Raw genomic sequence first — 57,671 nt, 5'->3', positions numbered from 1 at the left:
CAAATTGCAGGATCAGGATCAGGATAATCGGTGAGATATCAATACCGCCAAGATCGGGCATGATCCGCCGGATCGGACGCAATGCCGGTTCGGTGACACGATAGAGGAAATCACCGACCATATAGACGAACCGGTTGTTGGTATTGATCACGTTGAACGCCACAAGCCATGACAGGATTGCAGATGCAATCAGCATGAAAATGTAGATCCCCACCACAGTGTCAATCAGCCAGAAAATCGCCAGCATCGCCGCTCCTTACAATCGCCGGGCGCACGGATGATTTTGGCCCGGAAAGATGTTTGCACGCAGCAAAACCTAGTCGGCAATTGCCCCCAACGCAAGCACACAGCGTTGATTTTGGTGCAATTCGCGCCAAGTTTTCATCGCTTTGTGATCATGCTCACCAACCAGTTGATCAACACGCCCCTTCAACGCCAGCCCAAAGCCCCGCCAATCCCCTGCCAGAAACTGTCAGGAGATGTCAGTCCCGCCCCGATTACGCCTTGTATCCAGGCACGCATCAACGCCAGAATGCGGGCATTGAAGGAGTAAAATCATGCAAAATACCGATCAACCACGCTGTGGCTGGGCGCTAACCCATGCGGACAAACCGTTTTATGTCGAGTATCACGACAGCGAGTGGGGTGTTCCGGTGCATGATGACCGGCATTTCTTTGAGATGCTGATCCTTGAGGGGGCTCAGGCAGGCTTAAGCTGGTTGACCATTCTGGCACGGCGCGACACCTATCGCGCAGCCTATGACAATTTTGATGTGACCAAGGTCGCGGCTTACGACGCGGCAAAGCAAGAAGCGCTTCTGGCCGATCCGGGGATTATTCGAAACAAATTAAAAGTCGCGGCGTCTATTCAAAATGCGCAAACATTCATCGCGATCCAGAAAGAATTCGGAAGCTTTGATGCCTACATCTGGTCCTTTGTTGGCGGGGAGCCTGTAATCAATCACTGGAAAAGCATGTCTGACGTGCCGGTCTCAACCGAACTGAGTGACCGGGTTTCCAAGGACCTTAAAAAACGCGGCATGAAATTCGTCGGCACGACGATCATCTATTCCTTCCTGCAGGCCACCGGGATCGTGATGGACCACACGACGGATTGTTATCGCTATCATCAGTTGGCGAAATAGCCATCTGTTCTGATAGTTCAAGGCCTGCTATAGCCTTGGTATGGCAACCGTAATGCACATCATCAATGAACTCGAAGCGGGCGGCGCGGAACGCGTACTAACCCGTATCGCGTGTCATAACTCCCGAGATAGCGGACCGAATATTCCGCGCCAGATCGTCGTATCTTTGATGGACGAAGGTGTTTTTGGAACAGATTTGCGTGATGCAGGTGTTGAGTTGCATTGCCTTGGCATGAAACCGGGCATTCGCGATTTGCCCGGTGCAATCATTCGCCTGACGCGACTGATGCGCAAGTTCAAGCCAGATGCCATTATGTCCTGGCTGTATCATTCAGATTTCATAGCAACCATCGCTGCCACGCTTTCGGGATGCGGGACGAGACGGCTAGCATGGAATATACGCTGTGCGGAAATGGACCTTAAACAATATGGTCGTTCGACCCGTATTGTTCTTGCCCTTCTGGCAAAAATGTCAGGAGCACCAGCAGTTGTCGCCGCAAATTCTTATACCGGTCAGCAGCATCACATCAAATGTGGTTACAATCCGAAAAAATGGGCCTACCTGCCAAACGGGTTTGACACCGATGAATGGCATCCAGATCCCTATGCAAAGAACCGGCTATGCGCGGAACTCGACATCGATCCCGCCAAACATCTGGTCGGAATGGTTGCGCGCAAGGACCTTGCCAAGGATCATGTCACCTTGCTTGAAGCCATTAGACTAGTGCGTAACAATGGGCATAATGTGCATTTGGCCCTGGTCGGCCAAAATACAGAAGAACTTGCCATTGCAGATGAACTGGTGCCGCACGTTTCAGCGTTGGGTTTGCGCCGTGATGTTGCACAACTGGTTCCAGCATTTGATATTGCAGTCCTGGCATCGAGCTTTGGTGAGGGTTTTCCCAATGTTATCGGCGAAGCTATGGCCTGTGGCGTACCTGCAATCGGAAATGATGTGGGTGATGTCACCAATGTTATTGGCGATACGGGCAAAATAGTTCCCCAACGTTCGCCGGACAAACTTGCCAAAGCCATCGAAGAACTCATAACCGAAGATGCCGAAAGTCGAACCCATCGTAAAATGGCGTCGCGCAATCGGATCATTAACCATTATGGCCTTGATGCGATGAATGCACGTTACCTGGCACTTTGGGACGAATTGGCTGGCAACCAGCCAGTCGCGGAACTCGGATTCCAAAGAGACCCGAGACACCCCAATTGATCGTCACTCTACCTTACTTGAGCCACGCAGCAACAGGCTGGTTTCAAGCGTGATGGTTTTGCCCGGCGCATCCGACAGCGCCATTTCGGCGGCAAGCCGCCCTTTCTCGACGGAATCCTGATACATGGTGGTAAGCGGAGGGTCGGTGCGTTCGCCAGCAGCAATGCCATCAATGCCGATGACCTTGAGATCGCCCGGCACGCTTCGGCCGATGGCGCGGGCAGCATCAATCGCGCCAATCGCGATCACGTCCGACATGGCGAGAATGCCATTGATGTCGGGATGGTTTGACAGAAGCTCTGTCGTCATTTTCGCACTGTGAGCGGACTGGTTGTCGCATTCGATATGGACGACATCAGTGGCGACAATGCCCGCGGCCTCAAGTGCGGCGTGATAGCCCGCCAGACGTTCGCGCACCACCCGGTGGCTGGCAGCCCCCAGACGATTGGGGCTCATCGGGCCGAAATGATCATGCTCGGTGGCTTGCAATGACAGAATTGCAAACTTTGACGCCCCACAATCAAGCAAATGCTGCGCAGCATTTTTCGCCGCGGCAAAGTCATCAAGCACCACAGTACCCGCCGCCCCGGAAATGTCGGTATCAATGCTGATCAAGGGCTGGTTTCGGCGCTGGATGGCTTTGATGATGTCATTGTTATCGGAATAGCAATGCACCAGAAAGGAATCAACCGCCGCATTGTTGACCGCCGCAATCGCCTGTTCGGGGTTTTCGGCCGAGATGATCATGACATTCACACCATGACGCGCGCATTCGCGCCCGATCCCGCGCAGCAATTCAATCGCCACCGGATCGCTAAAGGCATATTCAAGATTATCAGGGAAAACGACACCAAGCGCCCCGGCTTTGCCCGTGCGCAGCATGCGCGCCATGACATGCGGTCCGCGATAACCCAGTTCACGCGCGGCTTCAAAGATGCGTTCGCGGACTTCCGGGCGGACCAGATCAGGCTTGCCAAACGCATTCGACGCTGTCCCTTGCGAAACCCCGGCCGCCTTGGCGACATCCAGAAGTTTTACGCGTTTTGCCATGCGTGCCTTATCCCCGAAACCGTCGTGTGTAATCGTTAGCCAGTTGAATTACCGACACTATAGCCAAGTCCTGCACGATACTACCAGAACGCATTGCCACGTCACGACGCGATAATTTATCGGCTTTCCGGGCGGGTATTGCGGAAGGTCAGATTGATCCGCGGGCCAACCTGACGGGCGGTCTTTGGCAATTGATGCAGCCAGCAACGCTGGGTCGCGCCTGACATGATCAGCGCGGAGTTGTGGGGCAGATCGACGCTGATGCGATCGCCGGTTTTCTTGTGGCGGAAATGAAACCGGCGTTCCTGCCCGAAGGTGAGGCTGGCAATCACCGGGTTTTCGCCCAGAACCTCCTCGTCATCGGCATGCCAGGAAACACTGTCGCGCCCATCACGATACTGGTTCAACAACACTGTATTGAATGCCGCGCCAGACAGTTCTTCGGCCAGTGTGCGCAAAGGGGCAACGATAGAGGGAAACGGACTGGCCGGGTGATAGACCCCGCTATAGCGATAGGCCACCTCGCCATACCACGCAGTCAGGCGCGGGACCGGGATTTCCTTGCCATGGATTTTGGCGGTTTCCTGTTGCCAGACGATGTTGCTTTGAAGTCGGGCAAAGGTCTTGTCGGCGTCATCGGCGGCCATGATGTCACGCAGCAGCAACACTTCGCCATCAAAGGGCAAAAGGTTGCGTGGTGGTTCATTGGCAAACAGATCGCCGGTCATGATTGTCCCCGGAATGCAGATTGCCAAAGACCTAGGATGAAAGATCAGGAAACTCAAGCCACAGTTCACTGATATATGCGTTTTTGCAGCGCTTTCTAACCATTCGCAAGCGTCACATCGGCCTCTTTGGCATAACGCTCTACGTCTTCGACACTCAGCCCCGCCGCGCTATAGAGATTGATGGTTTCAAGTTCCAGATCGGTCTCGGAATCGGCAAGTGATTGCAGCGACGAGGTCAGGCTGCGCTGGGAATCAAGTACATCAAGGAAGTCCGAAAGCCCCTGTACATAACGCACACGCGATTGTTCAAAGGCCTCGCGGTGATATTGCACTGATGCAATCAGGGAATCGCGCTGTGCCACCGCCCCGACATAGCCGTAAATCGCGCTTTCAACTTCCTCGATCGCGTTCAGAAGCGTCTGGCGGTAGGTCAGGAAGGCTTGTTCTGCCTCTTCCTCGGCGACAGTAATATTGGCACGGCGTTCCCCGCCATCATAAAGGGTCGCATCAATCAGCGCCCCGATGGCGGCCATGGCGGTGCGGACAATCGGCCCGGTGCCATAGCCGGTAACACCAAGGGCGAGTGACCCATCAAGGGACAATTCCGGATAAAGCGTTGCGGTTTCCACACCGATTTGCGAGGTCGCAGAAATCAGGGCCAGTTCGGCCGCGCGCACATCCGGGCGACGGCGCAGCAGATCGGCCGGAATACCAATTGGTGGGCTGCTTTGAAACTCGGGAAGCGGTGATGCATCAAGCAACAGATCGCGATGCGTTCCCGGCTGTGCACCGACGAGAATAGAAATCGCATTGATCGAGCGATCAATGGTGGTTTGCAGGGTCGGGACCGTTGCTTCGAGATCGGCGACTTCGGCGCGCGCACGTGACAGATCAAGTTCCGAGCCAAGGCCCGTCTGCAAACGCACTTGCACGATGTTGCTGGTCTGACGTTGCAGATCAAGGGAGTCCTGCAAAAGTGCCAAACGCCGCTGTGCCCCGCGCAATTCGATATAGTTTGTGATGATATCGGCAATCATCGTGCGATAGACATCTTCACGCAGATATACCTGCTGAAGATAATCTGCCTCGGCGACTTCTTCCTCACGCGTCTGACCACCCCAGATATCGGCGGTCCAGGACAAATCAATGCCCGCGCCATAACCCATATCGGACACCTGATCACCACTGGCACGGCTTGAGGTCGAACGACTTGCCGAACCATCCACCGATGCGCCGACCTGCGGCCCATTCGCCCCGGCAACACCGCGTGCGGTTGCGGCAGCGGCACGGATACGGCTGATCGCGATCTGAAGATCAATATTGTTGTCGACCCCTTCATTAATCAGACCATTTAAAACCGGATCGGTTGTGCTTTCCCACCAACGGCCCTGTTCGTTCTGATTGGCGGCAATCACCGGAATTTCCGGCGTATAGGCGCCAACAAGATCAAAGTTCGGGGCGGTATAATCCGGTCCGACGGACTGGCACCCCGCCAGTGCGAGCAAAAGGGCAATGCCCGAAATCACAGAAATGTGAGAATTATTCATATTATTTCACACTTCCTTGAAGACCGTCACTTCCGGGCTCCGCCGCGACATGTGATGCCGCCTCGCCGTGATCAGGAATGGCTTCTGCAGCACGCAACTGTGATTGCAGCTTCTTGCCGCCATCGGCACGGGCCGACACCAGCGGAGCCAACAACAAATAAAGCACCGGGGTCAGGAACAAAGTAAAGACCGTCGCAAAGCCAAGACCGCCAAATACCACCCAGCCAATAGCTGCGCGTGCCTCGGCCCCGGCACCCGTGCCAAGGACAAGCGGCAAGCCCCCCAGAACGGTCGAGATCATGGTCATCATGATCGGGCGCAAGCGCACCATCGCCGCATCATGCACGGCTTCACGCACAGACTTACCCGCATCGCGCAACTGATCGGCAAATTCAACAACCAGAATCCCATTCTTGGCCATAAGTCCAACCAACATCACCAACCCGATCTGGCTATAGATATTGATCGAGGTACCACTAAGCGCCAGCGCATAGATGGCGGCCGCAAGGCCAAAGGGCACGGTCAAAACCACTACAAGGGCCGAAGTAAAGCTTTCGAACTGGGCAGCCAGAACAAGGAGCACGACCAGAACAGCAATCAGGAAGGTAATCTGTACATCGCTGGCGGTTTCGCCCAACGCCGCAGCATTGCCAAGGAACAGGATGCCAACACCTGGTGGCAGCAATTCATCGCCAACCGCGTTCACATCCGCGACCGCTTCGGCCAGGGTATAGCCCGGTGTCAGGTTGGCCGAGATGGTAACAGCGCGTTGCTGTCCTTCGCGTTCAAGTTCGGAGGCAACCGCCTCTTCACTGAGTGTGATCACGGATGACAATGGCAAAATGCGGCCATTGGTGCCGGTCACAAACAGGTTTTCAAGATCGGACGGGTCATTGATGCTGCCGAGCGCACTGCGCAACTTGATCGGCACATTCTGGTCATCGACATTGATTTCGGTGACTTCGTACCCCTCGATCATCGCACGCAAAGTTGTATCGAGTTCTTCGATCGGAATGCCCAGATCAAAGGCGCGCCTGCGATCAATATTCACCAGAAGCTGTGGCTGGGTGGTCTGATAGGACACCCGAAGGCCGGTGAGGCCGGGATAGTTCGCCTCGATTTCCTGCTGCATGGCGCGGGCATTTTCGGCCAGCTTGCGATAGCTTGTCCCGGTCAGGGCAAATTCAAGCCCCTCGCCCGTGCCACCGCGCAAGCCCAGACTGTTGGGCTGCCAGATATAGGCCTGCACGCCCGGAAGCGCATTCAGATCGCCCCGGATCGACGCCGTGATTTCCTGTTGCGAGCTGGTGCGATCTTCCCATGGTTTAAGCGGGGCAATCACAAGGGCACGGTTGGGGTCCCACAGACCAACAATGGTATAGATGTTATAGGCATCCCCCGCCTCGACCACTGGACGCAGGATGTCTTCAACCGCCTCGACCTGACGGTCCATATAGTCGATGCCAACCCCGTCCGGACCCCGCATGGAAACAAGAATACGACCGCGATCCTCGTCGGGCAGCAATTCCTGCGTCACAGTTGTATAAACACCAAAGGCCGTTCCGCCGGCAATGATACAAACCATCAAGGTTATAACCGGGCTGCCAAGGGCTGCTTCAAGAATACGGCGATAGATCCCGGCACAGAAGAAGCCAAAGCGTTCCAGCATGTTGGGCGCATCGTCGGCCTTGCCGTCATGTGGATCGATATGTTTAAGCCGTGATGCCAGCATCGGGCATAGGGACAGGGCAACAAAGGATGACACAGCCACCGCAAAAGCCAGCACGAAGCCGAATTCCCGGAACAACCGCCCGGCCGTGCTGGGCAGGAAGGAAATCGGCACAAAGACGGAAATCAGCGTAAGTGTTGTAGCAACAACAGCAAAGAAGACCTGTCGTGAGCCAAGGACCGCCGCCGCCATCGACCCAAGCCCCTGATGTCGACGGCGCTGGATGTTTTCAAGAACAACAATCGCATCATCGACAATCATGCCGGTTGCCAGCACAAGGGCCAGAAGGGTCAGGATGTTGATCGAAAAGCCCATCGCCCAGATCGCAGCGACCGTGCCGATCAGGGCAATCGGAATGGTGATGGTCGGAATAAGAGTTGCCGTGAAGGAGCGCAGGAACAGATACAGCACCGCAATGACAATCAGGATGGCCAAACCCAGACTAAAGATCACTTCCCAAAGCGCGCCTTCGATGAAGACCGCATCGTCGGAATTCACGAAAACATCAAGGTCATCATATTGCTGATTGAGGCGTTCAACCACCTCGCGCACACCATTGGAAATCGCGATCGTATTGGATTGCGCCTGTCGGGTAATACTCAGCCCGATCACGGTGCGACCATTCAATCGCACATAGGATGTCGCATCATCCGGGCCGTAATAAATATCCGCAACATCACCCAGAAGCACGCTGTCACGCACCAGCATCTGATTAAGTTTGTCGACTTCCCATACCGACGCATCGGCACGGACAAAAAGCTTTTGGTCCGATGATTCAAAACTGCCTGCCGGAATATCAAATTGCGCCGTGCGCAACAGATCTGCCACATCCTGAACCGACAGGCCGAAGCTTGCCATGCGCAGCGGATCAACGCGCACATGCAAGACACGTTCACGATCCCCGTTGACCCCGACCTCTGCCACACCGGGAACAGACAGCAAGGATGGGCTGATCTGGTCTTCGACAATGTTGGCAAGTTCTTCTTCGGTCAGGCGGTTGCTGACAACCGCAATGCGCATGATGGCACTGGCATCGGCGTCAGCCTTGACCACACGAATGTTTTCCACTCCGTCGGGCAAGCTGCGTTCTGCCCGGCTGATGGCTTCGCGGATGTCGCTGGCGGCATCGTTGATTTCAACGTCGGGGTAGAATTCGATGCGGATGCGTGCATTGGCCTCTTCGCTTTGGGAACTGATTTCCTTGATCCCGCTAACACGCGAAGCTGCACTTTCGATGATGCCGGTCACTTCGGCATCGACTGTTTCAGGTGATGCACCATCATAGTCGGCGGTCACGGTGATGGTCGGGCGGTCGACATTGGGCAGTTCGCGAATTTCGACACCCAGCATCGCAGCCAGACCGGCAAGGATGATCAGCATGGCAACCACGCAGATCAGAACAGGGCGTCGGATACTGAGTGACGCTAGATCGTTTTGGTCGTGATTGCCGGTTCCTGTCGACATGATCAGGACCCCTCGCCAGTGTCTTCACGGATGGCAACGCCACCAGTGCCGCCAGCATTGTTGTCACCGCGAATGGTTGCGGAAACGGTCCGCCCGGGGCGCAGGCGCAAGACACCCTCGACGACAACCAGGTCACCCTGCGCAATTCCACCATCAAGCAGAATGCGACCATTGGTTCGTTTCACGACCCGGACCGGAACACGCGACACTTTGTTCTCGTCATCAATCCGCCAGACATAGGTACCCTCATCGCCCCAAAGCACAGAGATTTCCGCCACCGAGGGATACTGTTTTCCTTCGATATCGACATAAACCGCAAAAGACATCCCGGCGAGCAAACGGCCGTTGGGATTTGGCACGCGGGCACGCACGGCGAAGGTGCGGCTTTCCGGGTCAATTCGGCTACCAATAGATTCGACCACACCGGTGAACTCTTCGCCCGGCAGGCTCCACGTTTCAACCCGCACCGACTGGCCGGGACGGACATTGTCAAACCGGGTTTCGGCAACTTCGAAATCAACCAGGATGCTGTCGATATTGTCCAGGGTAAGAAGGATGGTCGAGCTGTCCACGCGATCGCCCGCCTCGATCTGTGGAATGCCGACAATGCCATCAAACGGGGCCAGAATGGTTCGGTCCGCCAGATTAACCTCGGCCTGATCAAGTTGAATGCGGGCCTCGGCCAGCGCAGTCCGGGCAGTATCAACTTCGCTTTCGGCAACAGCGCCAAGTGGCCGGGCCTTTTCATACCGGTCAAGAAGCTGTTGGGCATCGCGCACCTGAACAGCCGCAAGATCGCGGGCAAGGCGTTCGCGTTCGGCATCAAGAATGACAAGGACCTGACCTTTGGTCACCTTGGCACCAGCCCGAACCAGCACATCAGCAACCTCACCCGACACCGCAGGATAGATCGAAACACCAAGGGCGGACTTGCCGGTCCCGACAGCCTCAACAACGGTTTTTTCATCCATCAGGCTGGCATGTTCGGCGATCACCGGAAGGCTGCGATCCCCACCGCCGCGCTGCGCCACGCTTGCGGGTTGCGCATCGGGCGCAATCAGCGCCGTGATGTCGTCTTTGGCAAAGAAATAGGCAGAGGCTGCAACTGCAATCAGTGCAACACCTGCGATCAGAAGCGTCGGTTTACGCGCCATCACATTGATACTTCCAAGTCGGACTGACCAAACAGCCTTAAAGCAAACAACCCTTTTCCCACACCGGGAAAGTGTCGGTATTTCAATTCAGTACCAGTTCAGGTTGTCATGCGTTTGTGGGTTTCCGTTGGGGGAAACGATATTGCAACCAGCCAGTCAGAACCACACAAAAAGTGTATCAGAAACGTCGCAGTTTGTATCTTAACCGCTGACAAAACCTGTGTTTTGCACCGAAAATGCAGACCAAATGCATCGGGCCTGCACACCAGATATACGGTGAACAGGCCCGTGTCGTTCAAATGTGAATTTTGGTTGTCTGATTATCCTTGGCAAGCAGCTGTTCAGGCAGCACCGCGCCTTTGCTCTTGCGGGAAGGTCAGCAGATTGTCTTCGTGCCAGCTATCATCAACAGCGGTATTGTTGTTCTCAGCATCAATTCCTTCGTCACCTGCGGCAGAGGCCACCGCCCGATCAAGGGATGCTGTGAGCTCGGTCACATTGCGATCAACCTCATCCGCACGGCGGTTCAGATCCAGACTTAGCTTGCGGGTAACTTCGATGTCTTCGGAAACCGCCCCGATGGCTGTTCCGACATTGCGTACCGCATCCCCGGCAAGGGCGATGGCGCCTGTGATTTCCTCGGTCTCGCGACGTTGATGTTCAACGTCACCTGCGACTTCTTCGGAAATCGACATCATGGAGCGCACCGTCACGCCGACGTCTTCCATCGAAGCGACGCAACGATCCGTCACAGCACCCATGGCATTGACATGTTCGGTGATCTGTTCGGTGGCGCGCTCGGTCTGGCTGGCAAGGTTTTTAACCTCGGCGGCGACCACGGCAAAGCCCTTGCCGGCATCCCCCGCACGGGCGGCCTCGATCGTCGCATTAAGAGCCAGCATGTTGGTTTGCCCGGCAATGCCGCGGATCAGATCGACAATCTGTTCGATGCTGGTCGCCACTTCGCGCAGGTCATCGACGGCCTTTGCCGATTCCTCGGTCGAACCGACGGCGTTCTGGGCAATTTCGCGCTGATGCTCGACGCGGTTGGCAATCGAGACGATGGCTTCGCGCAGGCGGTTGGCAGCATCACCAATGGCATTGGAATGTGACTGGCTGTCCTGTGCGGCACCGTTCGCAGATTCGGTTTGCACCGTCACACGTTCGGCCGCTGCCGCGACTTCAATCACGGCTTCACGCATACGGGTGACCTGATGATTGACCGATTTAACAAGGCCCGTGGTTTCGCCTTCAATCGTTTCGGCCATCGCCCCCAATGAGGCGCGGCGTTTTTCCTCTTCGATGCGCTGAAGCGTGATGCGTTCTTCAGCCATTCTTTCGATCTTAAACGCATTTTCCCGGAAAATGGCCACCGTGCGCGACATTGCACCGAATTCGTCACGACGCTGGATATCGGCAAGGGCGATATTGGTGTCGTTTTCGCTCAGGCGGGTCATGTCGCCATTTACACGTTTAAGTGGGCGCAGGATGCTCATGGCGATCCCAAGAGCCAGGGCAACAGCAACCACAACACCGATGGCCGCCACCACAATGTTGGTCAGGGCAGAGTTTTCTGACTGGCTGTGCGCAGCATCGACAAGCGCGATCTGATTGGCCATCGCATCGGATCGAATGTTCTGGGTGATGGTCTGAACTTCGCGGACCGCCGACTTAAAGGCATCCATCGACTGGCGGAAACCGGCAATCGAGGCTTCCAACTGATTTGCCCCCTGTTTCAGCAAATCATTGTCGCGAATTGCATAGGAAAACAGCTTTTTGTCATTGCGGGTCAAGCCATCAAAGGAAGATTTGATTTCTTCCTGCAAGTCCGTCAGGGCAGAGGTCTGTGTGCGTGCGGCATCAAGGGATTCCGGGGTGCGCAGTATCGAGAACTGCAACGAATTAACGATTGCGGACAAATTGGCTGTTGCAAGTTTGTCGGCGAATTTTTCGGCGATGGCCGGGTTTCGCTTGGCGATGAAATCTTCGAGCCGGGCCGCAGATTTTCCGAGTTGATTGGCCCCAAGCAACATGGTTTCTGACGCCGCAGACAGGTTTTCCGCGCGCAGCACAAGTGGTTCAAGCGTCGCGATGTAATCTGCGCTCAGGCTTTCAAGCGCATCGGCCCGCTCAGTATCACCATTCATCCGCAGTTCAGCTACCAACGTCGCGCCGCTTTGCTCTGCTGCTTCGCGGATCGTGGCGATGCCGTCACGATCAAGCGGGTCGACCGTTTGGGCAAACAGCAGAACCTGATTGGACAGGCGTTCAAGGCGCAATGCATAGTCGTTGGCAAGTCCGACCAACCCAGTGCTTTTGGCTATGCGGTCTGCATGGGAACCAAACCCCAGCAAATAGGTTGAAGACAGCGCAGACAGGCCGACAAGCATAACCACAAGAACGAAGAAACCAGCGAAAATGCGCGAACCAATGCGAATTCGGTCAAGAAACATGGGACATCCAAACAGTAAGAACTACACTTGGCGTGATCCTTACATCCGCTCGGCGTCCGGGATTGTTTCAGTTGGATGAAATCAGCATTTGTCCATGTCGCAACGTACAAGACGCGCATTCAGAATATAGAAAACAACAAAATGCCCGCCTGAAAATGTTCATATGAACATGCATCTATACAATTGGGCGGGGGCACATTATCCATTTCAAAATGCGTCAAAAAGTCAGTTTTGCGGTCTTGGTCCGCGAATCGGCACGACAGCCAGACCCATTTTCGCTTTCTGGCACCCATTGGAAGAAGGCGGATTAAAATGTCGCCATGACAATATTGTACAAGCTCCGCATCGTTAGAAACGCTATAATGAGGCGATGAACAACGCGTCGCGACATAGCTCTGCGCCTGCCCGACGTCCGGGATCATCCCGACCGGCGTCCAGGCGTCCCCGCGAGATTGCCCGTCATTGGCGGGCAGCCGACGGCATTGATATGTTCGAGGCCGACTACAAGAATTTCTCTTTCCCGAAACACAGCCACGACTATTACGCGTTTGGTACTATCCTGAATGGGGCCGAGCGGTTCATGACGCGTGGGACCAATTATGTCGCCGCGCGCGGACAGATATTGATGATGAACCCGATGCAAGTTCATGACGGTGGCCCGGCATCTGATGATGGGTATCAGTACCAAATCATGTTCATCGACCCGAAGGTGTTTGGTGAACTGGTGGCAGAGACATCACCAAAGAACACCGGCTTGCCATTCTTTGGCACCTGTGTGGTCAATGACCCGGAATTGCATTTGCAACTGCAAGGTCTGCACCGCCTGTTCCGGCCGGAAGAAGACGGCTCAAACAGGTTGCTGGAACGCGACAGCCAGCTTCTTTACAGCGCAGCCCGCTTTGCGCTGCGCCATGCGGATGCCCCGCCCTATTCCTATCAACCGGGGTCCGAGGACAAGCGCGTCGAGGCGGTGATTGACTATATGGCGGCCCATCTGGATGCGAATATATCACTGGATGATCTGGCCGCAGTGACCGGGCTTAGCCGGTTTCATTTGCTCCGCGTTTTCCGTGCAGCAACCGGGCTTCCGCCACACACCTATTTCAACCATATGCGATTGCGCCGGGCCAAGCGGATGCTGTTTGACGGATCAACCATTGCTGATGCAGCAGCTGCCACGGGCTTTGCCGACCAAAGCCATTTGAACCGACATTTCAAGGCCATGTGGGGTGTCAGTCCCGGTGCGTTTATCGCCAGTCTTGATCATTAAGACCTGTCCATAACGACAAAGCGGACGGACAGGTCGTTTATCGGGTTTTACGGCAAGGCCTTATGCTTCGCCATTGCGACGCTTCATCGCGTCGACCACCAGACAAAGCTCTTCAAACAGAACCTGTGCCGCGACCTGGGCGGTGTTGGTCGTGGCATCATATTGCGGGGCAACCTCGACAACATCGGCACCGACAAAATCAATCCCCTTAAGACCACGCAGGATCGCCAATGCCTCGCGCGAGGTCAGGCCACCGACTTCTGGCGTGCCCGTGCCTGGTGCGAAGGACGGATCCAGGCAATCAACATCAAAGGACAGATAAACCGGGCCATCGCCGACCACTTCGCGCGCCTTGGCGATGACGGCCTCAACGCCCATTTTCGGGACTTCTTCGGCGTGGATCACGGTCATGCCGCTGTCATAGGAAAATTCCCAGACATATTCCGACGAGCCGCGAATGCCGATTTGTATGGTGCGTTCGGGATCAAGCACACCATCCATCACCGCCTCGCGGAACGGGCCACCATGATGGAACCGCGATCCATCATATTCCCCGCAGGTATCACAATGGGCATCAAGATGGATCATGCCGACAGGGCGATCCTTGCCGACCGCCTTCTGGATCGAATAGCTGATCGAATGATCCCCGCCGATGGCAATCGGAATGACACCGGCACCAACGATCTTATTGAAATAGGCCTCGATATCCTCGTGGCAGCTTTCCAATGAATATCGGCTGCGAAACGGGACATCGCCAATATCAGCAATGCGCGCCATGGCCCCGGGCACCATGCGCAGGACATGTTCATACGGACCGATGCGTTCGATATTGCGTACCGCACGCGGGCCAAGTCGTGCACCGGCACGATTACTGACACCAAGATCCATCGGCACGCCAACCAGCGCGATGTCGAGGCCTGCAAAATTCTCGTTCTCGGCATCGGCGGCAAACGGCGCATCAAGGAAAGTTGGCACACCGGCAAATGGCCATTTGCGCCCGCCACTTTCAGAAAACTGCGATGCAGCCACTTCGCGAAAATGCGGATCAAAAATGTCTGCGCCTTTGGTGTTGCCGTATTTTTCGCGCAATTTTGCAAGCTTGTCGTCGGTGAACATGGGACCTCCTGATCGGGGCATTGGTTCGCGGACATTGAACCAATGGGCGGATATTGTTGTTGGCCCGATCAGATCAAATTGCGCGGCACTTAAAAATCACGTATTTCTGAACTTTACTTTGGAAATCCCCAAAGTAATGACTTTTACTGAACGGAATTGACCCGATGATCACGGAACAGGCGGACCTGAAGCTTTTTCGTATTTTCCTGACCATCGTAGAGGCCGGGGGATTTGCCGCTGCACAAAGCGATCTCAACCTGTCACTTTCAACAATTTCAAGCTATGTCACCGCCCTTGAGACCCGGCTTGGGTTCACACTTTGCAAACGCGGACGGGGTGGCTTTGCGCTGACGGCTGAGGGACAGGTGGTATTTGAAGAAGCCCACCGGCTGTTCAAATCTGTTGCGCAATATGAAACCAAGATGCGGGCGTTGCGTGACAAGCTAAGCGGGACCCTGACCATCGGACTGACGGATAATACCATCACCGATCCTGCTGCACGCCGGATCGAAAAAACCATTGCACGCTTTATGGAACGCGCCCCGGATGTGACGCTCAATGTCGTGACCTATCCGCCCAATGACCTGTTGCGCGAAGTGGTGACCGACAATATCCAGATTGGCATCTGCAGTTTTCCAAAAACCGTTCTGGGTCTGCGCTATATCCCCCTTTACGGTGAAACCCATCGGTTCTATTGCGGATCGGACCATCCGCTTTTTACGCAGCCCGATGACAAAATCGACATTGATGAAATCCGGCGTTACCGCCTGATCGGGCGCAAATCCTGGCTTGGCAGGGATCTAAAGGAATTCGCGATTGCCCGGCCACACGCGACCGTATCAGACATGGAGGCCGAAGCACGTTTGATCCTGTCAGGTGCATTTCTGGGCTATCTGCCCGAACACTATGCCAAGCAGTTTGTCGATGCCGGTCGCATGCGCATGATTCTGCCCGACCGATTGACGGTGAAGGTCACGTTTCAGGCAAGCCTTGATGACACCAAACAGCCCGACCCGATCACCAACCTGTTTCTTGATATGCTGATTGCTGATTTCGCAGACGACGCTGCCTGACTGCCAAGTGAAAACCGGCAATCGCAATCGATAGCAATATCGTCCAAGACCGACTATCTGGTGTCGATCATTATGGAGCCTGAAACAATGGCTCCTCGCCCACCGCATGATAAAAAGGACGCACCGGTCACGCCAAAGAACCGGCTGCCAACAACCATAGGAAACGTCGGAAATGTCACGCCCCGGACAGCCCGAAAAACACCCGGAAAGCCAGCCCAAAACGGGCCATTTTGGTTCTGACACCATCAGACGCGGCGCCCTTGCCTGCCTGCCGCTTTTGCCCAGCACCATCATCTTTGGTGCGGTGCTTGGCGTTCTGGCCGCACAGCGCGGATTGTCGCTTGGCGAACTTTTATTCATGAGCCTGGCTGTGTTTGCCGGATCGGCACAGTTCGTGTCGGTCGATCTGTGGCGCGAAACCATACCGAGTGCCACCATCATCATCGCAACCGCGGTGATTAATATGCGCTATATCCTGATCGGTGCATCCTTGCGCCCCGTGTTTCGCGGTCGCCCGCTCTGGGTCAAGGTGACCGGCATGCATATGGTCGCCGATGAAAACTGGGCCGTGTCGATGACCCAAAAGGACCTTGCCAATCCAGGCTTCTTGCTGGGCGGCGGGATGTTCCTTGGTGTGGTCTGGGCGACGGGCAATACGGTTGGTTACCTGCTTGGCGGCGGCATTCCTGACCCGGAAGTCTATGCGCTTGATTTCGCGTTCACTGCCGTGTTTGCCGCACTCACCATTGGCATGTGGAAGGGGCGCGTTGACCTTTTGCCTTGGATTGCAGCGGCCATCGGATCCGTGATTGGTCATTTCACCTTGCCCGGAACCTGGTCGATCCTGGTCGGTGCAGGTGCAGGGGTGGTTGTTGCCGCGCTGACATGGCGTGAAGACATGGATGATGACAGCCTTGAGGCCGAATTTGCCGTCGAAGGCCGCAATGCCTATAGCGCACCGGAAGGCACAAACAGCGCCACCCCCGCAGTGGAGACAGGCAAATGACCCAATTTCCCGATCTGACAAGTTTCAGTCTTGAAGCCGTTCTGACCATTCTTGGCATGGCAGCCGTGACCTATGGCATGCGTTTGGGGGGCCTTCTGATGGCGGACCGTTTGCCGCAACATGGCCGTTGGGCGCATGTGCTGGAACGCCTGCCCGGTGCCGTTTTGATTTCCGTCTGGGTACCAAGCGCCCTTTCGGCAGGTGCGATTGGCATTGCTGGTGCTGCTGCCACCGTGATTACCATGGCACTCGCGCGCAACCTGTTTGCCGCCATGGCGGTCGGAATGGTTCTGGTCGGTGTTGGCCGATATTTCATCGGCAACTAAGTTTCTGAACATGACGATTCTGTCAGCAGAAAATATGTGAATAATGGTGTGTGAGACAAATTTATTGTTGGAGCTCACATGCCATCACTCGAAGACCCTACCGACCTCATCCAGCTTGCAAGATTGGCAATTCTGCTTGGAAGATTATCTCAAACGAATAAGGCCACCGATTGGATCAGTGGCCTTATCTTAATCAGTTGCATTCTGAGCTAATTACGCAGCAATCAGGTTCTGTTCGCGAGTGGATTCGAATTTGAGGTTCGGCCAGTCGCTTTGGGTCGTATCAAGATGCCAGGCATTGCGCGCAATGAAGACCAGCGTTTCATCGTGATCTTCAAACAGCGCGGACTGGTTGGTATCGCGGAACTTCTTGATTTCCGCCGGATCGCCAACCACCCAACGCGCGGCATAGGCCGGGGTCGGTTCGAAATGCACCTTGATGCCGTATTCAGCCGCGATGCGTTCTTTGAGAACCTCGAACTGAAGCTGCCCAACCACACCCACGATCCAGTCTGCACCCATCATCGGTTTGAAGACCTGTGAGGCGCCCTCTTCGGCGAGCTGTTCAAGCGCGCGCTGAAGGTGCTTGCCCTTGAGCGGGTCATCCAGACGGACTTTCTGCAGCAATTCCGGGGCAAAGGCCGGAACACCGCGGAAGCGAAGCTCTTCGCCCTCGGTCAGGGTATCGCCGATACGAAGCGTCCCGTGGTTGGGAATGCCGATGATATCACCCGGCCAGGCTTCTTCGGCAATGTCACGCTCGTTGGCAAAGAACAGCATCGGGTTATGCACCGCCATCTGTTTGCCGGCACGGACATGCTTGAGCTTCATGCCGCGTTTGAAGTGGCCAGAGCACAGACGAATAAACGCAATGCGGTCACGATGGTTCGGGTCGATGTTGGCCTGTACCTTGAAAACAAAGCCCGCCACCTTTGGTTCAATCGCTTCGACCAGACGCGTTGCCGCCTCTTGCGGGCGCGGGGTCGGTGCAATTTCGCCAATGCCGCGCAACAATTCACGCACGCCAAAGTTATTGACGGCCGACCCAAAGAAGACCGGCGTCAGATGCCCTTCGCGATAGCTCTGCAAGTCAAATGGCGGGCACATTTCGCGCACCATTTCGACTTCCTCGCGCAGCTTTTCCAGAAGATAGTCCGGGATCAGTTCATCAAGCTTTGGATCATCAAGACCCTTGATCGGAATGGCTTCCTTGACGACATTGCCGCCTTTTTCCATGAACAGAAGCTGATCATTGACCAGATCGTAACAGCCATGGAAATCACGGCCCGACCCGATTGGCCAGGTTACCGGCGAGACATCAAGGGCGAGATCCTGTTCGATCTGATCAATCAGTTCGAATGAATCACGGGCTTCGCGGTCAAGCTTGTTAACGAACGTCGTGATCGGCACATCACGCAGACGGCAGACCTCAAACAGCTTGCGGGTCTGGGACTCGATGCCCTTCGCACCGTCAATCACCATGACGGCGGAATCAACTGCGGTCAGCACGCGATAGGTATCTTCAGAAAAGTCTTCGTGGCCCGGCGTATCAAGCAGGTTGAAGATGTTCTTTTCAAACTCGAAGGTCATCACAGCCGAAGACACGGAAATACCGCGGTCCTGTTCGATCTTCATGAAGTCCGAACGGGCACCCTTCTGTTCCTTTTTCGCCTTCACCGCACCGGCCATCTGAATGGCACCCCCGAACAGCAGCAGCTTTTCGGTCAGGGTCGTTTTACCCGCATCCGGGTGGGCAATGATGGCGAAGGTACGGCGGCGCGATACCTGCTGGTCAATCATCGACATGGTTATCAACTTTAATCCGATATGAATTTCTTGGCGCGCAATGTAGCGATTTTTAACGGTATTGCCACCGTGAAATCATCATATCGGACATGAAGCGGACGGTTTAACTCAGCCAAGCTTGCGAAATGATGCCGATTGCGAACGAACCGACCAGCGCATAGACCAGATAAAGCGCAAAGACCGGTTTTTTCACCAGCGCAAAGACCGCAATCGCCGCCGGGATGGATGACACACCACCGGCCACCAGAAATGCCATCGCCGCACCCGATTGCATGCCCTGCGCAATCAGGCCTTCCATGATCGGAAGCGCAGCATACCCGTTCAAATAGGCAGGAACCCCGACAAGGGTGGCAATCGCAATCGGTGCCAGCCCGTCCCCACCAAGCAATCCACTTACACTTTCGGCCGGGACATAAGCAACCATGATGCTTTCCAGCAGGAAGGCAAACGCCAGCCATTTCCCCAGAAAGATCATGTTCGACACAGCGGACGTGCGGAACTTTTTGATCCGTTCGCCATCCTGCCAGAACTTCCAGAAAACGGCCTTGTGGGAGCGCACCTTGGCACCACCGCAGCCGCCATTGCCAACGCCGTCGCGTAGTGGATCAGACAGAAAACCCCGCGCACCCAACCACATGGTGACAAAACCACCCATCAGACCAAGGGCAATCGCCGAAATCATCTTGATCACGGCAAAATCAGTGCCGAGCGTCCCCATAGTTAGAACAAACATCGCCGGATCGATCACCGGACTTGCCAGCCAGAATGCCATGACCGGGGCCAGCGGAACGCCCATGGCAAGCAGGGCCGCAATCAGCGGGATCACCCCGCAAGAGCAAAATGGCGACAGCGCACCAAAGGCCGCAGCGGTAAAGACCATGCGTACCGGGCGCCCGGCAAAGGCGCGTGAAATCAGGTTATCGGCCCCGGTTGCCGTGGCATAAGCAGCAATCCCGATCGAAAGAACAAGGAACGGCGCAGTTTCGGCAAAGGAATTGGCCGTGAACAGCACGCTTGGCACAACTTGCGGCGCGTCCAAGATAAAGATCGTGGCAAGGATGATGCAGGCGCCCAGCAATACACGATCAATCTGTCGTGCAGATGACCCAAAGCGGCGCAATTGAACTGTCAGGGCAGTCATATCTATATCCCTAGAAAATTAGTTTCTTTAATCCAAAAAAAACGCGCCGCTTAGTCGGCGGTTTCCTGTTCCCGTTCGGCATCAAGATCAACGCCGCTGCAGCATTCGTCCGCGATAAAGCCGACCAGATCACGCATCACATCAAAATCCGCCCGATTGCGGGTTTCACGGCCTTGCTTTTCCTGCTTGACCAGACCGGCTTGAACCAAAGTCCCCAGATGATGGGAAAGGGTCGAGGCCGGAAGTCCAACCAGCCGTCCGATATAGCCAATATTAAGCCCGTCATCGCCTGCCTTTACCAACAGGCGATAGATTTTCAGACGGGCTTCGTGGCCCAAGGCGGCAAAGGCCGGTGCAACTGTTTGTTCGCTCATGGCGCTATTATAACTATATTTCTAGTTATTTAAACTTATTTTTTTGATCGAACCTACCTTACTGTTTCAAATTACTTTTTTGCTCTCACGCATAACAGTCCGCATCACTGAAATACAAATGTCACTTGCCAGAACGCCCATATGTCGATATTTCCCGACATATGGAAACAAAACACGCAATCAGCGCCCTTGGCGCCCTGGCACAGGAACACAGACTGGCGGCTTTCCGGTTGCTGGTCCGGGCGGGGAATGACGGCATTGCCGCGGGCGAACTGGCCCGGCAGATATCCATTCCGCACAATACCATGTCATCGCATCTGACCACGCTTAGTCAGGCGGGTCTGATCACAAGCACACGCGAAGGCCGGTCGATTATTTACCGGATTGTGCCAGATGCGATGCGCGATCTTTTGGGGTTCCTTGCCGATGATTGCTGCCAAGGACACCCCGAACTGTGCGGGTTGCCAAGCCGTTCTGCCACCAACACTGACAAAGGATGCTGCTAGATGGGTATTTTCGAACGTTTTCTGACCATCTGGGTCGCTGCAAGCATCATTGTCGGCATCATCCTTGGCGAACTGTTCCCCGATATGTTTCAGGCGATTGGCAACCTGACCGCCTATGAGATCAATCTGCCGGTCACGGTTCTGATCTGGCTCATGATCGTGCCGATGTTGATGAAGGTTGATTTTGGCGCCCTGCATGAAGTCGGACGCCAATGGCGCGGGATTGGCGTAACACTTGGTGTGAACTGGCTGATCAAGCCGTTTACCATGGCAGCCCTTGGCTGGTTGTTTATCGGCTTTCTATTCCGCCCGCTTTTGCCGGAAGCACAGATTGAAAGCTATATCGCCGGTCTGATCCTGTTGGGGGCAGCCCCCTGTACAGCAATGGTGTTTGTCTGGTCGCACCTGACCAAGGGGGATGCAAACTTTACGCTGACCCAGGTGGCACTCAATGACACGATCATGATCTTTGCCTTTGCGCCGATTGTGGCCCTGTTGCTGGGCATTTCGGCGATCACTATTCCGTGGGAAACGCTGACCATTTCGGTTGTGGCGTTTATCGTTATTCCGGTGATTGCCGGGCAGATCATCCGAAACCGCGTCATGAAAGGCGGGGTCGCGGCATTCAACAGCTTTGATGCCAAGCTTAAACCCGTATCGATGATTGCGTTGCTCAGCACGCTGGTTCTGCTGTTTGCCTTTCAGGGGCAACAGATCCTTGCCCAACCGATGATCATTGCTCTTCTCGCGGTGCCGATCATTTTGCAGACCTATTTCATCGCCGCCATTGCCTATGTCGCCAACAAGGTGCTGGGCGTGGAGCATAAAATCGCTGCACCGTCTTCGATGATCGGGGCCTCGAACTTCTTTGAACTGGCTGTGGCGACGGCCATCGGGCTGTTTGGCTTTTCATCGGGTGCGGCCCTTGCCACCGTTGTTGGTGTGCTGGTCGAAGTACCCGTGATGCTGTCGCTCGTCGCGATTGCCAACCGCACCCGCGGCTGGTTCACCCCATCAAAAATTGCAAACTAACGGAGCCCTGAAATGAGCCGTAAAATTCGCGTTGGCATCAATGGTTTTGGCCGCATGGGGCGCCTGGTTCTGCGCGCTGGATGGGGACACCCGAACCTTGAATTTGTTCACATCAATGAAATCAAGGGCGGCGCGGTCACCGCAGCCCACTTGCTGGAATTTGATTCGGTCCATGGCCGCTGGGGCAATGGTGTAGCCTGCATTGATGATCACGTGGTGATCGATCAGACCCACAAGATCAGCTTTAGCGAGAATACCACCCCCGGCGAGACCGATTGGGTCGGCATGGGATGTGACATTGTTCTGGAATGCACCGGCAAGTTCAAAACGCCCGAAACATTGCAGCCCTATTTCGATCAGGGGGTCAAAAAGGTCATCGTCGCCGCCCCGGTCAAGGACGGCGCGCTTAACATCGTTTACGGCGTGAATGATGATCTTTATGACCCAACACAGCACCACCTTCTGACGGCGGCGAGTTGCACGACCAACTGTCTTGCCCCAGTGGTCAAGGTCATGCATGAAAAGCTTGGCATCGTGCATGGATCGATCACCACCATTCATGATGTGACCAACACCCAGACGATTGTCGATCTGCCGCACAAGGATTTGCGCCGCGCACGGTCCTGCCTGCAATCGCTGATCCCGACCAGTACGGGCTCTGCCACCGCGATCACGATGATTTACCCGGAACTAAAGGGCAAACTGAACGGCATTGCCGTGCGCGTTCCGCTGCTGAATGCGTCGCTGACCGATTGCGTGTTCGAAGTGGCCGGGGATACCGATGTCGAAACCGTCAATCGCCTGATGCAAGAGGCATCGGAAACGTACCTTTCGGGTATTCTTGGCTATGAAGAACGCCCGCTGGTGAGTGCCGATTATCTTAATGACAGCCGATCTTCGATCATTGATGCCGGATCGACCATGGTGATCGACAAGCGTCAGGTCAAAATTCTGGCCTGGTATGACAATGAATGGGGATATGTCTGCCGCATGGCGGATTTGACCGTCAAAGTCGCGCAACATCTTTTGGGGAACTAGCAAAGATGTCAGCCGCAATCCGCAATTATGCGCTGGTCACCGGGGCCTATTGGGGCTTTACCCTGACCGACGGGGCGCTTCGCATGTTGGTGCTGTTGCATTTTCATGCGCTGGGTTATTCGGCGTTTGAAATCGCACTTCTGTTCATCCTTTACGAAGTGGCCGGGATCGTCACCAATCTGGTCGGTGGATGGCTGGCCCAGGCGCGCGGGTTGCGCTTTACCCTGTTTGCCGGGCTGGCATTACAAATCGCTTCGCTAACCGCCCTGTCATTTACCAATCCCGATTGGCTCCCCGCGATTTCGGTGGCCTATGTCATGGGGCTTCAGGCTGCATCAGGTGTTGCCAAGGACCTGACCAAAATGTCGAGCAAATCGGTAATCAAGGTTCTGGTACCTGCTGATGCTGACGGTGCGCTTTTCCGTTGGGTCGCGCTTTTGACCGGATCGAAGAACGCGCTTAAGGGCGTGGGCTTTTTCATGGGTGGCGCGTTGCTGTCCTGGCTTGGTTTTTCAGGTGCACTTTTGGCAATGGCGGCGGGTCTTGCGCTTACCCTGATTGCGGTTGCCATATCGCTCGGATCGGCAATGGCGGGTCCGGCCGGGGTCATAAAGCCGAAATTCCGCGATGTCTTTTCGCGTGACCGCAAAATCAATGTTCTATCGGCAGCAAGGCTGTTTTTGTTCGGATCGCGCGATATCTGGTTTGTCGTCGGGTTGCCGGTGTTTCTGGCATCCGAGCTTGGCTGGAACCATATCGAAGTCGGCAGCTACATGGCGCTTTGGGTGATCGGATATGGCTTTATTCAGGCCCTTGCCCCCAAGGTGTTGCGCGCCAAAACCAGCGAGCCCGACGGCAGAACTGCGCAAATCTGGATTGCAGTCCTGATTGCCGTATCGGCGGCAATTGCCGCCGCCATCACACATGATATCGCCCCCGAACTTGCGGTTCTGGGCGGATTGCTGGTGTTCGGGATTGTCTTTGCGATCAATTCATCGCTGCATTCCTACCTGATTCTGGCCTATGCCGAGGGCGACAAGGTCGCGATGAATGTCGGGTTCTATTATATGTCGAATGCCATCGGGCGTTTGACCGGCACGGTGCTTTCCGGGGTGGCCTATCTTTATGGCGGGTTGGTCGGATGCCTTGTGACATCAATCGCGTTTTTAACCCTTGCCTGGGTGATCAGTGCCGCACTGCCATCGCGTTCCGGCGCATCAACGCAGAGTTGATGGGAAAAATTTCTTTCGCAGATGCGGGATAAATATCTGAAAAGACTCACAATCCTGTTTCATGAAAATTTAATCGCGCAAAAACCCGTGACAAGACACAGCATATAGGGGTACGATTCCAATCAACGGTCAATAACTGGACCGCAGGAGGGGTTCCCGAGTGCCGCGAAAAAGCGTCTTAAAACGAGAATTTTCGCCCCCCGGATCGCACATGCAACATGCTGTGACCGGCGGAAACTCCTACCGCCACTTCCATCGCAAGATGAAAATTGAATGCGCGCCTTTCCATGACGGAATGGCGCGTTTTGCTTTTTTGGCAACTTTGTTGAGGTGATCGTCATGGGTAAGCGCGCAGCACGTCGTCGTAACCGTCCGCAACAGCCTAATACCAATGTTCATGAGCTGTTTGATGAAAAGAATGCCGATTGGCATCCGCTTGGCGAACCAGAACAGAAAGGACAACGCGATCAAAGCTACCGCCGCAACATCCGCCCGAAAAGTGAGAACCAGGCAGCCCTGATGGATGCCATCGACAATTTCAATCTGGTCATGGCACTTGGCCCGGCGGGGACCGGCAAGACTTATATCGCGGTCTCCAAGGCGGTTGAGGCGCTTGATAACGGCGATATCGCCCGCATTGTACTGGCCCGCCCTGCTGTCGAAGCCGGGGAAAATATCGGCTTCCTTCCCGGTGATGTCGAAGCCAAAATGGCCCCCTACCTTCGCCCGCTTTATGATGCGCTGAATGATCGTCTTGGGGCCAAGCGCCTTAAGACTTATATCTCAGACGGCACGATCGAGATTGCACCGATTGGCTATATGCGGGGTCGTACACTCAACAACGCCTTTGTCGTCATCGACGAAGCACAGAACTGCACCTATGGGCAGCTCAAGATGCTGGTCACCCGTCTTGGCTGGAACTCCACCATGATCCTGACCGGCGACCCGGATCAGACCGACCTTCTGCCGGAAATGTCGGGCTTGTCCGAAATGTCTGATCGCCTTCGCAATGTTGATGACATTGCCTGCGTCCAGTTGCGCGACAAGGACATTGTCCGTCATCCGCTGGTCGCAAGCATGCTGACCGTTCTCTAAGGTTTCAACACGGCAAACTGCAAAAACACTGCATAAAACAAAGGCGGGCCCGAAAGGGTCCGCCATTTTTTATGACTGCTTTCAAAACCAAGCGACGGGGTTGTCGCCCGGTGGCGCTTAGCGCCCCATGGCCGCGACTTCACCGCCACTGTTGGAAACCGGGATATCATGCTGCCCGGCACGCTTGGCGCGGCCGGTGTGCCAGAATTCAGGATCTTCGGTATAGCCGCTGAATTCATCAAGGTGGATGTCTTCGGGCGGTTCGGGATGGATGGTGATATCAAGATCCGGATATTCCGCACGGATGCTGTCCATCACCTGATGGCAAATGGTGTGTGATTCGCGCATCAACATGCCACCATCCATGATCAGCTCGATCTCGGCAAAGCGATGTACACCCGATGAACGGGTCCGTAGCCGATGAATACCGATGACATCGGGATTTTTCATCGTCAGTTCGATGATGCGCTGGCTGTCAGATTCGGGAAGTTCCGCATCCATCAGAACCCCGACCGAGGAGCGCCCGACCTTGATCGCGGAATACAGCAGGAAGATCGCAACCATCCCGCCAATCGCCGGATCGGCCCAGGCCAGCCCGGACATACCGCCAAACAGCGCAATCATGACCGCAAGATTGGACAAGATATCGCTGCTGTAATGAAGCGAATCCGCCTCGACCGCAGCAGAGCCGGAAATACGGACCGCCTTGCGTTGAAGCAGAACCAAACCAACTGTCATGACCAGCGACACACCCATGATCCACAGGCCTTCAACGGCAAAGGATATCTGTTTGGGTTCATTAAGGCGTGATGCGGCCTCGGCCAGCACCAGAACAGCCGCACCAATCATGAAGGCGGACTGGAACAGACCGGCCAATGGTTCTGCCTTGCCATGGCCAAAGCGATGATCGTAATCCGCCGGACGCCAAGCCGAACGCACAGCCATGAAGTTGATCACAGATGTGCCAACATCAAGCATGCTATCAATCATCGAGGACAGAAGACTTACGGAATCGGTCAGAAACCAGCCGACAGCCTTGATCAGGATCAGTGTCGCAGCAATAACAATGGAGGCCGTCGTCGCACGACGTGCCCACATTTCTTTTTGTGCGATGTCAATGACGGGACATTGACTCATGGGTTGTTGACCTCTGGCCTACCAATGTGCTGGCTGATCACGGTTTTATAGCCTGTTTGGGTACAATATGTAACGACTATTGCCATATTTTCGCCCGCCATTGTGCAGCAAATAGCGCATATTTGATATTCCGCAAGGTTTCCAAGCCTTTTTAAAGGGATTATATGTCGCATCCGGGCGCATAAGAGATAACCTCAGGCCTGCTAGGGACGAGACACGCGAACATGATTGTAGAAATCGGACATTACGCCCTGATACTGTCACTTGTGATGGCAGTGGCCCAATCCACGATTCCGTTTTTGGCGGCGTCCCGTCGCGATGCGGCGCTTCTGAATGTTGCACCCCGCTTGGCGATTGCGTGTTTTGCATTGGTTGCGACAAGTTTCCTCGCGCTTACGTATGCCTATGTCAGTTCGGATTTCTCTGTCGTGAACGTTCTGGCCAACAGCCACACATCCAAACCGATGATTTATAAAATCACCGGTGTCTGGGCCAATCACGAAGGATCGATGCTGCTTTGGGTGCTGATCCTGACCCTGTTTGGTGGTGCGGTTGCAGCATTTGGTCGTAATCTTCCGCCGACCTTGCTGGCCCGTGTGCTTGGTGTCATGGGGCTGATCGGGGTTGGCTTTATTCTGTTTATCGTTCTGACCTCCAACCCGTTTGAGCGCGTCTTGAACCCGCCGCTTGACGGGGAGGGCATGAACCCCCTTTTGCAGGACCCGGGCATCGCCATCCATCCGCCATTCCTGTATCTCGGCTATGTTGGCTTTTCTGTCGCCTTTGCATTTGCGGTTGCCGCCCTGATCGAAGGCCGGGTTGATCCGGCCTGGGCACGCTGGGTGCGGCCATGGACTCTGGCCGCTTGGGTCTTTTTGACCGCCGGAATCGGACTTGGGTCCTGGTGGGCCTATTACGAGCTTGGCTGGGGCGGCTGGTGGTTCTGGGACCCGGTCGAAAACGCATCTTTCATGCCCTGGCTTGCCGGCACAGCGCTTTTGCATTCGGCCATCGTGGTGGAAAAGCGCGACGCGCTGAAAAGCTGGACCATCTTTCTGGCGATTCTGGCCTTTTCCTTTTCGCTTCTGGGCACCTTCCTTGTGCGTTCGGGCGCGCTGACATCCGTGCATGCCTTTGCCACAGACCCGACCCGCGGGGTGTTTATCCTGTTCCTGCTGTGCCTCACAGTCGGTGGGTCGCTATCGCTTTATGCGTGGCGCGCGCCTTCATTGAAAGGCGGCGGATTGTTCCAGCCGATTTCGCGCGAAGGGGCACTTGTCTTCAACAATGTGCTGTTATCGATCGCGGCTGCGATGGTTTTGCTGGGAACACTTTACCCGCTGTTGCTTGAAACCCTGACCGGCGAAAAAATCTCTGTTGGGGCACCGTTCTTTAACGCGACCTTTGTCCCGATCATGACCCCGGTAATTGTTGCCATGGCATTCGGCCCGATGATGCCGTGGAAACGTGCCGACCTGATGGGTGTGTTTAACAAGCTCAGAATTGCGCTGGCTGCGACCGCCGTGGTCGTGCTGGTAACGCTCTGGCTGGCGGGTGGCCCTGCCATCGCCCTGTTTGGTATGGGCCTGGCGGCGTGGTTGTTTGTCGGATCGATCCTTGAATGGGCAGGCCGGATCAAACTGTTCCGCGAACCGCTCAGCACCAGTTGGCGACGCATGTGCAACCTGCCGCGTTCAGCCCATGGCACGATGTTGGCCCATGCCGGTGTGGCGATTGTCGTCGCCGGGATCACCGGCTCACAGGCCTGGACCGAGGAAGCCGTGCAGTCGTTGGCGGTTGGCGAAAGTACCGAGCTTGCCGGACACACCTTTATCCTGTCTGACATCCGCGAATATCAGGGACCGAACTATGCAGCCCGCGAAGCGGAAATCACCATTACCACACCGGGTGAGCGCACCGTCACCCTGACGCCGGAAAAACGCATCTATACGGTTGAAGGCATGCCAACCACCGAGGCGGGCATCCGGTCAAGCTTCACCGGCGATATCTATGCCGTGATCGGGGATCAGGATGAAAGCGGCAAGTGGATCACACGGTTCTATGTCAAACCGATGATCCCGTGGATGTGGTTTGGTGGCATTGTCATGGTATTTGGCGGTTTGATGTCATTATCTGATCGTCGCTATCGCATTGGCGCCCCCACCCGATCGCACAAAAGCACCGCCAAAGCGGTTCCCGCAGAATAAAAGCCCAGGAACAGGATACGCATAATGACCATCTGGATTGTTCTTGGCGCGATAACCCTGCTGCTTGCGGGGTTCATTTTGTGGCCGATCTTCCAAAACAGCCGGACCGAAACCACCGATACGGATGGCGAAACACCAGCATCCGCAAAGAGCGATGAGGATGGCAGCCCGGAGAACGAACTTTCGCGTGATCTTGCGGTCTATCGCGACCAGCTCTCCGAAATTGACCGTGACATCGAACGCGGCGTGCTGAGCACAGAGCAGGCCACGGCAGCACGTATCGAGGTCCAGCGCCGTATTCTGGCTGCTGACCAGCGTATCAAGCAGCAACAAGCGGATGGTTCTGAAACACACATCGCATCGAACCGTTCACCAACGCGCGCCATTGCCGCAGGTTTCATCGTATTGTTCATTGCCGGCGGCATTGGGCTTTATCTGGATCTGGGGAGCCCGACCATGCCGGATCGGCCGATCGCCAGCCGTACCGATGAAATCAATGCCTTGCGCATGGCGCAAAGTGCTGATGAGGACCGCCAGTCGGTTTTGAATCGTGCCGTCAGCGACCTGTCGCAGAAACTGCTGGAAGACCCGGATGATTTGCGCGCATGGGAATTGCTTGGTGCCAGCCTCATGGCGCTTGGTCGCCCGCAAGAAGCCCAGACCGCATTCCTTGAGGCCGTCAAACGGTCCGGACGCAATGGCGATTATCTTGCCATGTATGCCGAAAGCCTTGTGCGCGGCAATAATGGTCAAATCAATGCAACCGCCCGTGGCGTGTTGCGTGAAGCCGAAAAAACCGACAGCACTGATCCACGCATTCAGTTCTACCTTGGCCTTGCCGATGCGCAGGAAGGCAATGTCGGAGCCGCTGTTGATCGCTGGATCGCCCTTGCCAACAATGCACCTGCTGATGCGCCGTGGCTGCAAATGGTGGTGGGGCAGATCAACGAAGCTGCCCTTGCGCAAGGGATCGACATTGAAGGACGCCTGAACCTTGCCGAGAACACACAACCCGGCCCAAGTCAGGCTGACATCGCCGCCGCCGAAGAACTCACGCCCGAACAACGTCAGGAAATGGTGATGTCAATGGTCAATGGTTTGGCCGAACGTCTTGAGACAGAGCCAAACGACCCGGACGGCTGGGCCCGCCTGATGCAGGCCTATATGGTGCTGGGCCAGGAAGACGATGCCAAAGCCGCCTATGAGAAGGTCGGCAAGGTATTTGCCCAACAGCCCGAACTGCTGACCCGATTCGACTCGTTGGCTCGTGAGATCGGTATTGCAGCGAACTGAGCTGTCGCTTCTCAACGATAACGCAAAAGAAAAATAGTTCGCGGCAGGCCCTTTTTACTGCACTTTTGGGCCATTATATCTCATACGTACGAATAATATCTGCAACTTTACTGAAGTCTTATTGAATTGATGTTCGTGCTGGGGTATGAGAATAAGACTTAAGGATATATGAGTAAATAATCATATACCTAGTCTTAGAGAATACTTACCGATGGCGGGGGCCATCTTTTCTTTAGGATCAATTGACTAACAGGCTCACGAAATAAAAAAAACAGGGCTGGCCGGGCTTTCTGGGAGGTCACCCGTAAGGATAGCGGATCAACATGCCGGATCATAGAAATGGCACAACAAACAACCTGTTGTTGATCGAGGACAATCCAGGTGACGCGCGCCTTGTGCGTGAAGCACTTAGAGAATTCAAACAACCGGTTGAGCTGCATCATGTAAAAGATGCAATGGCTGCCCTGCAGTTCTTGCAGCAGGACGGCCCCTATCGCAATTCGCCGCGCCCGCGTCTTATCCTGTTGGATTTGAACATGCCGCGCAAAGATGGCCGCGAAATGTTGCGTGATATCCGCAATGATCCGAACTGTGCATCCATTCCCGTGATTGTCCTGACCACATCCGGTGCCGAGCATGACGTCGATCTCTGTTATGCGGCCGGTGCGAACTGTTATTTGCGTAAGCCGGTTGATGTGACAGAATTCATTGATCTGATGAAAATGATCGAATCTTTCTGGCTGGGGCTGGCGTTAACGCCCACGCCGTAACCTTCTGCCAGCGAGACTGCCGTGTCCCGCCCGACATCCGCGCTTTTCAAATCCCTTTATGTCCCAACGAGTTTGCGGATCGCGCTGCGTGAATTGCGCAAGCCTGGTGCAGGCATCATCGTCCTGTTTGCAACCCTTGTCTTTGCCGTGACCATTCTGGTCCTGACCGTCAGCCTGACCCAATCAGCTCGCGATGGATTGCGTCAATCTGCTCAACAGACCATAGGCGGCGACATATCATTACGTTTGTTTCATCGTGCGCCAACAACTGATGAAAAAGCGTTTCTTGAGACGCTTGGCACCCTCGGCGTCAGCATAGAACAACGCGTAATGATCCGGCCTTCAAATGATCAGCCACCGGTTCTGTCCGAATTAAAGGCGGTGGACGCAACCTACCCGCTGTTTGGCAATTTGGGGCTATCGCCCGACATCCCCCTTCGCGATGCGATAAAAAACAAAGACGGCCTGCCCGGGATCGTCGTTGGCCCGGAACTGCTCGAGGACAGCGGACTTGCGATTGGCGACAAGCTTGATCTCGGAGGACGCAGTTACCAAATCCGCGCAAGCATCGCGGCGGAACCTGAACGAAAATTCAGGCTGTTTTCACTGGGTCCAAGGGTCATCGTCGCACTGGAGCACTATCGCGAAAGCCCCCTTCTGGCGCCTGGCAAGCAGGTCTATTGGTATTTGCGCCTCAAACTTCCGCAAGACAGCCGCCAAACACCCCAGCAAGTCATTGCCGACATTGAAATCAGGTTTCCCGACAGTGGTTGGCGGATCGTCAATGCTGCGGATGGCGTACCGGGTCTTGAGCGCATCGGTGATTTCGCATCGGCCTTTGTCAGCCTGATCGGCATCGCAATTTTTGCCATTGCGACAAGTGCAATCCGTAATGCCCTGCGCGCTGATCTTGCGGCAAGGCGTTCGCGATTTGCCACGCTACGCAGTCTGGGTGCGCGTTCGCACGACATCGCATGCAGCGTCATATGGCAGCTTGGACTTGTCACCTTTGTCGCCATCCTGATTGCGGCAATCCTAACCATGCTCATCGGCACGGCGATTGGCCCATTGATCGGTGAGACTCTTGGTTTTGATGTTCACGCCGATTTCAAAGATGGCCCGCTGATCACCGCCTTCGTCTTCGGGTTTGTCGCACTTGTTACGATCAAGCCTGTGCGTGATGCCTGCCTGACATCCCCGGCTTGTCTGTTTCGCCATCAATCCCCAGCAGAGGCGAAACATCGGTCAACCCGACTTAGCCTTGTGCAGGTTTTGCTTGCACTTGGCCTGATTGCCATCGCCAGTGCCCTGATTGATCTGGGTTGGGTCGCCCTTGTTTTGCTGGGGGTTTTGATCACCTGTCAGGGGCTATTTGTCCTGCTTGGTCGGGCGGTCCGCCTGCTGGCAGGAAAGTTTGCAACAATACGCATGCTCTCTCCTACGTTGCGTCTGGCGCTGCGTAACATCTCCCGGCCCTCTGCCCCGACTGTAACCATCACGGCATCATTCGGGCTAGCCGTGACTTGTTTGTGCGCTGTCCTGTTATTTGGGGCGCTGGCAGGGCAACACCTTAAATCTGTTTTGCCAACGCAAACGCCTGATGTGGTGTTTTTCGATATTCCACCGACTGAACAAGACGCCGTTCGCACCAGTATCGAGAACAATGAAGCCGTGACCTCCGTCATCCAAATGCCGTTCCTGCATGGCCGGGTGACACACCTCAATGGCCGACCACTGACCCACGCAGATGTGCCGCGCCGCTATCACTGGTTCTTGCGGGGGGACCGAGGCATGTCATGGACTGATCAGCCGACATCGGACATGCGCCAGAACCCGATTAAGACAGGACACTGGTGGAAGCCCGACAGCCTCAATGAGAACCTGGTTTCGCTTGATGCCGGGGCGGCAAGGGCCATCGGCATCACCCTTGGAGATCAGCTGACCCTGAACATCCTTGGACAATCGCATGTGGTGGAAGTCGCCAATTTACGCCAGATCGACTGGACCCGACTTGGGCTTGATTTTCCAATTGTACTCTCACCGATGGATCCCGCCTTTGATCATGGGGTGATCAGTGCGATTGACCTGAAAGAAGGTGTCGGCACAAAGGCGGCAATTACACCCACTTTGGATACCTACCCCGATATTCCGGTCATTTTCATCAATCAGGTACTTTTGAAACTTACCCGTCTGTTTGATGGTGTGGTTACAGGACTGATTGGCCTGACCACCCTGGCTACGATCGGGGCGGCCTTCGTGATTGTTTGCGGGCTGATTGCACTGCGTCAGCAACAAACTGCAACGCTTGCGATGCTGCGCGCGCTGGGTCTTCGACCCGGACAAATTACCAGAACCGGGGCGCTTGAAACCGGGCTGATGGTCGCGACTGGCGGGATCCTCGGCGTCACCGTCGGAAGCACAATTGCCCTTGTCGCAGCACAGTCCATCAGCCCGATCAATTTGGGCCAGGCCGCAGATGTCGCTGGACCGATGGCGGCGATCACGTTCGGATTTATCCTGGTCACTGGGTTTGGCGGTGGCTGGATTTTACAAGCAGCAAGTCTGCGCGCCCAGTCCGGGTGGCGTGGCTAGATTGCTTGCGGCGTTGACAACAAAAAAGGCCGTCCCAGCAGGACGGCCTTTTTTTGAAATGATTTTCTGAAACCGACGATTAGTTGGTCAGGGCCTGGATCTGTGCACGGGCAATGTCAAGCGCGCGCTCGGCATTGGCTTTGTCGTGTGCAGTCTCGGCAGTCTTGATGTCGGCTTCTGCCGCTTCAAGACGGGCCTGCGCTTCGTCAGCTTTCAAATCGGCAACCGGAACCGCTTCTTCTGCCAGAATGGTGCAACGCTCGGGATTAACCTCTGCAACACCACCAGCAACGAAGATACGTTCGGAAACCTTACCACCTGCATAGATGTCGATGACACCCGGACGAATGGTCGAGATCATCGGCGAATGCTTGGGCAGTACACCAAAATTCCCGTCCGTGCCCGGAACAACGACCATCTCGACCGGCTCGGATTTGAGCAGGGCAGACGGTGAAACAAGTTCCAGTACAGTCGTATCAGTCATGACAATCCTCGCTCCTTAGCCGGAGGGGGACCAAAGCTGCCTTAGGCAGCTTCGGCCATCTTCTTGGCTTTTTCGATGGCTTCTTCGATGGTGCCGACCATGTAGAATGCCTGTTCCGGCATGTGGTCATATTCACCAGCGCAGATCGCCTTGAACGCCTTGATGGTGTCTTCGAGCTGAACGAACACGCCCGGAGTACCGGTGAAGACTTCTGCAACGTGGAACGGCTGCGAAAGGAAACGCTGGATCTTACGGGCACGTGCCACGACCAGTTTGTCTTCTTCCGAAAGCTCGTCCATGCCGAGGATGGCGATGATGTCCTGAAGACCTTTGTAGGTCTGAAGAACACGCTGAACTTCACGAGCGGTCTCGTAGTGTTCCTGACCAATCACGCCCGGATCCAGAGCACGCGAAGTGGAGTCGAGCGGGTCAACTGCCGGGTAGATGCCGAGCTCGGCAATCTGACGGTTCAGCGTGGTGGTTGCGTCAAGGTGGGCAAACGAAGTTGCCGGTGCCGGGTCAGTCAAGTCATCGGCCGGGACGTAAATTGCCTGAACCGAGGTAATGGAACCTTTTTTGGTCGAGGTAATACGTTCCTGCAGCGCACCCATGTCGGTTGCCAGCGTCGGCTGATAACCCACAGCAGACGGGATACGACCGAGAAGTGCCGACACTTCCGAACCAGCCTGGGTAAAGCGGAAGATGTTATCGACGAAGAACAGAACGTCCTGGCCTTCTTCATCACGGAAGTATTCCGCAAGGGTCAGACCGGTCAGAGCAACACGTGCACGTGCTCCCGGGGGTTCGTTCATCTGGCCATAAACCAGTGCGGCTTTGGATTCGCCTTCCGGGTTGATAACGCCCGATTCCATCATCTCGTGATAGAGGTCGTTACCTTCACGGGTACGTTCGCCAACACCGGCAAAGACCGAATAACCACCGTGGCCTTTTGCCACGTTGTTGATCAGTTCCATAATAAGGACGGTTTTACCAACGCCCGCACCACCGAACAGACCAATCTTACCACCTTTGGTGTACGGCGCGATAAGGTCGATAACCTTAATGCCGGTCACCAGAATTTCGGTGTCGGTGGACTGGTCGATGAAGTCAGGTGCTTCACGGTGAATCGGAGAGGTCTTGGCTGATTTAACCGGACCACGTTCGTCAACCGGCTCACCGATAACGTTGAGAATACGACCAAGGGTTTCCGGACCAACCGGAACCGAGATCGCATCACCGGTGTCGATGACTTCCTGACCGCGTCTCAGACCTTCGGTGGTGTCCATTGCGATCGTACGAACCGCATTTTCACCAAGGTGCTGTGCAACTTCAAGAACCAGGCGCTGACCGTTGTTGTCAACATGCAGCGCATTCAGAATGGGAGGCAGTTCGCCGTCGAATTTAACGTCGACGACGGCGCCCATTACCTGGGAAATTTTCCCCGCCTTCTTGTTCGCCATAGGTATTGTCTCCTGCTCGGACAAAGCTATCCGTTAACTTCCTGCGACCCGCTTACAAAGCCTCGGCGCCGGAAATGATTTCAATCAGTTCGTTGGTAATCTGAGCCTGACGTGAGCGGTTATATTCGATGCTCAGTCGGTCGATCATGTCGCCGGCATTGCGGGTTGCGTTATCCATCGCGGACATACGCGCGCCGTGTTCAGATGCACTGCTTTCAAGCATTGCACCGAAGATCTGGACGCCAACGTTACGTGGCAGCAAATCAGCCAGAATGGCTTCTTCGGACGGTTCGTATTCGTAAACCGCAGAAGAACCGGTTGCTTCTTCCTGCTCGTCAACTTCTTCACCCGCGAACGGGATCAGCTGCTGAGCGGTTGCTACCTGCGAAATCGCGGACACGAACTTGTTGTAGAAGATCGTGCAGACGTCGAATTCGCCTTCGTCGTAAAGCGCCAGAACCTTGTCTGCCACCTCGGTTGCAGAGGAGAAATCAATCCCCTTCTTGCCCTCGATGCCAGTATACCGGGCAACAATATTGTCACCAAATTCACGCTTGAGCGCATCTGAGCCCTTACGGCCGACGCAGATGATTTTAACGGTCTTGCCTTCACCCTTAAGGGCAAGGGCCTTCGCACGAGCCGCTTTCACGATCGATGCGTTAAAACCACCGCAAAGGCCACGGTCTGCGGTGAAGACGACGAGCAGATGCACGTCATCTTTACCGGTACCGGCCAGAAGCTTCGGAGCGCCTTCATTGCTACCGACGGCAGTTGCAAGACGGCCCAGCATCGTCCCCATGCGTTCCGCATAGGGACGGGCTGCTTCCGCTGCATCCTGTGCACGACGGAGCTTGGAGGCTGCCACCATCTTCATCGCCGAGGTAATCTTCCTCGTCGACTTGACGCTGGCAATGCGCGAGCGCAGATCCTTCAAACTAGCCATTGCGTTTCCTCCTTCGCCTAAGTTTCAGTCTTACGCGAAGGTTTTCGCGAACTTGTCGAGGAACGCTTTAAGCTTGGCTTCGCTGTCATCGGACAGAACCTTCTCGGTGCGGATCGCATCGAGGATATCAGCGCCAGCCGAACGAATTTCGGACAGGTACTGTTCTTCGAAGGCGCGAACCTTGTTCACCGGAACGTTGTCGAGATAGCCTTTAACACCAGCATAGATCACAACAACCTGCTCTTCGACCTTGAGCGGCGAGTACTGCGGCTGCTTGAGCAGCTCGGTCAGACGTGCGCCACGGGCCAGAAGTTTCTGGGTCGCCGGATCAAGATCCGATGCGAACTGTGCGAATGCTTCCATCTCACGATACTGAGCGAGTTCCAGCTTGATCGAGCCAGCAACCTGCTTCATCGCTTTGATCTGTGCGGACGAACCAACACGCGAAACCGACAGACCGACGTTCACAGCCGGGCGTACGCCTTTGTAGAACAGGTCGGTTTCAAGGAAGATCTGACCATCGGTAATCGAGATCACGTTGGTCGGAATAAATGCCGAAACGTCGTTCCCCTGGGTTTCAATGACCGGAAGTGCGGTCAGCGAGCCAGCGCCGTTTTCGTCATTCATCTTCGCAGCACGTTCCAGCAGACGGGAGTGCAGATAGAAGACGTCACCCGGGAATGCTTCACGTCCCGGCGGGCGGCGAAGCAGCAGCGACATCTGACGATAAGCAACAGCCTGCTTGGACAGATCATCATAGAAGATGGTTGCGTGCATGCCGTTGTCACGGAAGTACTCACCCATTGCGCAAGCAACGAACGGTGCGATGAACTGCATCGGCGCCGGGTCGGATGCGGTCGCAGCGACAATGATGGTGTTGTCCATCGCGCCGCGCTCTTCAAGGACCTTGACAACCTGTGCAACGGTCGAACGTTTCTGACCAACTGCAACATAGATGGAGAACATCTTGTCGCTGTCGGATTTCGCTGCATCGTTCACCGGCTTCTGGTTCAGAATGGTGTCAACGATGATGGCGGTTTTACCGGTCTGACGGTCACCAATGATCAGCTCACGCTGGCCACGGCCAATCGGGATCAGGGAGTCAATCGACTTGATACCGGTCTGTACCGGCTCGTGAACCGACTTACGCGGGATGATGCCCGGCGCCTTGACGTCAGCAAGGCGACGTTCTTTGGCACCCAGATCACCTTTGCCGTCGATCGGGTTACCCAGACCGTCAACAACGCGGCCAAGAAGTTCTTTACCAACCGGAACGTCAACGATGGCACCAGTACGTTTAACCTGGTCACCTTCCTTGATCGAACGGTCAGAACCGAAGATCACGACACCAACGTTGTCTTCCTCGAGGTTAAGGGCCATGCCCTTAATGCCACCTGGGAAGTCAACAAGTTCACCAGCCTGAACGTTGTCCAGACCGTAAACACGGGCAATACCGTCACCGACAGACAGAACCTGACCGACTTCGGCAACTTCGGCTTCAGCACCAAAATTGGCAATCTGATCCTTGAGAATAGCGGAGATTTCCGCGGCGCGGATTTCCATCACGCAACCCCTTTCATAGCGAGCTCGAGCTTCTGCAGTTTAGTACGAAGCGAGGCATCAAAAACCCGGGAACCGACCTTGACGACAAGACCGCCAAGAACAGCCGGATCAACTTTAAGGTCCACTTTGACAGTGGCGCCGACAACTTCTTTGAGAGCGCCGGTAACGGCTTCGATTTGCTCTTTTTTCAGCTCGGAAGCCGAGGTCACCTGTGCGGTAACTTCGCCCTTGTGAGCCGAGAGCATGGAAAGGTAGGAATCAATGACATCCGGCAGGGCAAACAGACGACGCTTCTGAGACAGAAGCCCTACGGTCTTCTTGGTCAACTCGGAAACGCCAAGCTTGTCCAGAAGAGCCGCCATCGCCTTGGCCTGCACGTCCCGGGAAATCACGGGACTGCGGAGTACATTCCGGAGGTCATCGCTGCTTGCGATGGCCTGGTCGAGCAATTCAAGATCGCTTTTGACAGCATCAAGCTGGTTGGCCGAATTGGCCAAGTCAAATAGTGCTGTGGCATAGCGCCCTTGGAGCCCGGTCGCGGCAGTATTTTGGGACACCGGTGAAAGCCCTCAATTCTGGTTATGAGAACGACTCGGATACGTATAAAAAAATGGTCCCCCGAAAGGGGTTCCTTCCGGGAAGCGAGCGTTTGGTATCACATGTCCTTGGAGGGGGCAACCCCCGCGCAAGCGCATTTGCGCCCTCTTTTCCATTCTTTGGCAAAGATGGGCCAAAACACCGCGAATTCGCTCATTTTTAAGGCAGGCTTACAACTATTTTATAAGACGCCCATTTCCGACGATCCATCGATTGGGCAGTTTGATCGACCATTTTCATGACGAATCCCGCAATTTGCACAGTGCGCGGTCGCAGAACGGTCAAAATGGTCATCTGGAACCGCCCAAACTGTTATCGAGTTCACATCAGAAGCTGACCATCACCTGCCTTTGGAAACCCGGTTGTCACCCCTGATTATCGAAAGGCATCCTTCCTATATAAAAGACAGTCCATGGATCTAGACATGTGATCCTGTGCCGTCGCCCTTCGATACCCATGTCCTTGATCGATTGATCGCCATCTTGGCCTGAACTTCCTGATCAAGATCGAGGTCGAACTGATCGGCAAGGCGATACAACAAGATCAGAACATCGGCGGCCTCTTTGCCGATCTCATTGATGTCGCGCTGATCGACGGCCTCGCCAAGTTCCTGCATTTCCACGAGCGCCCTTTGTACGAGCGATGCGGGATCGGCGACGGGGCCAAAGGTTTGCTCCGCCCAATCGCACATGCTGCGCTGGTTTTCGGATGATTGATTATTGTTTTCACAACGCATTCTAAAATTAACTCCTTAAATATAGTATGACATCAAAACGCACTCGCGCCGCTTTCAGGACCGCAAGAATGATAACGAAGATGCCCGCAGCACGAAAACAAGGTTCCCTGACTTGGGCGCTTTGCCTGTGCGCCGCAGTTTGCCTGATCCTGTTATCCCATAGAACCCCTTTGGCGCGCACACTGGTGATAGAGGGCGTTGAAGAAGCCCCTCTCAAATGGCTTGGTCACGAAGAAGCCATGGGCATTGATGTCGATATCATGACCGAGGTTCTCACCACCATGGGCGTCAGCGACTATGTGTTTCGCTTTGTCGATACGGGCAGCCGACTACTGCACAATGCAAAAAGTGGCAATTCGGACATCATATTGACGCTGTCTATGAATGATCGACGAACCAAATACCTTATGTATCCGGACGAGGCCCATCTGCTTCTTGATTGGCGGTTTGCCGTGCGGGCCGAGGACAAGAACAAAATTCGGTTTGATGATTTCACCGACCTTGAACGTCTCAGGATCGGTGCGGCTGCCGATTACTCTTATACCAGCAGCTTTTGGAATTCAGGTCTCGATATACAGACCGTGGCGCGCAGCGACCTTCTGATTCCGATGCTGCTGCAAAAGCGTTTTGACGTGGTGCCGGTAAACTACCTCAACACCATTTATCACAGTTTGCAGAACCGCTATCGCGACAGGGTTGCCTTCCTTTATCCACCTTTGCGTCGTGCGCCCTATTATAACGTGTTCTCACGGGCGTCAGACTATCCGGGCAAGGAAGCCTTTCTTGAAGAGTACAACAAGATCATTCGCGAGATGCGCGATGACGGCAGGTTGCTGCGTATTTTTGAACGCTATCTCGGACCCGACGGGTACGACTGGTGGCAATCGCAATATTCCCAATAACCGGAACTGGCGCAACAAGCGCCAACTACATAAAGCTGTAGGGATCGATGTCGACCTGCACACGAACACTCCCGGGCGTTTTAACCTTGGACAGCCAGTCATTGATCAGGGCCTGCATCTTGACCCCTTTGTCCGCCCGGATCATAAACCGCCGCCGATAACGCCCGCGCAAGAGCGACAATGGAGCCGGTGCAGGACCAAGCACCATCAGGCCATCCCCGCGCGGCGCAACCCGGCCAATGCGCCAGGCTGCTTCATCGACTTCGTTTTCCTTTTTGCCACTTATAATAAGGGCGGCCAATCGACCATGCGGCGGCATGCCATGGGTCATACGCTGGGACAGCTCGACCTCGTTAAAGGCATCGCGATCACCAGCGGCAATAGCCTTGATCACCCGATTGGCTGGGTCGGCGGTTTGCAAGATCACTGTACCGTGACGATCCCCGCGCCCTGCACGGCCGGCAACCTGTGTTAAAAGCTGATAGCTGCGTTCGGCCGCGCGCAAATCGCCGCCGGCCAAGCCAAGATCGGCATCAACCACCCCAACAAGTGTCAGCATCGGGAAGTGATAGCCCTTGGCCAAAATCTGTGTGCCGATCAAAAGGTCGACTTCGTGATTATGCACACGGTTGATCAGCGCGGCTGCCGCCTTTGGCCCCATGATGTTATCGGATGTCGCGACTTCTACCCGGATATCGGGGAAGGTTTCGACCGCCTCTTCATACAGGCGTTCCACGCCCGGCCCGCAAGGAGCCAGTTTGCCCTCTGCGCCGCAGGACGGGCAGGCATCAGGCGCCTTGGCCTGATAACCGCAATGATGGCATTGCAATTTGCCCCATGCCCGATGTTCCACAAGCCAGGCCGTGCAGTTCGGACACTGGAAGCGATGACCACAGGCCCGACACAGCGTAAGGGGTGCGTAGCCCCGTCGGTTCAGAAACAGCATCGCCTGTTCGCCATTGGCAAAGGTTTCTGTCAGCCGTTTTTTCAGGGTCGGCGTGATCCAGCGGTTGCGTTGGGGTTTGTCCTGCCGGATGTCGATGATCTCGACACTTGGCAACACCGCCGCACCATGACGATTGCCAAGTTGAACATGCTGATAACGACCGGCTTCAACATTGGCCAGGGTTTCAAGTGATGGGGTCGCGGATGCAAGAACGATGGGGATATTGCCCAGGTGCGCGCGTGTCACGGCCATGTCGCGCGCATGATACATCACGCCATCTTCCTGTTTGAAGGCGTGTTCGTGTTCCTCGTCCACTACAATCAGGCCAAGATCCTGATACGGCAGGAACAGGGCCGAGCGGGCCCCAACGACAAGCTTGGCCGACCCATCGGCCACCGCCCGCCAGGTATCGCGACGCCTGGCCTGCCCGACTTCGGAATGCCAAAGGGCGGGTTCAACACCGAACCGGTCGCGGAAACGTTGCAGCCACTGGGCCGAAAGTGCGATTTCCGGCAAAAGGACAACAACCTGCTTGCCCTGTGCCAGTGCGGCACGGACCGGCTCGAAATAAACTTCGGTCTTGCCCGACCCGGTCACCCCATCCAGCAGCGTGCAGGAAAAGCCGCCGTCATCAAGGCGTGCACAGAGCGCATCTGCTGCGTCGTTCTGCTCTGCCGACAGGCTCGGTCGTGCGATATCAAGATCAGGGGCTTCAAATGGCGATGGCGGTGTGACCATCAGGCGCTGCACGGCACCGGCTTCGACCAGCCCCTTGATCACGCTGGCCCCGGCACCGGTTTCGCGCAGGATATCGCCCTGTTCCATCGGTGGATGATCGGCCAGAAACGCCAGAACCCTTTTGCGCGGCGGCGTCATGCGCAAGCTTGCCGCGTCAAATTCCGGATTAAGGGTAAATCGAAAGATCGGCTTGGGGGGCTCAAGCGCGTCAGGCACGCTCATCGCCATACGCAAGACGGCCCCTTGCGGGGACATGGTATAGGCCGATACCCAATCAATGAACTTGCGCGTGACATCCGCCATCGGCGGGGTTGGCAAAACACCGAAAATTTCCCGCAGTTTTGCGGGATCCACATCACCCTTGGCATCGCCCCAAACGACACCGCGTTGGGTTTGACGGCCCAGGGGAATTTCAACGAAATCGCCGGGTGCGACAGAAACACCTTCGGGCACCAGATAGTCATATGGCCCGGCCAATGGCAGTGGCGGCAGGACGCTTACGGTCTGGGCGGTTACCTCAAAGGCCGGATCGTTCGCAAACAAATTTCCAGAGGTGGCCTTTGCGGCACGCATATATTATAAACCCCGTGAGGTTGCCCATCAGACCGGTGCCGTTTCAGGTTCGCCAGAGACTGGGCACAGAAACAAACGGTCCCACAGCAAGGATCTGGTTTCGTTAACAGATGATCCAGAACCTAGCAGCTAACCGCATCATTGAACAACAGGTCCTAAACAGGAATTCCAATGAAGTTTTTCATCGATACCGCTGACATCGACGCAATCCGCGAACTGGCCATGTCCGGCCTCGTAGACGGTGTCACCACCAACCCCTCGCTGGTAGCAAAGTCTGGCCGACCGTTTCTTGAACTGATCAAGGAAATTTGTGACGTTGTTGACGGCCCGGTCAGCGCGGAAGTTGCTGCAACCGATTATGAAACCATGGTTGCTGAAGGCCGCAAGCTTGCCAAGATCGCTGACAATGTCGTCGTCAAACTGCCGCTGACCGCTGATGGTCTCAAGGCTTGCCGCACCTTCACCGACGAAGGCATTCAGACCAACGTCACCCTTTGCTTCTCGGTTGGTCAGGCCATTCTGGCTGCCAAGGCCGGTGCGACTTATGTTTCGCCGTTCGTTGGCCGCCTGGATGACATTTCCTCTGACGGCATGCAGCTGATTGCTGACATCGTTGATGTTTATGGCAACTACCCGAACTGGAACACCGAAGTCCTTGTGGCATCGGCACGTGGCCCGCAGCATGTTGTCGACTCGGCCCGTCTTGGTGCTGACGTCGTCACCATCCCGCCGCAGGTTCTTGGCCAGCTGACCAAACACCCGCTGACCGACAAAGGCCTCGAAGCCTTCCTTGCCGATTGGGAAAAAACCGGCCAGTCGATCCTTTGATTTCGGATCGCTGATCGCGACAGATATATAAAAACCCGCATCGCGCGTGGTTTTTAACATGCATTTAACCCGGCAGCCCGCATTGTGGCAGCCGGGTTTTTTGTTTCTCACTTTTCAAGCCGGAACCGATGGAAAAGACAGCTTTGCGCGCCGATGATGTCGCGGACTACCTTGCCGAACATCCTGAATTCTTCACTACGCGCCCGGACTTGCTTGAAAGTCTTGATTTGCCGATGCGCGAACTGGGCAATGGCGTTGCCGACATGCAGCAATATGTCGTTGCCCGCCTGCGCGACGAACGCGAAAAGCTGCGCGGTGCCACCAGCGAGCTTATCAATATTTCCAAATCCAATCTCGAAACCCAAAGCCGTATTCACCGTGCGGTTCTGGCGCTTTTGAATGCACGCGGGTTTGAAACCTTTGTCGAGGCGCTTCAGGATCTGGTGCCCGAGCTTCTTGATCTTGATGCCATTGCGCTGTGCTTTGAAGAATGCACTGAGGCCCCTGTGCCAAGTTGTGATGGCCGGGTGCGCCGCCTTGTCGTTGGTGCGGTTGATCAGGTTCTTGGCGAAGAACAGGATGTCTGGCTGTTGCCAGATGACGCCGGGGATGAGGCAATCTTTGGTCCAAAGGCCTCTGAAATCCGGTCTGCGGCGATTGTCCGCCTTGCACCGTTTTATGGTGATCCGGTCGGGCTTGTTGCCTTTGGCGTCAAGGAACCGGATTATTTCAGCCCGGCACAGGCCAATGACCTGATCATGTTCCTGGCATCCGTTATCGAGTTTGGTGTGCGTCGATGGCTGACCCAAACGGTCTGACCGCCATCACCCTGCCACAGGATGTGCGAGACGCCATTGCCGACTGGCGTGGCTGGCTTGCCAATGAGCGCCGCGCATCCAACCACACCACTGAAAACTATCTCGCCGATCTTTATGCGTTTCTGGGCTTCGTCAAAGACCATCTCGGCGATGCTCCGACGCTTAAGGACTTGCTCCGCCTGAACCCGCGCGATTTTCGAAGCTGGCTGGCGCGTCGCAGCATGGATGGCATGGCCAAGACGTCGACCGCGCGCGCACTGTCTTCCCTTCGCAATTTTTACCGATTTCTTGAACGGTCCGGGCGGGGCCAGAATGCCGCCATACAGTCGATCCGAAACCCGCGCCTGCCGCAATCAACGCCCAAGCCGCTGGCACCTGATGACGCCATGGCGGTGCTGGAAAATGCCGATGTCTGGCAGGATGAACCGTGGCTTGGCAAACGTAACCTTGCCCTGTTTACCCTACTTTATGGCTGCGGATTGCGTATATCCGAGGCACTTGATCTGAATGCCAATCAACGCCCGAACGGCGATTCGATGGTGATCACGGGGAAGGGCAACAAACAGCGCCTTGTCCCGGTTCTGCCCATCGTACGGGACGCAATCGAGGACTATGTCCGCACCTGCCCGTTTGCACCCGATGGCGATGATCCATTGTTTCTCGGCGCTCGCGGCAAACGCCTTGTTGCGCAGGTAGCCCAGCGCGAAATGCGCAAGGTCCGGGAACTTTTGAACCTGCCCGATACCGCAACACCGCACGCGCTGCGTCATTCCTTTGCGACCCACCTTTTGGCCGGTGGGGGCGATTTACGCACCATTCAGGATTTGCTGGGCCACGCGTCGCTTTCAACGACCCAGCGCTATACCGCGGTTGATACCGAACAGTTAATGGCGGTTTATAACGGCACCCATCCGCGCGCCCGGCGCTAGGACACCTGCCGGAACTGCTGCGCTCGACCGCGCGTTAAAGCCAGACAAGTCATCCTTCGAGCCCCACAGGAAAAAGCAGTCGCCCGATGAAGTTATTTCGATCCCGCCGCTTTGATGCCAGCCATCGCCACCGACAGATTTACAGCGCCTATGAAATCGCCTATTCAGCCGTCGACCTGCTGGCCGCCGTGTTGTTCATCGTTGGAAGTTTCCTGTTTCTTGACGACGAAACCGTCAAAGCCGGGACCTGGTTGTTTATCATCGGATCGGTTTTCTTTGCGGCCCGGCCTGCCGTGCGCCTTGCGCGGGAACTGCATCTGGCCGGACTTGGCGATGAAGAAACCGGAAATTCATCAAACAACCAATCCCCCGAACAGGAAAGCGCCACGCGATCCTGAGAGTTGCAGATCCTGTTTTATAAATTTTCGGTTCCTGCTGGTCGCATTTCCCCCTTACACTGCGCGCAATCAATTGATCCCCACGGAGGAAAACCATGATTCTGCGTTCGAGTGGTCCGTCGCCGTTTGGCCGGAAAGTCAAAATCGTTGCCAAGATGCTTGGTATTTATGACCAGCTGACGGTGGAAATGTCGAATACCAACGATCCGGCGGATACACTGCGCCAGCAAAACCCGCTGGGCAAAATTCCGATCCTGATCCTTGATGATGGCCGCAAGATTTTCGACAGCCGCGTGATCTGCGAATATCTTGACGCACAGGTCGATGGCACCACCCTGCACCCGACCGAAAGCGACGCACGTTGGGAGGCGCTGACGCTTCAGGCGCTTGGTGACGGCATCGTCGATGCGTCCATTTTGCAGGTCTATGAAACCCGGATGCGCCCGGAAGACAAACGCCATGACGAATGGCTGTCTTATCAGGCCGACAAGGTCAAACGATCACTGGATCAACTGAGTGCCAATCCGCCGTCACTGGAAGGTGACCTGACGATTGGTCATGTCGCGATTGCCTGTGCGCTGGGCTATCTGGATCTGCGCTTTGAGGGCAAATGGCGTGAAAGCTATCCGACACTGGTCACATGGCTTGAAACCTTTGACGCCCGCGTCCCGGCCTTTGAAGCCACCAAGTTTGTCGCCTGATCAGACGCCCTTTGGCGCGCCGCGACACATGTCCGGTTGCGCCAAAGGGCAAAGCCTTTAAATCAAGTACTTACCGATCAAAAATCAACCCGGAGCCTTTTGCACAATGTCTCGTCTGAACAGCGTTATCCGCCGCCTTCAAGCCCAACGCGATTGCCTGAATGCGGCAGCAGAAATGATCAAGGATCAGGACGGCATCGTGCTTGAAGTCGGGCTTGGAAACGGGCGCACGTTTGATCACCTGCGCGAAATCATGCCAGACCGAGAGATTTTCGTCTTTGACCGGCAAATCGCCGCCCACCCGAAATGCATCCCCGATGATGACCATCTGTTCCTTGGCGATATCTTTGAAACCCTGCCGAAGGCGGTGGAGCGGTTCAAAGGCAAGGTTGCACTGGTCCATTCCGATGTCGGCACCGGGGACGAGGCGCTTAATGCCAAGATCGCGTCCTTTATCGGATCAACCCTGCCCCCGGCATTGATCAAGGGTGCAATTGTGGCGTCCGACCAGAAAATCGATGTGCCGGGCACGATTGCCGAACCGCTGCCCGAAGGCGTTCCAAAAGATCGCTATTTCTTCCGTCGTTATCAGGGCTAATATCGCCCCCAGTTTTGGAATTGGCTCTGTTCCCGCAGAGCCCTGTCAGCATCTTAGGAAATCGTGCCGTGGCCACCGCAAACGCCCCATCGCCCAGTGGAAGTCAATTGTCCGAAGCACAGGACTTTCTGGCCAAATATCCCGATGTCGAGGCCATCGACATCATCCTGACCGACTTTCACGGCATTGGCCGGGGCAAGACGATCCGCCGTCACGAACTTGAAGGCATCTATAAATCCGGTCGCGGCTTGCCGAGCTCCTTGTTCGGGCAGGATGTCAGTGGCGAAGATGTTGATGATTGCGGCCTTGTGCAGACTGGCGGCGGCGGTGATTGCCGGTGCTGGCCAGTGCCGGGCACGCTTGGCTATCTGCCCCATACCGGCCGCGGGCAACTTTTGATTGCCATGTATGAAGAAGACGGCGCACCGCATGACGTTGATCCGCGCAATGTTTTCGGCGCGCAGGTCAAACGGGCGGAAAATCTTGGCTTCTATCCGATGGGCGCGTTCGAACTTGAATTTTATCTGGTCGACCAGACCCCGGATGCCCAGGGCCTCTATCACCCGGCATCCTATGCCATCACCAAACGGCGCAGCAAATTGCGTAACACCATGTCGGTCGACGAAATCGATGAAATGTCACCGCTTTTTGATGCGGTTTATGAGGGTGCCAAGCATCTTGACCTGACGCTGGAAACGCTGATTTCGGAATATGGTCCGGGCCAGTATGAAATGACCATCCGCTATCGCGATCTGATGCGCGCGGCCGATGACGTCATCATCGCCAAACGCCTGATCCGCACGGTCGCACGGCGCTTTGGCAAGGAAGCCGTCTTTATGCCCAAGCCGTTCGGAAATGAAGCCGGGTCAGGCATGCATTTGCACCTGTCGCTTGCAGGCCAGGATGGCAATAACCTGTTTGCCGATCAGGCAGACGGATCTCTAAGCCCGTTGATGCTCAATGCGATTGGCGGCATTCGCGGCACGATTGGCGAAACCATGCTGTTGCTCGCCCCGTTCATGAATTCTTGGCGTCGCTTTGCATCGGCGATGTATTCACCGGCATCTGATGACTGGGGTGTTGAAAACCGAACCGTGGCACTGCGCGTGCCGGGTACACCGGGCAAAACACGCCATTTCGAACACCGTATTGCCGGGGTTGATGCCAACCCCTATCTGGTCGCGGCTGTGACCCTTGGTGCTGCCCTTGACGGCATTGAAGGCAAAATTGATCCGGGCAAACCATGTGAAGATGAAATCGGCGAGGCAAAGGCACCAAACGACCTGCCGCGTCATTGGCTTGAGGCGATTGATCAGTTTGCCGCGTCTGATTTCAATAAACGCACCCTTGGCGAACGCTTCCACACCGCATTCACCAAAATCAAACAGGCCGAATACGAACAAATGGCGCTGAAGGTTTCGGCAGCAGAGTGGGAATATTACGGGTTCTCTGTTTAATCCCTAAGTGGCGCTTTTACTTTGACCTTACCCCACATTCGGTCTCAACAGTTTTGTTGGAATTATCGCATTTTGATGGCAAACACATTCTCTGCTCCCAGTTCTCTTGAACGGAATTCACGTGAATGAAGTGTCACTGGGAAGAAATAGATAGCTTTCGAAGCCATACGGAATTCACACGTTTTGTCGCGTGGATCGATGGACAGGTGCGCAACGGCAATGCTACCGAAGTCACTGCTCTAGATTACTCTACTAGCAAATCAATTTCCGAAAGACGGTTTGCTTGCATGGAATGCCAATCTATATGGCGATTGATGTACCCTGACCCAAGTTACTTTGCCGGTGCTTTTGGTGTTTTAAGAGTATCCAAAGGAAATTGATTTCGGATAACCGTCAAACTTTGAAATAACTCTGGACATCTGACAAACACAATTACGGCGTCATATACCGCACCAGAAATGAAAAGTATTGAAGTCAGTTTTCCATCAAACCTTATATAAAGTTGCAAGAACGGATCAAGGAAACGACAGAACGCTTAGAAACCATCGCTATTGATATTTTTTTTGAGTGAATACTCGAATTGATCATTGAAAAATCTTGGAACTGTCGAAGCCGTCGCAGCAATCCAAACCGCATCCCATACCTGCAAAGAACTCGATGAATTTACCGCTATGAACGGAAAATTTGGGCCACACGTAAAAAAAATCGGCAACATGTACTATCCAATGGGCAGACCATCGGTTCACTCAGATAACTTATGGCGAGAACAAGACTGGGAAGCACGTAGAGAAGAAGACGGCACGTGTTACTTTGAGTTTCAGGCTAGCGCACAAGGCGTTGGCTCGATTACCTACGAAATATCTAATGATGAGTTCGAAAGCATTAAGGAGGGGAAACTTAGCTTTGAGAGCTTAATCAGAATAACTGACCAGAACAAGAACAGAAAGCCACTTTTATAGGACCTCAAGGTGCCGCAATCGGGAGAATCTCAGCGTCATATTAGATACTTAGAAAGACAACCTTGGCTGATGACGCCTGATGACGGCATCAATAGGTTAGGTCCAAACCAAGGAAGTTACTAAGTGCCAGGGTAATGCCTCCCACCACCAGAAGGGCCAGCACGAAGATGCCGGTGACCTTGGCACTGGCGCGCAGGACCGCTTGCCTTCCGTACTTTTGGCCTTGGTCGTAATGCCACTTGATGGCGAAGAACATCGCGGTCAGCAGTGCGACAACTTTAAACGTGCCAAAGGCGATCGGGACCCAATCCATAACAAAGACTCTCATATTTATGCATTATGGATTTATGGCCTCATCTTGGGCTCAGGCAAACTTCGCATTCTGCAACCCTGACATGAAGCAGCGCATTGTGCCAAAAGCACCAGCAACCGGATGGAAATATTGCAGATTTTCTGTTGAAGGTGCCGTCTGGTCAGATTGCTCTGACCAGGACTACCGGCAGCGTGCAGCGTTAGAAAACACGCTTTGCACGGTTGTTTGATTTTCGCGCCGAGAAGGCGACTTGCGGGCGGGCGTCCATGGTTTTCTGATCGCGGAGATAGGCGACTTCAAGGTCGCGGGGCTCAACACTGAGCACGCGGGAAGATTCCGGGCGATCCGAATTTGTATTGAGGTGAATCTGCGTCGAAACCCACTGCCATGTCGGGTATGTCAGCTTTTCATCCTGCGTTTCTTCGGTAATCACCTTGTAGGATCCGGCCGGAAGAACTTCTGCAAGGCCACGCATGCTGAACGGACGTGTGAAATTCAGAATTCTCGAAGTGGTACGATTGGTCAAAAAAGGCTCCTTGCGCCGGAATGCGCGTTGGACAGGCCAAACGATCGGGACCATTCCCGCCGTCGGACACTGACTCGGATTACAGACAGATCAAAGTTTTCAGATTAACAACGGACAAATTTGCCCAAGCCAATAAAATATTGGAAATTTGAGAATCAAAAAATATTTGCAGCATCGACCATATGAATATTTTTGATTAATTTACAACGGTATTATTTTTTATTTAATCGAAAAAACAAAAACTTGAGCTTTAATTCAGACCTTAAAGACATCCCTTTTATTTACTAATTCAAGTAATTACGTTCCATTTCGGGACCAGAAGATGTCAGCTCCGATCAATATCCGATACCCACCGCCTATTCCTTGCCATCCCGTCGCAATGGCGATATTCAGGTTTCAAACTGTCATTAACTTGCGATGCCGGGCCCCGCGCATTATCTCCGGCTTGCAACCAGGCGAGATGAGAAGACGCCATGAATGAAATGATCACCATTGCCGAGGCATCTGCCGACGCAATGTCGGAAATGCAGATTGATCCCACCCTTGATCTGGAAGCTGAGATTCAGCGCCTGAAAAAGGAAAAGAACGCGATCATTCTGGCCCATTACTATCAGGATGGGGAAATTCAGGACCTTGCCGACTTTGTCGGTGACAGTCTTGACCTGTCGCGTAAGGCAGCAGCAACCGATGCCGATGTCATCGTGTTCTGCGGCGTGCGCTTTATGGCTGAGGTTGCCAAAATCCTCAGCCCGAACAAGACCGTTCTGCTGCCGGACTCGAAAGCGGGTTGCTCGCTCGAAGATTCTTGTCAGCCCGAGCCGTTCCGCAAATTCCGCGAACAGCATCCTGATCACGTGTCGATCACCTATATCAACTGCTCGGCCGAGGTTAAGGCGGCGTCCGATATTATCGTGACCTCGTCCAATGCGGCCGAAATCATTGATCAGATCCCGGCAGATCAGCCGATCCTTTGGGCGCCTGACCGCCATCTTGGTTCCTATCTTGCCAAGAAAACCGGTCGTGACATGACGCTGTGGAACGGGTCATGCATCGTGCATGAACAGTTTTCCGAACGTGAACTGATCCGCCTGAAAACCCAGAACCCGGATGCCAAGATCGCAGCCCATCCGGAATGCCATGACGGTATTCTCAAGCATGCCGATCACATCGGGTCGACCCGCGCCATTCTGGAATATGTGATTAACGGTCCGGATCAGAAATACCTGATCGCGACTGAACCCCACATCATCCACCAGATGGAAAAGGCCGCCCCGCACAAGGAATTCATTCCGGTTCCGGGTGCCGACGGGTCATGTGCGTGCAACAACTGCCCGTTCATGGAGCTCAATACGCTTGAAAAGCTCTATCTGTGTCTGGTCAATAACGGTCCGCAGATCGTCATGCCCGAAGACCTGCGCGTAGCAGCGGTCAAACCGCTTGAACGCATGCTGGAAATGTCAAAGCACATTCCGGTCAAAAAAGACGACAAAGACCACGCGGCCTAAGCCGAGTTACCTCACAGCCCCGCAAATCTTGCGGGGCTGTTTGCAATCCCCACCAGAATCCAAAGCAGCCCGCCATCATGACCGTCCTGACCCAAGCCGAAATTGCGGAATTCATTGATCGTTCCTTTGCCGAGGATATCGGCACAGGTGACATCACATCAGATAATGTCATTCCCGCTGATGCCCGCCTGCGCGTCGCCCTTGAAACCCGCGAGGATATCGTGGTGGCCGGGCTTGACATTGCCCTTGATTGTTTCCGCAAGCTGGTCCCCGATGCGAAGATCGAAAAGCACTGCGAAGATGGCGATGCAATTTCCGCCATGGACGTCATGGCTGTGGTCGAGGGCAATGCACGCGGCATCCTGACGGCCGAACGCACAGCACTTAACACCCTTCAACACCTGTCAGGCATTGCCACCACCACGCGCACCTATGTTTCGGCCATGGGCGATACCACGGCAAAGCTGCTTGATACCCGCAAGACACTGCCGGGGTGGCGCAAACTGGAAAAATACGCAACCCGCATGGGTGGCGCGCAAAACCACCGCATGGGGCTTTATGACGGCGTGATGATCAAGGACAATCATATCGGCGTTGTCGGGTCGATCACCAAATGCGTCGAAGCTGCCCGTGCCGCCAACCTGCCCAAGATCGAGGTCGAATGCGACACCCTTGATCAGGTCAAGGAAGCGACAGAAGCCGGGGCGGATATCATCCTGCTTGATAATATGGGCCCGGATATGTTGCGCGAAGCAGTTGCCATTGTCGCTGGTCGCTGCAAGACTGAGGCATCCGGGGGTGTAAACCTTCAGACCATCGGTGCGATTGCCGCAACCGGGGTCGATTATGTTTCCGTCGGTCGGATCACCCAGTCTGCCCCGGCCGTTGATATTGGACTTGATGTCGCTATCCTGTGAGGCCGCATGCGCGAAAGCAATCACAGCATTACAGACCCTGCCCTGATCAAGGTGATCGAAACCGCCAACTGGATTTTGCGTGACGGCGAGAACATCCTGTCGGTCCGCAGCCACGGTCGCGACCGGTTCTATTTACCCGGTGGCAAGATTGACCCGGGCGAAACCGCCCGCGAAGCCATCAAACGTGAAATTAGCGAAGAACTCGGCGTTGACCTGATCCCCGGCACATTACGCGAACTGGGCACCTTTGCCGGACAGGGCCACAACCAGCCCGACGGATCGGTTGTGCGCATGACCTGCTTTACAGGGCACTATTCCGGCACCCTTGCCCCGGCAAGCGAGATCGCCGAACTCAGGTGGCTCTCACCGCGCGAACGCCATTTGATGGCGCCAATGGGGCAAAAGATCACTGCGGCCCTGTTTGATATCTGATCTGCGTTTCCAAGCGACAACACGCCTAGCGCGGCGCATCCCCATCCGAACTGCCGCCCGCATCGGGTATTTCACGGCCAGACGCATCGCGATCACGCGACACATCCTTGGCCGTGGATGGCGGCGCGGCCTTTTGATCTGCCCCGCTATTTTCGGCATCAGATGATGTGTCGTCCGGCGTGTTTTCCGAGGTCTCGGTTTTCTCTGGCTCGACCTCAGTGATCTTTGTCGGCGCACCCTTGCCGGCGTCGCGAATGGCATCGGTCAGTTTATCGATATCACGCAGGTTCAAATCACGCTGCGGGAATGGAATTTCGATACCTTCGTCACGGAAGCGCTGAACAAGCTCAAAGCGGATCGAACTTCCCACCGCAATCACATCGCCAATATCGCGCAGGAAATAGCGCAACTCGAAATCAAGCGAGCTGGCTCCGAAATCCATGAACACCACCTGAGGTGCCGGATAGGTCAGGATTTCACGGCGCTTGTCGGCCATCTCCAACAGGATTTCGCGAACCTTTTCGATATCCGCGCCATAAGACACCCCAATCTTGATAATGCCTCGGCCTGAACGTTCCTTGAGTGTCCAGTTCAGCACCCGGTTGGAAATCAGCTCGGAATTCGGGATCACAACAGATGATCGGTCAAAGGTTTCGATCTCGGTTGCGCGGACACGGATGTCTTTGACAAAGCCCTGATCGGCCCCAACCACGATCCAGTCACCCACCTTGATCGGGCGTTCGACCAACAGGATCAGGCCCGAGACAAAGTTGTTCACGATACTTTGCATGCCAAAACCGATACCAACCGAAATGGCACCGGCGATGATGGCAAGGTTCGACAAATCAAGCCCGGCGGCAGAGACCGCCAGCAAAATGGCAAGGCAAATCCCGGCATAGCCAAAGATCGCCGACACAGAATGCTGCAGACCCTGATCAAGTTTGGTGTTGGGCAGAACGCGTGTGCTGAGCATGCGCTGGAAGAAACGCATCACTGCCAGCACGATGACAAACATCAAGGCCGCCAACATGATCGAACGCAGCGAGAAATGAATACCGCCAACCTGAATACCGACAAACGCCTGCTGGACTGCCAGAATAAGGTCTGCCCAGGCAATATCGGTAAAGATCATGACCGCAACCGGCACGGCGATGGAGAACATCACCACATCGATCAGGACCCGCATCCAGAAATAAAGTGTGCCATGCACCGCATCGCTGACATTGCTGTCTTCGCTGCTTTCGGGGCGCACCAGATAGGTATGCATAAGCGCCCGGCAATAGGCACGCAGCAGCCAGTAACAGGTCAGGAATGCCAGCGCCATCATCAGGTTTTCAAGGATGAAACGCGCCAGTGCGACATAGCCAACCGCCATCAGAACCGGCATCAAGATCGCGATTATTTTAAAGCCACGGCGCGATCGGCGTTCGATCTTTGACCAGATTGCATGCCGGTCGCGCTCGTCATGCTGCCAGAAAACACCCAGCGAGGAGACGAACAGCAGTACCGAAATAACCAGAACGTTCGAGATGCTCTGCACAAGCGCGATATCAAGCGACGTTCCCAACGTCGTCGCACCCTGAAGCAGCACCATGTCAAAGGCGAAAATCACCGCCACCGCCAGCGAACAGAACCCGACAACCCGTGCGCCTTTTACCGTTGTACCAGAACGTCGTAATGTCGGGGCAAAGGGCGAATGGACACTGCGTATGGCAGCCCCGACAAACAGCAGGAAAAGCGCCGCGGCAAAGCATTGATGAACAAAGTCGCCCATTGCACCGCTGAGCAACGCCTGACGCGATTCAAGCATGCCATAGGCAATCACAAGCGCAATTCCCGGCACCATCGCCGTAAACAGGAACCGCGTACCGGAAACAAGCGATACCCGATCCTCATCGGGCACAGTATTCCAGCGCGCCGGGATGTAGCGCAGGACGATGACCTCACCGCCAATCAGCGCGGCAATCACAATAAATGTCAGGAAAACCAGTCCGGCTGCGACCTCGGACAGCTCGTCGGCCACCTGTCCTTCAAGTTCCAGATTGGCGTAGCGGGCCTGCACCATACTTGGCAGCTGGACAATTTCACCCCACGCTTCGAACCAGACAACAGGATCAACTGGCACATCCACCCGACCAAGAATGCGTTGGGTAAAACGTTCACGTGCCAGTCCGGCCAATTGATCGGATAATTCACTGGCGCGGAAATTGACCAACTCAAGCTGTTTGATCACCCCGCTGACGCGCGCAATATCCTGATCAATGCGTTCGCGTTCGCGGGCCACGGCGGGGACTTCTTCTTCGCCCTCAGCCGGGGGATCGCCCAGCTTGCCAAGCGCTGCCTGAAAACGTTGCAGGCGATCATTGGCACGCCCGCGCAGATCGCCAATTGCAAGCTGAATGGTTTCAACCCGATCGCGGCCATCTGCAATGACCCGACCGGTGACTTCTTCGCCGGAAATGGATTTTTCGAGTTCATCAAGATCGGATTCCCAATCCGCGATGCGATTCTGGGCGTTTTCCAGTTCAATCTTCTGAACAGATTCAGTGCGCTGTTCACTGGGTTGTGCCGACAACCCCAAAGAAGCCGTCATTGCAAACAGGGCGATTGCAAGACCTGCGATGACCTGACGAACTGATGTCATTCCTGATGATCCATTATGATGCCCGACAACCGTTTCTTGAGCGTTTTTGGCGTTTTGTAAACAGGTTGACTTGATACTTGTTCACAGAACAGAACCCTACACTGAAGACAGTAACGAATCATCTAACGTTTCGTTCCCGTGCGATGATGCGTTGATGAAAATGTCATGAGAAACCCGTTCCTGACCTGTGCATGCACCGTCAGCCAAGGAGCCCGCGATGAGCAATACAACGCTGATCAATGCCTTTGAAATTGCCCCGGACGGCAACGCCCAGCCGTTTGAATGGGCCACCCTGCAATCGGGTCTGCCGCCGATTGCTGATGGCAGTTATCTTTGGGTGCATCTGGACTGGATGGGTGACGGGGTACGCGATTGGCTGATCAATGTGGCCGGGATTGACGCCACCATCAGCGACACGCTTTCGACCCGGGGCACCCGACCGGCGGTATTTTTCTATGATCCGGGATATTCACTTAACCTGCGCGGGGTGAACCTGAATGCCCATAATGATCCGGCCGATATGATATCGGTGCGGTTCTGGGTCACGGCCAACATGGTGATCACGCTGCGCAAACAGCCGCTCAAGGCGTTTGATGACATACGCGCCGCCATTTCCGAGGGCAAAGCCCCCAGCAGCGTTGATGACTTCGTCCTGACCGTTGCAGAACGGCTTGCCTTTCGCGTCGAGAATATCGTGCTCGGCATGGAAGAAGATGTCGAAGCAATTGAGGACGATCAGGAAACCGTGGCAGAGGGCAAAACACTGGCGCTGCGCAAACGCGGATCGGACATCCGCCATCAGTTATCGCGCCTGCGCCGCCATCTGGGACCGCAACGCGACGCACTGGCAAACTTTGTCGAACAGAAACCGGCATGGTCTGACAAGCGGTTCAAACGCCGCGCCCGCGCGCTGACCGATAAAACCGTCCGGCTGGTCGAGGAATTTGATTCGCTGCGCGAGCGCATTCAGATCGTCAATGAGAACCTGATGGCAATCGAAAGCGAGCAGATGAACCGCACGATGTATTGGTTAACCGTGATTGCCGGTCTGTTCCTGCCGATCAGTTTTGTCACCGGGCTTCTGGGCATCAATGTCGGCGGTGTTCCGGCAACAGACAGCCCCTATGGCTTCCTTGGTGTGTCGATCATACTTGCGGTGATTACCGCGTTTGAAATCTGGTTGTTCAAGAAGATGCGTCTGATCTGAATGGCGGCATTGCAAACCACCTTGTTGCATTGCAGCGGTTCTTGGCGCTATGACAAAGCCACGACTTCGATTTCTTTCACTGCATCCGAGATTTGTTGATGACCGACGGCCCACTTTCCCGTTATCGCGCGAAAATCACCGCTGGTGAGCTGTCCCACGATCCGATGCAGGAATTGTGCGCTGAAAAGCTGCAAAGCCTGAAACATGCGCTGGACCATTATGAACCGGCAACCGGCACCGGCGGTTGGCGCGAACGGTTTGGCCTGACCCGAAGACGCGATGAACCCACCCCGCCGCTTGGGCTTTATATTTACGGCGAAGTCGGGCGTGGCAAATCAATGTTGATGGATCTGTTTTATGAAACCATCGACATTAAAAAAAAGCGTCGCGTTCATTTCCATGATTTCATGCAGGACGTGCATGAACGTATGCACCGTTATCGTCAGACCAAGAAAAAAGACGATGCCGATCCGATCCCGCCAATTGCCAAGGACCTTGCCAAAGACGCGTGGTTGCTGTGCTTTGACGAGATGCAGGTCACAGACATTACCGATGCCATGATCCTTGGCCGACTGTTCGAACAGCTGTTTGATCATGGGGTGGTGATTGTGACGACGTCAAACCGCGTGCCCGATGACCTGTACAAGGATGGCCTGCAACGCCAGAACTTTCTCCCCTTCATTGACATGATCAAGCAGAAGCTCGACGTGCTGGAACTGGCAAGCCCGACCGATTATCGCATGCGCAATCTGACCGCTGCCGAAGTCTTCCTGTACCCGACCACGCCTGAGGAAGCATCCCCGCGCATTACCGAGATGTTTGCCACCCTGACCGAAGGCGCGCGCGTCGCCCCGGACAGTCTGAGCATCAAGGGCCGCAAGATTGAAATCGCCGCAGCGGGTGCCGGGGTTGCCAAATTCAGCTTTGAAGAACTCTGTACCCGACCACTGGGACCGGGGGACTACATCGCGCTGGCGACGCATTTCCATAC

Annotated in this window: 51 protein-coding genes (1 of these 51 cut by a window edge); 29 read left to right on the top strand and 22 right to left on the bottom strand. The window is 55.0% G+C overall.

Annotation, left to right across the window (positions count from 1 at the left end; genetic code table 11):
- Positions 1–247: the 5' portion of a YggT family protein gene (locus B2R48_RS01340; protein ID WP_062955972.1), read on the bottom strand. 50 nt of this gene lie to the left of the window's left edge; 247 of the gene's 297 nt are visible here — the first part of the coding sequence; it begins with the start codon at positions 245–247; its stop codon lies off the left edge, out of view.
- A gap of 310 nt (positions 248–557) precedes the next feature.
- On the opposite strand from B2R48_RS01340, the gene B2R48_RS01335 reads away from it, so the two are divergent.
- The gene (locus B2R48_RS01335) at positions 558–1,145 is read left to right on the top strand and encodes a DNA-3-methyladenine glycosylase I (RefSeq protein ID WP_296996862.1); all 588 of its coding nucleotides are present in this window, start codon (positions 558–560) and stop codon (positions 1,143–1,145) included.
- A 52-nt stretch (positions 1,146–1,197) separates the two neighbouring features.
- Positions 1,198–2,367 (top strand): glycosyltransferase, encoded by a 1,170-nt coding sequence (locus tag B2R48_RS01330; protein ID WP_296996859.1) that lies wholly within the window; start codon positions 1,198–1,200, stop codon positions 2,365–2,367.
- Between the two features lie 3 nt (positions 2,368–2,370).
- On the opposite strand, the gene B2R48_RS01325 is transcribed toward B2R48_RS01330, so the two are convergent.
- The 6 genes from B2R48_RS01325 to B2R48_RS01300 form a co-directional block, all read right to left on the bottom strand.
- Positions 2,371–3,417: a LacI family DNA-binding transcriptional regulator gene (locus tag B2R48_RS01325; RefSeq protein WP_296996855.1), complete on the bottom strand. Its 1,047-nt coding sequence runs from the start codon at positions 3,415–3,417 to the stop codon at positions 2,371–2,373.
- 116 nt (positions 3,418–3,533) lie between these two features.
- Positions 3,534–4,145: an alpha-ketoglutarate-dependent dioxygenase AlkB family protein gene (locus B2R48_RS01320; protein WP_296996852.1), complete on the bottom strand. Its 612-nt coding sequence runs from the start codon at positions 4,143–4,145 to the stop codon at positions 3,534–3,536.
- A gap of 95 nt (positions 4,146–4,240) precedes the next feature.
- Entirely contained in the window at positions 4,241–5,692 is a 1,452-nt protein-coding gene (locus B2R48_RS01315; RefSeq protein ID WP_296996851.1) for an efflux transporter outer membrane subunit, read from the bottom strand.
- 1 nt (position 5,693) lies between these two features.
- The gene (locus tag B2R48_RS01310) at positions 5,694–8,885 is read right to left on the bottom strand and encodes an efflux RND transporter permease subunit (RefSeq protein WP_296996849.1); all 3,192 of its coding nucleotides are present in this window, start codon (positions 8,883–8,885) and stop codon (positions 5,694–5,696) included.
- A gap of 2 nt (positions 8,886–8,887) precedes the next feature.
- A complete protein-coding gene (locus B2R48_RS01305; RefSeq protein WP_296996847.1) occupies positions 8,888–10,039 on the bottom strand; it encodes an efflux RND transporter periplasmic adaptor subunit in 1,152 nt (383 codons plus the stop codon).
- A gap of 341 nt (positions 10,040–10,380) precedes the next feature.
- Positions 10,381–12,492: a methyl-accepting chemotaxis protein gene (locus B2R48_RS01300; RefSeq protein WP_296996845.1), complete on the bottom strand. Its 2,112-nt coding sequence runs from the start codon at positions 12,490–12,492 to the stop codon at positions 10,381–10,383.
- A gap of 370 nt (positions 12,493–12,862) precedes the next feature.
- Between B2R48_RS01300 and B2R48_RS01295 the strand changes: the two genes are divergently transcribed.
- Positions 12,863–13,762, top strand: a complete 900-nt coding sequence (locus B2R48_RS01295; protein WP_296996843.1) for an AraC family transcriptional regulator — start codon at positions 12,863–12,865, stop codon at positions 13,760–13,762.
- 60 nt (positions 13,763–13,822) lie between these two features.
- On the opposite strand, the gene speB is transcribed toward B2R48_RS01295, so the two are convergent.
- Entirely contained in the window at positions 13,823–14,878 is a 1,056-nt protein-coding gene (speB, locus tag B2R48_RS01290) for an agmatinase (RefSeq protein ID WP_296996841.1), read from the bottom strand.
- Positions 14,879–15,042: 164 nt separating this feature from the next.
- Between speB and B2R48_RS01285 the strand changes: the two genes are divergently transcribed.
- The 3 genes from B2R48_RS01285 to B2R48_RS01275 all read left to right on the top strand — a co-directional run bounded on the left by B2R48_RS01285 (position 15,043) and on the right by B2R48_RS01275 (position 17,283).
- On the top strand, positions 15,043–15,951 hold the full coding sequence (locus B2R48_RS01285; RefSeq protein ID WP_296996839.1) for a LysR family transcriptional regulator: 909 nt from the start codon (positions 15,043–15,045) through the stop codon (positions 15,949–15,951).
- Positions 15,952–16,123: 172 nt separating this feature from the next.
- Positions 16,124–16,957 carry an AzlC family ABC transporter permease gene (locus B2R48_RS01280; RefSeq protein ID WP_296996837.1) on the top strand — a complete coding sequence of 278 codons (834 nt, stop codon included), beginning with the start codon at positions 16,124–16,126 and terminating at the stop codon, positions 16,955–16,957.
- On the top strand, positions 16,954–17,283 hold the full coding sequence (locus tag B2R48_RS01275; protein ID WP_197146586.1) for an AzlD family protein: 330 nt from the start codon (positions 16,954–16,956) through the stop codon (positions 17,281–17,283). The genes B2R48_RS01280 and B2R48_RS01275 overlap by 4 nt, the downstream gene beginning before the upstream one ends.
- Before the next feature lie 213 nt (positions 17,284–17,496).
- On the opposite strand, the gene B2R48_RS01270 is transcribed toward B2R48_RS01275, so the two are convergent.
- The 3 genes from B2R48_RS01270 to B2R48_RS01260 form a co-directional block, all read right to left on the bottom strand.
- Positions 17,497–19,089: a peptide chain release factor 3 gene (locus B2R48_RS01270; RefSeq protein WP_296996835.1), complete on the bottom strand. Its 1,593-nt coding sequence runs from the start codon at positions 19,087–19,089 to the stop codon at positions 17,497–17,499.
- Positions 19,090–19,192: 103 nt separating this feature from the next.
- Positions 19,193–20,230 carry a permease gene (locus tag B2R48_RS01265; protein WP_296996832.1) on the bottom strand — a complete coding sequence of 346 codons (1,038 nt, stop codon included), beginning with the start codon at positions 20,228–20,230 and terminating at the stop codon, positions 19,193–19,195.
- Between the two features lie 50 nt (positions 20,231–20,280).
- Positions 20,281–20,604, bottom strand: coding sequence for an ArsR/SmtB family transcription factor (locus tag B2R48_RS01260; protein ID WP_296996828.1), 324 nt, complete (start codon positions 20,602–20,604; stop codon positions 20,281–20,283).
- Positions 20,605–20,765: 161 nt separating this feature from the next.
- Here B2R48_RS01260 and B2R48_RS01255 point away from each other — a divergent pair, with 161 nt between their 5' ends.
- The 5 genes from B2R48_RS01255 to B2R48_RS01235 all read left to right on the top strand — a co-directional run bounded on the left by B2R48_RS01255 (position 20,766) and on the right by B2R48_RS01235 (position 25,507).
- Positions 20,766–21,110, top strand: coding sequence for an ArsR/SmtB family transcription factor (locus B2R48_RS01255; protein WP_062955989.1), 345 nt, complete (start codon positions 20,766–20,768; stop codon positions 21,108–21,110).
- Entirely contained in the window at positions 21,111–22,142 is a 1,032-nt protein-coding gene (arsB, locus tag B2R48_RS01250) for an ACR3 family arsenite efflux transporter (protein WP_296996823.1), read from the top strand. It abuts the gene before it with no gap.
- A gap of 12 nt (positions 22,143–22,154) precedes the next feature.
- Positions 22,155–23,180, top strand: coding sequence for an ArsJ-associated glyceraldehyde-3-phosphate dehydrogenase (locus tag B2R48_RS01245; RefSeq protein WP_296996822.1), 1,026 nt, complete (start codon positions 22,155–22,157; stop codon positions 23,178–23,180).
- A gap of 5 nt (positions 23,181–23,185) precedes the next feature.
- On the top strand, positions 23,186–24,412 hold the full coding sequence (arsJ, locus tag B2R48_RS01240) for an organoarsenical effux MFS transporter ArsJ (RefSeq protein WP_296996820.1): 1,227 nt from the start codon (positions 23,186–23,188) through the stop codon (positions 24,410–24,412).
- A gap of 339 nt (positions 24,413–24,751) precedes the next feature.
- Positions 24,752–25,507, top strand: coding sequence for a PhoH family protein (locus B2R48_RS01235; protein ID WP_062955993.1), 756 nt, complete (start codon positions 24,752–24,754; stop codon positions 25,505–25,507).
- Between the two features lie 117 nt (positions 25,508–25,624).
- On the opposite strand, the gene B2R48_RS01230 is transcribed toward B2R48_RS01235, so the two are convergent.
- Complete coding sequence (locus B2R48_RS01230) at positions 25,625–26,644, bottom strand: cation diffusion facilitator family transporter (protein WP_062955994.1); 1,020 nt, start codon at positions 26,642–26,644, stop codon at positions 25,625–25,627.
- 224 nt (positions 26,645–26,868) lie between these two features.
- Between B2R48_RS01230 and B2R48_RS01225 the strand changes: the two genes are divergently transcribed.
- From B2R48_RS01225 to B2R48_RS01210, 4 genes are all read left to right on the top strand, one after another.
- Complete coding sequence (locus tag B2R48_RS01225) at positions 26,869–28,851, top strand: heme lyase CcmF/NrfE family subunit (protein ID WP_213474227.1); 1,983 nt, start codon at positions 26,869–26,871, stop codon at positions 28,849–28,851.
- 24 nt (positions 28,852–28,875) lie between these two features.
- Positions 28,876–30,144, top strand: a complete 1,269-nt coding sequence (gene ccmI, locus B2R48_RS01220) for a c-type cytochrome biogenesis protein CcmI (protein ID WP_296996818.1) — start codon at positions 28,876–28,878, stop codon at positions 30,142–30,144.
- Positions 30,145–30,467: 323 nt separating this feature from the next.
- The gene (locus tag B2R48_RS01215) at positions 30,468–30,914 is read left to right on the top strand and encodes a response regulator (RefSeq protein ID WP_062955997.1); all 447 of its coding nucleotides are present in this window, start codon (positions 30,468–30,470) and stop codon (positions 30,912–30,914) included.
- Between the two features lie 21 nt (positions 30,915–30,935).
- Positions 30,936–33,506, top strand: coding sequence for an ABC transporter permease (locus B2R48_RS01210; protein WP_296996815.1), 2,571 nt, complete (start codon positions 30,936–30,938; stop codon positions 33,504–33,506).
- A 79-nt stretch (positions 33,507–33,585) separates the two neighbouring features.
- On the opposite strand, the gene atpC is transcribed toward B2R48_RS01210, so the two are convergent.
- The 6 genes from atpC to B2R48_RS01180 form a co-directional block, all read right to left on the bottom strand.
- Positions 33,586–33,990, bottom strand: coding sequence for an ATP synthase F1 subunit epsilon (gene atpC, locus B2R48_RS01205; protein WP_062955999.1), 405 nt, complete (start codon positions 33,988–33,990; stop codon positions 33,586–33,588).
- Between the two features lie 41 nt (positions 33,991–34,031).
- Entirely contained in the window at positions 34,032–35,450 is a 1,419-nt protein-coding gene (gene atpD, locus B2R48_RS01200; RefSeq protein WP_062956000.1) for a F0F1 ATP synthase subunit beta, read from the bottom strand.
- Positions 35,451–35,502: 52 nt separating this feature from the next.
- Complete coding sequence (locus tag B2R48_RS01195) at positions 35,503–36,393, bottom strand: F0F1 ATP synthase subunit gamma (protein ID WP_062956001.1); 891 nt, start codon at positions 36,391–36,393, stop codon at positions 35,503–35,505.
- Positions 36,394–36,423: 30 nt separating this feature from the next.
- Positions 36,424–37,956, bottom strand: a complete 1,533-nt coding sequence (atpA, locus tag B2R48_RS01190) for a F0F1 ATP synthase subunit alpha (protein ID WP_062956002.1) — start codon at positions 37,954–37,956, stop codon at positions 36,424–36,426.
- On the bottom strand, positions 37,956–38,513 hold the full coding sequence (locus B2R48_RS01185; protein ID WP_062956003.1) for a F0F1 ATP synthase subunit delta: 558 nt from the start codon (positions 38,511–38,513) through the stop codon (positions 37,956–37,958). Before B2R48_RS01185 ends, atpA begins: the two co-directional genes overlap by 1 nt.
- Before the next feature lie 458 nt (positions 38,514–38,971).
- On the bottom strand, positions 38,972–39,289 hold the full coding sequence (locus tag B2R48_RS01180) for a MazG nucleotide pyrophosphohydrolase domain-containing protein (RefSeq protein ID WP_213474231.1): 318 nt from the start codon (positions 39,287–39,289) through the stop codon (positions 38,972–38,974).
- Between the two features lie 68 nt (positions 39,290–39,357).
- On the opposite strand from B2R48_RS01180, the gene B2R48_RS01175 reads away from it, so the two are divergent.
- Entirely contained in the window at positions 39,358–40,191 is an 834-nt protein-coding gene (locus B2R48_RS01175; protein ID WP_296996803.1) for a substrate-binding periplasmic protein, read from the top strand.
- A 25-nt stretch (positions 40,192–40,216) separates the two neighbouring features.
- Here B2R48_RS01175 and B2R48_RS01170 read toward each other — a convergent pair whose 3' ends face one another.
- Complete coding sequence (locus B2R48_RS01170; protein WP_296996801.1) at positions 40,217–42,448, bottom strand: primosomal protein N'; 2,232 nt, start codon at positions 42,446–42,448, stop codon at positions 40,217–40,219.
- A 171-nt stretch (positions 42,449–42,619) separates the two neighbouring features.
- On the opposite strand from B2R48_RS01170, the gene fsa reads away from it, so the two are divergent.
- The 8 genes from fsa to B2R48_RS01130 all read left to right on the top strand — a co-directional run bounded on the left by fsa (position 42,620) and on the right by B2R48_RS01130 (position 49,136).
- The gene (fsa, locus tag B2R48_RS01165; RefSeq protein WP_062956007.1) at positions 42,620–43,276 is read left to right on the top strand and encodes a fructose-6-phosphate aldolase; all 657 of its coding nucleotides are present in this window, start codon (positions 42,620–42,622) and stop codon (positions 43,274–43,276) included.
- A gap of 128 nt (positions 43,277–43,404) precedes the next feature.
- Complete coding sequence (locus B2R48_RS01160; RefSeq protein ID WP_062956008.1) at positions 43,405–44,094, top strand: DUF484 family protein; 690 nt, start codon at positions 43,405–43,407, stop codon at positions 44,092–44,094.
- Positions 44,073–45,023 (top strand): tyrosine recombinase XerC, encoded by a 951-nt coding sequence (locus tag B2R48_RS01155; RefSeq protein ID WP_296996796.1) that lies wholly within the window; start codon positions 44,073–44,075, stop codon positions 45,021–45,023. Before B2R48_RS01160 ends, B2R48_RS01155 begins: the two co-directional genes overlap by 22 nt.
- Before the next feature lie 86 nt (positions 45,024–45,109).
- The gene (locus tag B2R48_RS01150) at positions 45,110–45,421 is read left to right on the top strand and encodes a YrhK family protein (RefSeq protein WP_296996794.1); all 312 of its coding nucleotides are present in this window, start codon (positions 45,110–45,112) and stop codon (positions 45,419–45,421) included.
- A 95-nt stretch (positions 45,422–45,516) separates the two neighbouring features.
- Positions 45,517–46,122, top strand: coding sequence for a glutathione S-transferase family protein (locus tag B2R48_RS01145; RefSeq protein ID WP_296996789.1), 606 nt, complete (start codon positions 45,517–45,519; stop codon positions 46,120–46,122).
- Positions 46,123–46,228: 106 nt separating this feature from the next.
- On the top strand, positions 46,229–46,720 hold the full coding sequence (locus tag B2R48_RS01140; protein ID WP_063089237.1) for a class I SAM-dependent methyltransferase: 492 nt from the start codon (positions 46,229–46,231) through the stop codon (positions 46,718–46,720).
- A 68-nt stretch (positions 46,721–46,788) separates the two neighbouring features.
- Positions 46,789–48,177 carry a glutamine synthetase family protein gene (locus tag B2R48_RS01135; RefSeq protein ID WP_296996785.1) on the top strand — a complete coding sequence of 463 codons (1,389 nt, stop codon included), beginning with the start codon at positions 46,789–46,791 and terminating at the stop codon, positions 48,175–48,177.
- 587 nt (positions 48,178–48,764) lie between these two features.
- Positions 48,765–49,136, top strand: coding sequence for a hypothetical protein (locus tag B2R48_RS01130; protein WP_296996782.1), 372 nt, complete (start codon positions 48,765–48,767; stop codon positions 49,134–49,136).
- A gap of 88 nt (positions 49,137–49,224) precedes the next feature.
- Here the strand turns inward: B2R48_RS01130 and B2R48_RS01125 are convergent, their stop codons facing one another.
- On the bottom strand, positions 49,225–49,449 hold the full coding sequence (locus tag B2R48_RS01125; protein WP_296996779.1) for a hypothetical protein: 225 nt from the start codon (positions 49,447–49,449) through the stop codon (positions 49,225–49,227).
- A 199-nt stretch (positions 49,450–49,648) separates the two neighbouring features.
- Entirely contained in the window at positions 49,649–49,975 is a 327-nt protein-coding gene (locus B2R48_RS01120; RefSeq protein WP_062956057.1) for a hypothetical protein, read from the bottom strand.
- 473 nt (positions 49,976–50,448) lie between these two features.
- Between B2R48_RS01120 and nadA the strand changes: the two genes are divergently transcribed.
- From nadA to B2R48_RS01105, 3 genes are all read left to right on the top strand, one after another.
- Positions 50,449–51,480, top strand: a complete 1,032-nt coding sequence (gene nadA, locus B2R48_RS01115) for a quinolinate synthase NadA (RefSeq protein ID WP_062956015.1) — start codon at positions 50,449–50,451, stop codon at positions 51,478–51,480.
- A 77-nt stretch (positions 51,481–51,557) separates the two neighbouring features.
- On the top strand, positions 51,558–52,397 hold the full coding sequence (gene nadC, locus B2R48_RS01110; RefSeq protein ID WP_296996777.1) for a carboxylating nicotinate-nucleotide diphosphorylase: 840 nt from the start codon (positions 51,558–51,560) through the stop codon (positions 52,395–52,397).
- A gap of 6 nt (positions 52,398–52,403) precedes the next feature.
- The gene (locus B2R48_RS01105; protein WP_296996775.1) at positions 52,404–52,829 is read left to right on the top strand and encodes an NUDIX hydrolase; all 426 of its coding nucleotides are present in this window, start codon (positions 52,404–52,406) and stop codon (positions 52,827–52,829) included.
- 25 nt (positions 52,830–52,854) lie between these two features.
- Here B2R48_RS01105 and B2R48_RS01100 read toward each other — a convergent pair whose 3' ends face one another.
- The gene (locus B2R48_RS01100) at positions 52,855–55,473 is read right to left on the bottom strand and encodes a DUF3772 domain-containing protein (protein ID WP_296996772.1); all 2,619 of its coding nucleotides are present in this window, start codon (positions 55,471–55,473) and stop codon (positions 52,855–52,857) included.
- A 217-nt stretch (positions 55,474–55,690) separates the two neighbouring features.
- Between B2R48_RS01100 and B2R48_RS01095 the strand changes: the two genes are divergently transcribed.
- The gene (locus B2R48_RS01095) at positions 55,691–56,680 is read left to right on the top strand and encodes a CorA family divalent cation transporter (RefSeq protein ID WP_296996768.1); all 990 of its coding nucleotides are present in this window, start codon (positions 55,691–55,693) and stop codon (positions 56,678–56,680) included.
- A 98-nt stretch (positions 56,681–56,778) separates the two neighbouring features.
- The coding region (gene zapE / locus B2R48_RS01090; RefSeq protein WP_296996765.1) for a cell division protein ZapE at positions 56,779–57,671 on the top strand (893 nt) is incomplete at its 3' end.

Origin of the sequence: Thalassospira sp. UBA848 (assembly GCF_002295455.1) — a bacterium.
Taxonomy (GTDB): Bacteria; Pseudomonadota; Alphaproteobacteria; order Rhodospirillales; family Thalassospiraceae; genus Thalassospira.
The sequence above is the reverse complement of the archived record's forward strand: the minus strand, read 5'-3'. Positions and strand labels throughout refer to the sequence as shown.

Coding starts and splice junctions, on each gene's coding strand:
- B2R48_RS01335 (WP_296996862.1), top strand. CDS start 558: ATGCAAAATACCGATCAACCACGCTGTGGCTGGGCGCTAACCCATGCG.
- B2R48_RS01330 (WP_296996859.1), top strand. CDS start 1,198: ATGCACATCATCAATGAACTCGAAGCGGGCGGCGCGGAACGCGTACTA.
- B2R48_RS01325 (WP_296996855.1), bottom strand. CDS start 3,417: ATGGCAAAACGCGTAAAACTTCTGGATGTCGCCAAGGCGGCCGGGGTT.
- B2R48_RS01320 (WP_296996852.1), bottom strand. CDS start 4,145: ATGACCGGCGATCTGTTTGCCAATGAACCACCACGCAACCTTTTGCCC.
- B2R48_RS01315 (WP_296996851.1), bottom strand. CDS start 5,692: ATGAATAATTCTCACATTTCTGTGATTTCGGGCATTGCCCTTTTGCTC.
- B2R48_RS01310 (WP_296996849.1), bottom strand. CDS start 8,885: ATGTCGACAGGAACCGGCAATCACGACCAAAACGATCTAGCGTCACTC.
- B2R48_RS01305 (WP_296996847.1), bottom strand. CDS start 10,039: ATGGCGCGTAAACCGACGCTTCTGATCGCAGGTGTTGCACTGATTGCA.
- B2R48_RS01300 (WP_296996845.1), bottom strand. CDS start 12,492: ATGTTTCTTGACCGAATTCGCATTGGTTCGCGCATTTTCGCTGGTTTC.
- B2R48_RS01295 (WP_296996843.1), top strand. CDS start 12,863: ATGAACAACGCGTCGCGACATAGCTCTGCGCCTGCCCGACGTCCGGGA.
- speB (WP_296996841.1), bottom strand. CDS start 14,878: ATGTTCACCGACGACAAGCTTGCAAAATTGCGCGAAAAATACGGCAAC.
- B2R48_RS01285 (WP_296996839.1), top strand. CDS start 15,043: ATGATCACGGAACAGGCGGACCTGAAGCTTTTTCGTATTTTCCTGACC.
- B2R48_RS01280 (WP_296996837.1), top strand. CDS start 16,124: ATGTCACGCCCCGGACAGCCCGAAAAACACCCGGAAAGCCAGCCCAAA.
- B2R48_RS01275 (WP_197146586.1), top strand. CDS start 16,954: ATGACCCAATTTCCCGATCTGACAAGTTTCAGTCTTGAAGCCGTTCTG.
- B2R48_RS01270 (WP_296996835.1), bottom strand. CDS start 19,089: ATGTCGATGATTGACCAGCAGGTATCGCGCCGCCGTACCTTCGCCATC.
- B2R48_RS01265 (WP_296996832.1), bottom strand. CDS start 20,230: ATGACTGCCCTGACAGTTCAATTGCGCCGCTTTGGGTCATCTGCACGA.
- B2R48_RS01260 (WP_296996828.1), bottom strand. CDS start 20,604: ATGAGCGAACAAACAGTTGCACCGGCCTTTGCCGCCTTGGGCCACGAA.
- B2R48_RS01255 (WP_062955989.1), top strand. CDS start 20,766: ATGGAAACAAAACACGCAATCAGCGCCCTTGGCGCCCTGGCACAGGAA.
- arsB (WP_296996823.1), top strand. CDS start 21,111: ATGGGTATTTTCGAACGTTTTCTGACCATCTGGGTCGCTGCAAGCATC.
- B2R48_RS01245 (WP_296996822.1), top strand. CDS start 22,155: ATGAGCCGTAAAATTCGCGTTGGCATCAATGGTTTTGGCCGCATGGGG.
- arsJ (WP_296996820.1), top strand. CDS start 23,186: ATGTCAGCCGCAATCCGCAATTATGCGCTGGTCACCGGGGCCTATTGG.
- B2R48_RS01235 (WP_062955993.1), top strand. CDS start 24,752: ATGGGTAAGCGCGCAGCACGTCGTCGTAACCGTCCGCAACAGCCTAAT.
- B2R48_RS01230 (WP_062955994.1), bottom strand. CDS start 26,644: ATGAGTCAATGTCCCGTCATTGACATCGCACAAAAAGAAATGTGGGCA.
- B2R48_RS01225 (WP_213474227.1), top strand. CDS start 26,869: ATGATTGTAGAAATCGGACATTACGCCCTGATACTGTCACTTGTGATG.
- ccmI (WP_296996818.1), top strand. CDS start 28,876: ATGACCATCTGGATTGTTCTTGGCGCGATAACCCTGCTGCTTGCGGGG.
- B2R48_RS01215 (WP_062955997.1), top strand. CDS start 30,468: ATGCCGGATCATAGAAATGGCACAACAAACAACCTGTTGTTGATCGAG.
- atpC (WP_062955999.1), bottom strand. CDS start 33,990: ATGACTGATACGACTGTACTGGAACTTGTTTCACCGTCTGCCCTGCTC.
- atpD (WP_062956000.1), bottom strand. CDS start 35,450: ATGGCGAACAAGAAGGCGGGGAAAATTTCCCAGGTAATGGGCGCCGTC.
- B2R48_RS01195 (WP_062956001.1), bottom strand. CDS start 36,393: ATGGCTAGTTTGAAGGATCTGCGCTCGCGCATTGCCAGCGTCAAGTCG.
- atpA (WP_062956002.1), bottom strand. CDS start 37,956: ATGGAAATCCGCGCCGCGGAAATCTCCGCTATTCTCAAGGATCAGATT.
- B2R48_RS01180 (WP_213474231.1), bottom strand. CDS start 39,289: ATGCGTTGTGAAAACAATAATCAATCATCCGAAAACCAGCGCAGCATG.
- B2R48_RS01175 (WP_296996803.1), top strand. CDS start 39,358: ATGATAACGAAGATGCCCGCAGCACGAAAACAAGGTTCCCTGACTTGG.
- B2R48_RS01170 (WP_296996801.1), bottom strand. CDS start 42,448: ATGCGTGCCGCAAAGGCCACCTCTGGAAATTTGTTTGCGAACGATCCG.
- fsa (WP_062956007.1), top strand. CDS start 42,620: ATGAAGTTTTTCATCGATACCGCTGACATCGACGCAATCCGCGAACTG.
- B2R48_RS01160 (WP_062956008.1), top strand. CDS start 43,405: ATGGAAAAGACAGCTTTGCGCGCCGATGATGTCGCGGACTACCTTGCC.
- B2R48_RS01155 (WP_296996796.1), top strand. CDS start 44,073: ATGGCTGACCCAAACGGTCTGACCGCCATCACCCTGCCACAGGATGTG.
- B2R48_RS01150 (WP_296996794.1), top strand. CDS start 45,110: ATGAAGTTATTTCGATCCCGCCGCTTTGATGCCAGCCATCGCCACCGA.
- B2R48_RS01145 (WP_296996789.1), top strand. CDS start 45,517: ATGATTCTGCGTTCGAGTGGTCCGTCGCCGTTTGGCCGGAAAGTCAAA.
- B2R48_RS01140 (WP_063089237.1), top strand. CDS start 46,229: ATGTCTCGTCTGAACAGCGTTATCCGCCGCCTTCAAGCCCAACGCGAT.
- B2R48_RS01125 (WP_296996779.1), bottom strand. CDS start 49,449: ATGGATTGGGTCCCGATCGCCTTTGGCACGTTTAAAGTTGTCGCACTG.
- nadA (WP_062956015.1), top strand. CDS start 50,449: ATGAATGAAATGATCACCATTGCCGAGGCATCTGCCGACGCAATGTCG.
- nadC (WP_296996777.1), top strand. CDS start 51,558: ATGACCGTCCTGACCCAAGCCGAAATTGCGGAATTCATTGATCGTTCC.
- B2R48_RS01105 (WP_296996775.1), top strand. CDS start 52,404: ATGCGCGAAAGCAATCACAGCATTACAGACCCTGCCCTGATCAAGGTG.
- B2R48_RS01100 (WP_296996772.1), bottom strand. CDS start 55,473: ATGACATCAGTTCGTCAGGTCATCGCAGGTCTTGCAATCGCCCTGTTT.
- B2R48_RS01095 (WP_296996768.1), top strand. CDS start 55,691: ATGAGCAATACAACGCTGATCAATGCCTTTGAAATTGCCCCGGACGGC.